The sequence below is a fragment of the Granulicella sp. S190 genome (genome assembly GCF_009766095.1).
GTDB lineage: Bacteria > Acidobacteriota > Terriglobia > Terriglobales > Acidobacteriaceae > Edaphobacter.
This window is the reverse complement of sequence record NZ_LMUD01000044.1, coordinates 91,961-138,444: the sequence shown is the minus strand read 5'-3', so window position 1 is coordinate 138,444 and position 46,484 is coordinate 91,961. Positions and strand designations below refer to the sequence as shown.

39 protein-coding genes and 1 tRNA gene are annotated in these 46,484 nt (G+C 58.9%); 23 read left to right on the top strand and 17 right to left on the bottom strand.

The genetic code is table 11. The features are described 5' to 3' along the window. Positions 1-1,161: 1,161 nt before the first annotated feature. Positions 1,162-1,854, bottom strand: a complete 693-nt coding sequence (locus tag GSQ94_RS19740) for a hypothetical protein (RefSeq protein WP_158945593.1) — start codon at positions 1,852-1,854, stop codon at positions 1,162-1,164. Between the two features lie 348 nt (positions 1,855-2,202). Between GSQ94_RS19740 and GSQ94_RS21975 the strand changes: the two genes are divergently transcribed. Together GSQ94_RS21975 and GSQ94_RS19730 are read left to right on the top strand one after the other, a co-directional pair. Next, positions 2,203-2,448 carry a helix-turn-helix domain-containing protein gene (locus GSQ94_RS21975; protein WP_158945591.1) on the top strand — a complete coding sequence of 82 codons (246 nt, stop codon included), beginning with the start codon at positions 2,203-2,205 and terminating at the stop codon, positions 2,446-2,448. Continuing rightward, entirely contained in the window at positions 2,345-3,574 is a 1,230-nt protein-coding gene (locus tag GSQ94_RS19730; protein WP_254064009.1) for a tyrosine-type recombinase/integrase, read from the top strand. Before GSQ94_RS21975 ends, GSQ94_RS19730 begins: the two co-directional genes overlap by 104 nt. 48 nt (positions 3,575-3,622) lie before the next feature. Here the strand turns inward: GSQ94_RS19730 and GSQ94_RS19725 are convergent. The 3 genes from GSQ94_RS19725 to GSQ94_RS19715 form a co-directional block, all read right to left on the bottom strand. Then, positions 3,623-3,698 (bottom strand) — tRNA-Lys (locus GSQ94_RS19725). Positions 3,699-3,894: 196 nt separating this feature from the next. Beyond that, the gene (locus tag GSQ94_RS19720; protein WP_158945587.1) at positions 3,895-4,749 is read right to left on the bottom strand and encodes a menaquinone biosynthesis family protein; all 855 of its coding nucleotides are present in this window, start codon (positions 4,747-4,749) and stop codon (positions 3,895-3,897) included. Between the two features lie 84 nt (positions 4,750-4,833). After that, positions 4,834-5,427, bottom strand: coding sequence for a biotin transporter BioY (locus GSQ94_RS19715; RefSeq protein WP_158945585.1), 594 nt, complete (start codon positions 5,425-5,427; stop codon positions 4,834-4,836). A gap of 218 nt (positions 5,428-5,645) precedes the next feature. On the opposite strand from GSQ94_RS19715, the gene GSQ94_RS19710 reads away from it, so the two are divergent. After that, entirely contained in the window at positions 5,646-6,044 is a 399-nt protein-coding gene (locus GSQ94_RS19710) for a septum formation initiator family protein (RefSeq protein ID WP_158945583.1), read from the top strand. A 577-nt stretch (positions 6,045-6,621) separates the two neighbouring features. On the opposite strand, the gene GSQ94_RS19705 is transcribed toward GSQ94_RS19710, so the two are convergent. Together GSQ94_RS19705 and GSQ94_RS19700 are read right to left on the bottom strand one after the other, a co-directional pair. Further along, a complete protein-coding gene (locus tag GSQ94_RS19705; RefSeq protein ID WP_158945581.1) occupies positions 6,622-9,117 on the bottom strand; it encodes an ABC transporter permease in 2,496 nt (831 codons plus the stop codon). A gap of 240 nt (positions 9,118-9,357) precedes the next feature. Further along, entirely contained in the window at positions 9,358-9,552 is a 195-nt protein-coding gene (locus tag GSQ94_RS19700) for a hypothetical protein (RefSeq protein WP_158945579.1), read from the bottom strand. A 345-nt stretch (positions 9,553-9,897) separates the two neighbouring features. Between GSQ94_RS19700 and GSQ94_RS19695 the strand changes: the two genes are divergently transcribed. The 6 genes from GSQ94_RS19695 (at position 9,898) to GSQ94_RS19670 (ending at position 17,137) form a co-directional block, all read left to right on the top strand. Further along, a complete protein-coding gene (locus tag GSQ94_RS19695; RefSeq protein WP_158945577.1) occupies positions 9,898-11,871 on the top strand; it encodes a peptidyl-prolyl cis-trans isomerase in 1,974 nt (657 codons plus the stop codon). A gap of 202 nt (positions 11,872-12,073) precedes the next feature. Continuing rightward, positions 12,074-13,669 (top strand): 4-alpha-glucanotransferase, encoded by a 1,596-nt coding sequence (gene malQ, locus GSQ94_RS19690; RefSeq protein WP_158945575.1) that lies wholly within the window; start codon positions 12,074-12,076, stop codon positions 13,667-13,669. Between the two features lie 37 nt (positions 13,670-13,706). Further along, positions 13,707-13,892 carry a hypothetical protein gene (locus GSQ94_RS19685; protein ID WP_158945573.1) on the top strand — a complete coding sequence of 62 codons (186 nt, stop codon included), beginning with the start codon at positions 13,707-13,709 and terminating at the stop codon, positions 13,890-13,892. Then, positions 13,889-14,515: a 3-hydroxyacyl-CoA dehydrogenase NAD-binding domain-containing protein gene (locus GSQ94_RS19680; RefSeq protein WP_254064008.1), complete on the top strand. Its 627-nt coding sequence runs from the start codon at positions 13,889-13,891 to the stop codon at positions 14,513-14,515. The genes GSQ94_RS19685 and GSQ94_RS19680 overlap by 4 nt, the downstream gene beginning before the upstream one ends. 118 nt (positions 14,516-14,633) lie before the next feature. After that, positions 14,634-15,890 carry an ABC transporter permease gene (locus GSQ94_RS19675; RefSeq protein WP_158945571.1) on the top strand — a complete coding sequence of 419 codons (1,257 nt, stop codon included), beginning with the start codon at positions 14,634-14,636 and terminating at the stop codon, positions 15,888-15,890. Positions 15,891-15,895: 5 nt separating this feature from the next. Further along, positions 15,896-17,137 carry an ABC transporter permease gene (locus GSQ94_RS19670; protein WP_158945569.1) on the top strand — a complete coding sequence of 414 codons (1,242 nt, stop codon included), beginning with the start codon at positions 15,896-15,898 and terminating at the stop codon, positions 17,135-17,137. A 10-nt stretch (positions 17,138-17,147) separates the two neighbouring features. On the opposite strand, the gene GSQ94_RS19665 is transcribed toward GSQ94_RS19670, so the two are convergent. The 4 genes from GSQ94_RS19665 to lpxB form a co-directional block, all read right to left on the bottom strand. Further along, entirely contained in the window at positions 17,148-17,522 is a 375-nt protein-coding gene (locus GSQ94_RS19665; RefSeq protein ID WP_254064007.1) for a type II toxin-antitoxin system VapC family toxin, read from the bottom strand. 8 nt (positions 17,523-17,530) lie between these two features. Further along, positions 17,531-17,776 (bottom strand): type II toxin-antitoxin system Phd/YefM family antitoxin, encoded by a 246-nt coding sequence (locus GSQ94_RS19660; protein WP_158945565.1) that lies wholly within the window; start codon positions 17,774-17,776, stop codon positions 17,531-17,533. Positions 17,777-17,839: 63 nt separating this feature from the next. Further along, positions 17,840-19,822 carry a M1 family aminopeptidase gene (locus tag GSQ94_RS19655; RefSeq protein ID WP_158945563.1) on the bottom strand — a complete coding sequence of 661 codons (1,983 nt, stop codon included), beginning with the start codon at positions 19,820-19,822 and terminating at the stop codon, positions 17,840-17,842. A 45-nt stretch (positions 19,823-19,867) separates the two neighbouring features. Further along, complete coding sequence (lpxB, locus tag GSQ94_RS19650) at positions 19,868-21,106, bottom strand: lipid-A-disaccharide synthase (RefSeq protein WP_254064013.1); 1,239 nt, start codon at positions 21,104-21,106, stop codon at positions 19,868-19,870. Here lpxB and GSQ94_RS19645 point away from each other — a divergent pair. Then, a complete protein-coding gene (locus tag GSQ94_RS19645; protein ID WP_254064006.1) occupies positions 21,032-21,850 on the top strand; it encodes a YdeI/OmpD-associated family protein in 819 nt (272 codons plus the stop codon). The two genes, lpxB and GSQ94_RS19645, sit on opposite strands and share 75 nt — an antisense overlap. Here the strand turns inward: GSQ94_RS19645 and GSQ94_RS19640 are convergent. Next, the gene (locus GSQ94_RS19640) at positions 21,837-23,873 is read right to left on the bottom strand and encodes an ABC transporter ATP-binding protein (protein WP_158945561.1); all 2,037 of its coding nucleotides are present in this window, start codon (positions 23,871-23,873) and stop codon (positions 21,837-21,839) included. The two genes, GSQ94_RS19645 and GSQ94_RS19640, sit on opposite strands and share 14 nt — an antisense overlap. Before the next feature lie 58 nt (positions 23,874-23,931). Continuing rightward, entirely contained in the window at positions 23,932-24,708 is a 777-nt protein-coding gene (locus tag GSQ94_RS19635) for a thioredoxin family protein (protein WP_158945559.1), read from the bottom strand. 103 nt (positions 24,709-24,811) lie between these two features. Here GSQ94_RS19635 and hemW point away from each other — a divergent pair, with 103 nt between their 5' ends. Both hemW and GSQ94_RS19625 read left to right on the top strand, forming a co-directional pair. Continuing rightward, entirely contained in the window at positions 24,812-26,038 is a 1,227-nt protein-coding gene (hemW, locus tag GSQ94_RS19630) for a radical SAM family heme chaperone HemW (protein ID WP_158945557.1), read from the top strand. Positions 26,039-26,076: 38 nt separating this feature from the next. Beyond that, the gene (locus tag GSQ94_RS19625; RefSeq protein WP_158945555.1) at positions 26,077-27,123 is read left to right on the top strand and encodes a low specificity L-threonine aldolase; all 1,047 of its coding nucleotides are present in this window, start codon (positions 26,077-26,079) and stop codon (positions 27,121-27,123) included. Positions 27,124-27,136: 13 nt separating this feature from the next. On the opposite strand, the gene GSQ94_RS19620 is transcribed toward GSQ94_RS19625, so the two are convergent. Together GSQ94_RS19620 and GSQ94_RS19615 are read right to left on the bottom strand one after the other, a co-directional pair. Beyond that, positions 27,137-28,936 carry an ATP-binding protein gene (locus GSQ94_RS19620; RefSeq protein ID WP_158945553.1) on the bottom strand — a complete coding sequence of 600 codons (1,800 nt, stop codon included), beginning with the start codon at positions 28,934-28,936 and terminating at the stop codon, positions 27,137-27,139. Positions 28,937-28,973: 37 nt separating this feature from the next. Next, positions 28,974-29,342 (bottom strand): response regulator transcription factor, encoded by a 369-nt coding sequence (locus tag GSQ94_RS19615; protein WP_158945551.1) that lies wholly within the window; start codon positions 29,340-29,342, stop codon positions 28,974-28,976. 159 nt (positions 29,343-29,501) lie between these two features. Between GSQ94_RS19615 and GSQ94_RS19610 the strand changes: the two genes are divergently transcribed. From GSQ94_RS19610 to phoU, 7 genes are all read left to right on the top strand, one after another. Then, complete coding sequence (locus GSQ94_RS19610; protein ID WP_158945549.1) at positions 29,502-30,206, top strand: winged helix-turn-helix domain-containing protein; 705 nt, start codon at positions 29,502-29,504, stop codon at positions 30,204-30,206. Positions 30,207-30,221: 15 nt separating this feature from the next. After that, the gene (locus GSQ94_RS19605) at positions 30,222-31,577 is read left to right on the top strand and encodes a cell wall metabolism sensor histidine kinase WalK (RefSeq protein ID WP_158945547.1); all 1,356 of its coding nucleotides are present in this window, start codon (positions 30,222-30,224) and stop codon (positions 31,575-31,577) included. 122 nt (positions 31,578-31,699) lie between these two features. Then, entirely contained in the window at positions 31,700-32,707 is a 1,008-nt protein-coding gene (gene pstS, locus GSQ94_RS19600; RefSeq protein WP_158945545.1) for a phosphate ABC transporter substrate-binding protein PstS, read from the top strand. 133 nt (positions 32,708-32,840) lie between these two features. Then, entirely contained in the window at positions 32,841-33,902 is a 1,062-nt protein-coding gene (pstC, locus tag GSQ94_RS19595; protein ID WP_158945603.1) for a phosphate ABC transporter permease subunit PstC, read from the top strand. Between the two features lies 1 nt (position 33,903). After that, positions 33,904-34,815, top strand: a complete 912-nt coding sequence (pstA, locus tag GSQ94_RS19590) for a phosphate ABC transporter permease PstA (protein ID WP_158945543.1) — start codon at positions 33,904-33,906, stop codon at positions 34,813-34,815. Then, positions 34,815-35,573, top strand: coding sequence for a phosphate ABC transporter ATP-binding protein PstB (gene pstB / locus GSQ94_RS19585; protein WP_158945541.1), 759 nt, complete (start codon positions 34,815-34,817; stop codon positions 35,571-35,573). Before pstA ends, pstB begins: the two co-directional genes overlap by 1 nt. Beyond that, entirely contained in the window at positions 35,573-36,235 is a 663-nt protein-coding gene (phoU, locus tag GSQ94_RS19580; protein WP_158945539.1) for a phosphate signaling complex protein PhoU, read from the top strand. The genes pstB and phoU overlap by 1 nt, the downstream gene beginning before the upstream one ends. 33 nt (positions 36,236-36,268) lie before the next feature. Here phoU and GSQ94_RS19575 read toward each other — a convergent pair whose 3' ends face one another. From GSQ94_RS19575 to GSQ94_RS19565, 3 genes are read right to left on the bottom strand one after another with little or no spacing between them, the layout of a single operon-like run. Then, positions 36,269-39,877: an exodeoxyribonuclease V subunit beta gene (locus GSQ94_RS19575; protein WP_158945537.1), complete on the bottom strand. Its 3,609-nt coding sequence runs from the start codon at positions 39,875-39,877 to the stop codon at positions 36,269-36,271. After that, entirely contained in the window at positions 39,870-42,608 is a 2,739-nt protein-coding gene (locus tag GSQ94_RS19570; protein WP_158945535.1) for a PD-(D/E)XK nuclease family protein, read from the bottom strand. The genes GSQ94_RS19575 and GSQ94_RS19570 overlap by 8 nt, the downstream gene beginning before the upstream one ends. 45 nt (positions 42,609-42,653) lie before the next feature. Further along, positions 42,654-43,853 (bottom strand): sugar MFS transporter, encoded by a 1,200-nt coding sequence (locus GSQ94_RS19565; protein WP_254064005.1) that lies wholly within the window; start codon positions 43,851-43,853, stop codon positions 42,654-42,656. A gap of 18 nt (positions 43,854-43,871) precedes the next feature. On the opposite strand from GSQ94_RS19565, the gene GSQ94_RS19560 reads away from it, so the two are divergent. From GSQ94_RS19560 to GSQ94_RS19545, 4 genes are all read left to right on the top strand, one after another. Further along, positions 43,872-44,762, top strand: coding sequence for an SCO family protein (locus tag GSQ94_RS19560; RefSeq protein ID WP_158945534.1), 891 nt, complete (start codon positions 43,872-43,874; stop codon positions 44,760-44,762). A gap of 70 nt (positions 44,763-44,832) precedes the next feature. Beyond that, positions 44,833-45,189: a hypothetical protein gene (locus GSQ94_RS19555; protein WP_158945533.1), complete on the top strand. Its 357-nt coding sequence runs from the start codon at positions 44,833-44,835 to the stop codon at positions 45,187-45,189. 103 nt (positions 45,190-45,292) lie between these two features. After that, positions 45,293-45,799, top strand: a complete 507-nt coding sequence (locus GSQ94_RS19550) for a DUF427 domain-containing protein (RefSeq protein ID WP_158945532.1) — start codon at positions 45,293-45,295, stop codon at positions 45,797-45,799. Between the two features lie 94 nt (positions 45,800-45,893). Continuing rightward, positions 45,894-46,271 (top strand): TMEM14 family protein, encoded by a 378-nt coding sequence (locus GSQ94_RS19545; RefSeq protein WP_158945531.1) that lies wholly within the window; start codon positions 45,894-45,896, stop codon positions 46,269-46,271. The last annotated feature ends 213 nt before the right edge of the window (positions 46,272-46,484 follow it).

Genomic DNA, 46,484 nt, shown 5'->3' with positions numbered 1-46,484 from the left:
AATCTGCGCTTCGCTGTGCTTGCTCTTGCTCATACTGCTCTCCTCCCTGAATCCGAAATCATACTTGCGTAGGTGCGGATCCAAGGGAGCAGGTCATTCCAGCGTTCGGAAGGCCGCAGGAACTTATAAATAAGGAATTGAGGACGGCACACCTTACCGTGGTGATGTTTTGAAACAAGATCGGTGCCCCGTCTGACGTGAGAGGAGAGCTCACAGGTACCCTGGAAGAGTTTCAAATTGCATTGCAGCGGTATGGGGAGATCGACCCTTACTTTCCGCCAGAAGATAACCGCCCGATGCTATATGTCTATTTTCGTGAGCAGACAGAACCGGATTCGTCAGTGTCTACCAAGTGTGTTCTTCTTCTTCGCTATAAGCTGAAGCCTGGCGCTTCCCAGCAGTTCCGAAAACTATTGAAGGATGTTCTCGAGGTGCATCAAGGAACCGGCCTTCCTCGCGTACACGCTACATACCTACCGCCCTCCAAGAACAAGAATGCCGCAGAAATTCTGCTCCACCTTGCGTTATAGCAGAGAGTCTGAATCATTAAGCCTAACAATTTGAATAGTTTACTTAGATGTATTCAGCTGACCGTTAACGCGTCGCCCTCTCAAGGCGAAGAGTTAACGGTTCAGCCGCATTTGATATTTATGTTCAATGAGCGGGAGTCTTTGCGGTCATTCTGACCGTCTTTGACCTCAATTTTTGGTGAATCGCAAGTCAGTCAATTGCCGCCACGGGGCGTGACCTAACAATAAACAAACCAAGGAGCGGTTTGCTCCAGAAGAGAATGCACGAATTGATGCGTTTTAAAGATTGCTGCCATAGGCTTGATAGAAGCAAGAGACCACTTAATCTTCACGCAGGAGAAGTAGGGAGATTTGAGACCTGACTCAGTTTCGAAACAAGCCCAGCAAACAAATAGGCAATCGACAGATAGGTTATTGGTGAGTCGACGTGAAGCGGCATGGCGCCTTTCGATCAGTCTCAGAGCCTTGGATTATCTAATCGCTGGTGGTTTTATTCAAAGTAAGAGAATCGGTTCAAGGGTTTTAATTCCTGCTCAGGCGCTTGTCAAATTCGCATCGTCAAATCATCCGGGACCGTTGGCCAAGTGAAAATTTTGAGCAATTCCGAAACGTTTCTCCTTTATCAAAAACATTAGAGGGCGCGTCCGGTCGGAATCAGGGCTTCAATTCTTTTGGCATCACCTAACAGTACCCGATAGGACAAGTTGGGTAGGAGGCGAACCTCCTCTAGTGTGTGCAAACTCAAACTGCGGGACCTGGCTTTAAGTTGCAAGATGATTTCCATCTGAGGCCAACAGATCCAATCGATCGCGCCGCGAAATGATCTACCCGCAGCTTGAGCTACACGCCCACGAGCCGTAGCCCAATCTTGAAAGACTTTCTCGTCATTAACCTTTGCTTCCAGCTGGAGTGCAATGTCTACATCGCCTAGGCGCTCAATGTTGGATAGTATGCTGCCGAACAAGATCACATCACTAATTCGATAGAGATATTCGGAGGTGGAGTTAACCCTATGAACCCGTTCCATGAAGTGGGCAAGTGCTTTTTCGGCGGTCTTCCGGTGAATGGGCTTGGCTGCCGTCGTATGTGCCAACGCTTCTCCCTGTAACGTCAGCTCGAACCATTGATGCGCATTCTCCCACTGCTGGTTGATATACCCCAAGAGAACGAGTTCGTTCAGAAACGCGGCGGCGTTTTCTTGACTTAGCTCCAACGCCGTTTCGGCCTTTCTGACAGAAATTCCCTTGAAATAATGCTTCCTCAGAAAGTTGCGTACTTTTAACGCCGACTGCCCCGCAATGTTTTGCTCGGTTGTGACTCGCATAGATTTCCTCCCTAGGAACAGCTTGTGACGGACTGCTTCTTGTCGATTGCAATTCCACCCATCAGGCTGGGAACTGCATCCTTCAAGAGCGCTGTCAGCATGCTGCACTTCCGATACTCGGTCAAATTTGATTCGGAAGTTCTGGGGGAAGTGCAGATCTCCCTACAGTGACGTACATCGATGAGTCAGAGATGTTGGTTACACGGCTGAAGACGGTCGCAAATCTTATGGAAATTTATGTCTGAATGCGAAAAGCCCCGTTCGATGGGGGTAATTTGACCGAAATTCGAGACGGGGTTATTTCATATATGGCTGCAAGGCTCGATATGCCGACAGCAGGGGATAGCCATGAACACAGCTCTAGATTCAACGCGCTTCCTGAGTACCAAGGAACTCTCAAAGCTTCTTGGGATTGCAGAAGGCACTTTAAGGCAATGGCGTTCCTCAGAGGTCGGTCCGAAATGGCACAAGCTGAGGGGAAGTGTTCGCTATGATAAAACCGACGTGGAGAATTTTCTCCACGAGAGCGAGCGTATTCCGTCTGTGCGGGCACACATGGAGGAACACCTTGTCTCTGTTTCGTCCCAAAGATAGTCGTTACTGGTGGTACTCGTTCTACTTCGATGGAGAACGGCACCGCAAGAGTACGAAGAAAACCAAGAAGACCGCTGCGGCGGTTGTTGAAGCCAGCTTGCTGGCGCACCTTCAGCAAGGCGATGCCATCGAGTTGGGTAGGAAGAAACCTCCTGTCCTCAGAGACCTTGCAGAACGGTTTCTGGAATGGGTGGACAATTCGCAGCAGCTGACGCCCAACGGAAAGCGATATTACCGTTACGGATGGCGGTTGTTACGTCTGTCCAAGCTTGCCGGCATGAGGATCGACCACATCTCGCAAGACGTGGCCGAGTCAATTGTCTTTGAGCGACCACTGCTTAACAGGAAGAAGAAAGATAAGGAAGGGAGGTATGAAGAAAAGAAGGAGACGGTGACCTGCACCGGCCATTACACGAACCAGGCTCTGCGCACCTTGAAGCGAATGCACAACAAGGCCGTTGAATGGAAGCTATTGCGGGATGCTCCGAAGATCAGGCTATCGAAGGCTCCTGGGCGGGATCGGATGATAGATGAGCGGGCAGAGGATGAACTCGAGCAGGCTTATTTAGAACCGGTCGAACACCGCAGGATCAAACGGCTCAGGCAGCAGGCTTGGCTGGTCGTGGTCATCCTGCAGGACAGTGGCATGCGACCGGACGAGGTTTTTCCCATGCGAATCGAAAACATCGACTGGGATCAGAACCGCATTTGGGTTCCGGAGGGCAAGACGGATAACGCCACCCGCTTCGTACCGATGAGCGACCGCATGAAGACCATGTTGCGAGGGTGGTGCGGATCGAGAAAAGAGGGTTGGGTTTTTTCTTCCTCTCGTTCGAAGTCCGGTCATCTCACAACGATTGCCAAGGGCTTTCAGGCTGCCCGAGGAAGGGCGGGGCTGGATAAGAAACTGGTCCCGTATTCAGCAAGGCACACCTACGGCACCTACACGATGGAAAAGAGCGGCAATGCCTTTGCAGTAAGCAAGTCCATGGGGCACGCCGACCTGAAGTCGATGGAGCCGTATCAGCACCAGGAACTGGAACCACTGCGGATTGCGATCAACCAGCGCAACCGGCGAAAAAAGTTTGGTCAGGTTTTTGGTCATGTTTCGGAAAACGCATCGTAGGGAGCAAACGAACCGGTAACGGTAAGTGCTTGAGAGATTGGGAGAAAGTGGTGGACGCGGTAGGGATCGAACCTACGACCAGTCGATTAAGAGTCGAATGCTCTACCAACTGAGCTACGCGTCCTTTTGTTTTTTGCTCCTGGAGGGGAGGTCGGCAAGAGTCTTCGCTTGGGATGTTGCAGGCTGGACTCAATCGCTCGACTTATTAAAGATAACACAGCTTGCAGCGTAAATTGCGCGATGCAAGCTGTGAGTTAGTTGAAATAAGTCGATGTCTACTAGCGGATGAGGTAGTCCGCAGGTGGTGATGTTGCTCTCTACTAACCGACGAAGTCTACGTTGGCGCGGTGAGGGATGATGCCGCGATCGTAGCCCATGGCGAGTAGCTTGCGAATCGCGTCCTTGCCGTCTTCGCCGTAGTTGAGAGTGCGCTCGTTGACATACATGCCTACAAATCGATTAGCGAGCGTTGGGTCAAGATCACGAGCGAACTGCATCGCGTAGGCCAGAGCCTCTTCGCGGTTATCGAGGGCGTGCTGAATGCTGTCGCGTAGAGCGTTGGTCGTGGTGAGGAGCGTCTCGGCTCCCAAGGAGCGGCGGATTGCGTTACCACCGAGTGGAAGAGGCAGACCCGTTTGCTCGCGCCACCATTGGCCGAGGTCGAGCAGCTTGATGAGGCCGTCGTTTGCGTAGGTGAGTTGGCCTTCGTGGATGATGAGACCGGCATCGAACTCGCCGGCGACTACGGCGGGGATTATTTTGTCAAAAGGAACGGTGACGGTTTCGATCTCGGGTGCGAAGAGCTTAAGCGTGAGGTAGGCGGTGGTAAGGGTGCCCGGGACCGCGATGCGTGTCTTCTTGACCTCGTCGAGGGAGAGCTTGCGCGGCGCTACGATCATGGGGCCGTAGCCTTCGCCAACGCTGCCTCCGCAGGACATGAGCGTGTAGTTGTCCTGAAGATAAGGGTAGGCGTGGAAAGAGATAGCCGTGACGTCGTAGAAGGCCTCGTTGATTGCGCGGTGATTGAGGGTCTCGATGTCAGTGAGAGTGTGGGTGAACTTGAAGCCGGGGACTCTGACCTTGTTCGTGGCGAGGCCGTAGAACATAAAGGCGTCGTCGGAGTCGGGGCTGTGGGCGATAGCGATTTCCCGAATTGCGGTGCTTGCGGTGGTCATGACGCTTCCTTCGGTATTTATGTGCTGTGAGATGCGCAGGGGAGTGGGGGTCTGCGCTGGGGTGGGTGCCCGGGGGCTGATGGGTTATGACTGACGCCAGCGTTGGATGGAGCTGAAGATGCCGGCGGCGGCGGTGATCTTGACTACCTCCCCGGGGAGGAATGGGGCTACGGCCATGGTCCAGGTGGCGGCGGGGCCGATGTGAAGGAGATGGGCGAGCCATCCTGCTCCGAGGAGGAAGATAGGTGCGCTGGCGAGGGTGGCGGCTACGAGGCCGGCGCGGAAGCGGGTGGTGACGCGCTGCATGGCGCGTACTGCCCAGCCGGCTGTGGCTGCGGCCAGAGGATAGGAGAAGAGATAGCCCGCGCTGGGGCCGATCAGGTGTGCGATGCCGCCGACGCTGTGCGGGGTGAAGACGGGGAGGCCCATCGCGCCTTCGGCGAGATAGAGGACCATCGCGGAGAATCCGACGGTCGGACCGAGCAGCATGCCGATGAGGATGACGGCGAAGTTCTGCAGGGTGAGGGGCACGGGCGTGAAGGGAAGCGGCAGGGAGACGTGGGCGCAGAGGGCGACGAAGGCACTGGCCGCGACGGTGAGGATGACCTTGCCGGAGAGAGTGTCCTGCAGCGATCCGGAGCGGTGGGAGAGACCGAGTTGAGAGGTGGCGGATTGCATGCGGAATATCCTTTCGTGCTGGTGGTGCCGTGATGAGATTGCTTCGGCGGCAGAGTGATGTCTGCTTCTACGATGCCTGCCGTTCCAGAGAGTCAGCTCTTCGATTGTAAGCCAGAGAAGATATTTTTCGGTGGGGCGGTATGAAGTAGGTACGTGGTGGGCGGAAGTGGGTTTTCCACTTGACGGTGGGGGGAGTGGAGTTTGTACTTGAGTTTGAGATGACTCGTTCGAGTACAACAGGCGTGGTGGCGAAGCGGTCGGGTGCGATCGTGCGTCTGTATGAGCGGGGCCGGGTGGGGTGGCGGAAGGTTGCTACCGGCGCGGCAGCGGTGCTCACGGTAGCGATGGCGTACCACGTGATCTTCGGGCAGAACGGGTTGACGGTGTATCAGCAGAAGCGGAACGATACCCAGAGCCTGGATGGCCAGCTGCGCAGCCTGCAACGGGAGAACGACCTGTTGAAGGGGCATGTGGGGCGGTTGAAGAGCGATCCGAACGCGATTGAGCATCAGGCTCGCGAGGAGCTGCACTATACCAAGCCGGGCGAGGTGATTGTGTATATGCCTGCACCCACTGGAGCGACATCGGCTGGGTCTGCCAGCGTCGCCAAGCAGTAAGACTGTACCGCTAAGACTGAGACAATTCCGCGCCTATTTCGTGTTTCCTCGATGCATTTTCGTGGTGGCTCGACGGTGGGATGGGTGTTTTTCGTGGTGGAACCACCATCGTTCGGAGCAGCTTCTGATCGTCCCCTTCTAAGTCGATCGGGTTGAAGTCTTTCTGTTTGACCCTCCCCCTCACCCCCTGTGGGTATTTTGGGTGTAAGTCCTTTGGATGGCGTCGTTTACAGAGGGTTGGTAGCTGGTAAAATATGCCATTCAAAGGACTTACGTGCAAAATATTGTTTTCAAAAGGGTTAGCGGCCAGTATTCGAAGGATCGTAGCTCCGAGTCTCGATCTTCTTCTTTCGCTGTTTCTATTTTATCCGGTTGGTTATAACTCATGCGCCATGCGGAGTCGCTTGGTTGGCGCGGGTTTTGGTGGTTTCGAGGATTGACAGTTGTTTGAGCTTTCGTCAGGGGGCTTTGCGAATTTGCATACGAGAGTGCAAAAGCAGATTCCTCCGCTTCGCTGCGGAATGACAAACCAAGAAAAGTGAAATGAATCTGGGCCGATTACAGATCTGGTTGGTGGCTAGTCGGAGCGGAGGGCCTGGGTGAGGTCTACCGATGCGGCGCGGCGGGCTGGAAGCAGGGATGCGGCCAGAGCGAGCAGCAGGAGTGAGAGTGTGGACAGGGTGAGGACCAGAGGATCGAAGGCACTGACTCCGAAGAGGAAGGTCTTCAGCAGACTGGAGGCAGCGAATGCGCCCGCGAGGCCGATGGCGCAGCCGATGAAGGCAAGTTTTGCTCCGGAGATGACGACGAGCCGTACGATGCCGGCGCGCTGGGAGCCGAGTGCCATGCGGATCGCCATCTCCTGTATGCGCAGGGCGACGGAGAAGGCGATGACGCTGTAGATGCCGAGCACGGCGAGAAGGACAGCGATAAAGGCGAAGGAGGAGATGAGGGCGGTGTTGAAGCGACGGGGAGCCTCGGTCTCCGAGATGGCGTGCTCCATGCTCTGAACATCGGTGAGCGGGAGCTGCGGGTCGATGGAGTGGACGGTGGAGCGGAGGAGGTTTTCCATCTGCTCGGGCGCCATGGCGGTACGAACGGCGATGTAGCCGCCGTCTCCGCTGATATCTGTGGGAGAGCCAAGCGATCCTGCCATCTCCTCCTGCTGCTCGACGGGCACATAGTACTGCTGCTTGAGGGGAAGGTCGGGCGAGTTTTCCTTTACGTCTGCGACCTCGCCGACCACGATGGCCCACGGTGTCTTCATGGTCTCTGTGCCGATACGAAACCTTTTGCCGATGGGGCTCTGATTGGGCCAGGACTGCTGGGCCAGCATGTGGTTGACGATGATGAAGGGCGGCTGGCTGGCGTTGTCGTCCGGGGTGAAGAACCTGCCCTGGAGGAGTGGGATTCCCATGGCGCGGAAGTAGTCGCCTTGTACCGCGATCGAGGTTCCAAGATCGAGCCCTCCGGCGGTGGCGGGGAGAACGTGTCCTTCTGCGACAAAGGCGCTACTGGAGTTATTGCCGCTGGCCGGAAGGAAGGTGGTGAAGCCGACGCTTTTGACACCGGGAAGAGCCTGCAGACGCGCCAACAACTGATGGCTGAACTCATTGACGGCGGTCTGGTTGCCGTACTGTTTTTTGGGCAGGCTGTAGCTGGCTACGAGTGTGTGGTCGGGCTGAAAGCCGAGGTCGACCTGACGCATCTTGTCGAAGCTGCGGAGCAGGAGACCGGAGGCGGCGAGGAGGATGAGAGCGACGGCGATCTCTGAGACTACGAGAGCGGAGCGGAGCCTAGCGTGTCCTCCGCCGGAGGTTCCAGTGCGACCGCCTTCTTTGAGGGTGTCGTTGACGCTGGTGCGGATGGCGGCGAAGGCGGGAGCAAGGCCGCAGAGGACTCCTGTGAAGACGGCGAGTCCGAGGGCGAAGGCGACGACGGGCCAGTCGAGGCCGATCTCGTTGAGACGCGGCAGGGTTTCGGGGAGCGCCCGAATACCAATGCGGAGTGCGATGGCGGCGAGGATGAGACCGAGGACGCCGCCGGAGACGCTGAGGACGAGGCTTTCGAGGATGGCTTGCCAGAGCAGGGTGCGTGCGGAGGCGCCAAGCGCGAGACGGACGGCGATCTCGCGACGGCGGCGGATGGAACGGACGAGAAGAAGACCGGCGAGGTTGGCGCAGGCGATGAGTAGAACGACAGCGACGGCGAGGAAGAGAGTGCGGATAAGGGGCCGCGCCTCTTCGACGGTCTCTTCGTTCAGCGGCCTGATTATGGAGGTGATGCTGAACTCTGCCATGAAGGCGGGGTAGTTTCGCACGGTCTCTTTGGCGACTACGTTGGCGTCTTCTATGGCGCGTGGAATGGTGACGCCGGGTTTGAGGCGACCGACCATCTGATAGTTCCACGAGGCTGAGCCGGTGCCGAACTCCTCCGGCTCGAAGCTGATGGGAACCCAGAACTCACTACGATTGAGGTGGCCGGGTTGCAAGGGGAACTCGAAGTTGCGGGGCATGACGCCGATGATGAGGTAGGGCTTGCGATCGAGCAGGACCTTGCGACCAAGGATATTGGGGTCGGCCTGAAAGCGGCTTTGCCAAGTGGCGTAGCTGAGGACCATGACCTGCTGGCGCTGATCGTCCTCCTGCTGGGTGAAGAAGCGGCCGAGGAGGGGCTGGACGGCGAGGGCGGGGAAGACGCCGCTGCTCATGCGGGTTGCGTTGATGTTGGCAGGCTCGCCTGCGCCGGAGAGCTCGTAGCTGGTGGAGTGATAGCCGCCGAGGCTGGTGAAGCTGTGGGTGTCGCGGGTGTAGTTGCGGATGTCGGGCGCGGTGACACCGGCTTCATTGTTGCCGCTGCCAGTGTCGAGGCCTTTGAGGATGTCAGAGAGGACGACGAGGCGGCTGGGCTCTGGGAATGGCAGAGGGCGGAGGAGCACGCCTTCGACGAGCGAAAAGATGGCTGTGGTGGCGCCGATGGCGAGGGCCAGCATGAGGATGGCGGTGGCGGCGAATCCGGGGGACTTCGAGAGGTGCCGGATGGCGATCTTCAGATCGGTAAAGAAAGAACGCATTGGGTCCTCGTAGGTATTGGAGATAATCCTAGCAATTGTTCTTCCAAATACGGTGAGGCGAAGATGCTTGTTCCCTTGAGGGTTAGCGTGTAGTTGCTGGGGTGAATGGCAGGTGAGTGTCCAGAGGTGGAGCGGCTTGTTCGCTGGTGGACACTTCAGCTTGAGTCGCTAAGGCTGTGTCGCGCGATTTCGTTTCTGGAGAGTTCCGCCGCCAAACGGCGGCGGACTCTAGAGAGACACCTACTTCTTGACGGCGGACAGGATTTCTTTTTGATTGGCCAGGATCTGCTCGAGCGCTTGCTGGTTCTTCTTGATGTCGGTCTGGTTGTTGAGAATCGCCTTCTGGTTTTCGACGATGGTGTTCTGATTTTTCAGAATCGTCTCCTGGTTGCTCAGGATTGTTTTCTGGTTGCGGACAACTTCATTTTCCGACATGTCTTCCTCTTTCCTGGATTTGGTAAGGCGTGCCTACAGTTGCGGCGTTGTTCTGATGCCACGGCAGTTATATAGAGTGCGAGACTGGTACCGCAATCGATCCGAAGGTTGAGAGCCGGGTCCACCCGATGAGAGCGCTTTCCTTATGAAGCAAACTGCTGCAACGATTGAAGATCAGTCTGAAGGATGAATTCCAGAGGCTGGTGATTTATACTTGTCGCTTGCCCTGCAACCGGCGTGGCGCTGGTCGAAAGACCTGCCCGCAAGGTCACGCAAATATCCCGGGCACGCCGCCGATTCCGCTGAGGGAAGAGCGTTCGCGCGAAGTGAAGGTTTTAGTCGAGCATGATTCGTATTCTGCAGCAGGACAACCGCATCACGAAGATTATCTTCGCCGTCATTATTGGATTTGCTGTGATCACGATGGTGATTACGCTGGTGCCAGGCATCTTCGACAACGCCACGACCAACGACTCCGCAGTGTATGCAACGGTGAAGCAACCGGGATACTTTGGGCGCGTCTTCGGCGAGAGTACGCCGATCAAGACGGTAGAGGTGAATCAGCTGGCAAGCCGTCAGCTGCAGCAGCAGCACTTTCCGGATGCACTGCTGCCTTACTTTCTGCCACGCGCGGGGCAGATCCTGGTGCAGCGGGCGATCCTGAAGCATGAGGCCGACAGGATGGACCTGCAGGTGAGCGATGCGGATCTGGCGCGCGAGCTGAAGACCGGACCGTTTGCGCAGTACCTGTTTCCCAATGGGCAGTACATTGGCGACGATGCGTATATCAATTTTGTGCAGAGCGCGTTCCAGACGACTCGTGGAGACTTTGAGTCGCAGGTGAAGGCGGATATGGAGCTGAACCGGCTGCAGGCGCTGATTACGGGCGGGGTTTCGGTTTCGGATGAAGCGGTGAGGCAGGCGTACAAGGTCGATGGTACGAAGGTGAAGTTCGACTATGCGGTGATCTCGGCGGACGATGTGCGCAAGACGATCAATCCAAGCGATGCCGAGCTGCAGGCGTTCTTCAAGACGAATGCGGCGCGGTATGCGACTGCTGTTCCTGAGGCGCGGAAGATTGAGTACGTGTCGTTCGACACGTCGAACCTGCCGGGAGGCAAGCCGCAGGTTTCGGATGCGGATGTTCAGGCTTACTACAACGCGCACCAGGACCAGTACCAGGTGAAGGAGCAGGTGAGGGTTCGGCATATCCTGATCGCGGTTCCTGCGGGCGCGGATGCGAAGACCGATGCGGCGGGGAAGGCCAAGGCAGAGGATCTGCTGAAGCAGATCAAGGCCGGCGGAAACTTTGCGGATCTTGCGAGCAAGAACTCGGACGACCCGGGCAGCAAGGTGCAGGGTGGAGAGCTGGGTTGGCTGGATCGCGGCAAGACGGTACCGGAGTTCGATAAGGCGGCGTTTACGCTGGCACCGGGACAGACCTCTGACCTGGTAAAGACGCAGTTTGGGTATCACATTCTGCAGGTGGAAGAGAAGAAGACGGCGCATCTGCGTCCGCTGGCTGAGGTGAAGCCGGAGATTCTGCCGGTGCTGGAGCAGCAGAGAGCAGGAGCGGCGGAGCAGACGTTTGCGTCGACACTAGCAGCGGATGCGAAGAAGAACGGTCTGGAGAAGGCTGCCGCGGCGAAGGGTCTGCATGCGGTGACGACGGATTTCGTTGCCAAGGATGGCGTGATTGCCGGGCTGGCGGATGGTTCGGCTTTGCTGACGCAGGCGTTTACGACGGCCAAGGGCGCGGACCCAGCTCCTGTTGCGACCGGCGATGGATTTGCCGTGTTCCAGGTGACCGATGTCAGAGCGGCGCATGCTCCGGAGTTTGCGGAGTACAAGACGCATATTCTGGAGGACTATCGCGAGCAGCAGGTTCCTCAGTTGCTGAGCACCGAGTTGAACAAGCTGGATGAGCGGGCGAAGGTGCTGAACGACCTGAAGAAGGCTGCGGCGGAGATGAATGTTCCGCTGAAGACGAGCGACCTGGTGGGCAAGGATGGCCAGGTGCCGGATCTGGGTGCGATGAGCGGCGCAGGTTCGGTGGCGTTTTCGCTGGCGAAGGGCGCGATCTCGGGTCCGATCAATGCGGGCCGGGTTGGCGTTGTGCTGAGCGTGATCGACAAGCAGGAGCCGTCGGCTGACGACATTGCGAAGAACTTCAACACGACCCGGGACAAGCTGCTGAACGATCAGCGCGAGGAGATCTTCCGCGTGTACATCGGAGAGCTGACCCAAAAGTACGAGAAGGGCGGCGCGGTGCGGTTCTCGAAGAAGCAGGCTGAGCCTGCCCTACCTGCCGGGAACTAACCGATTCGCAGATCGCAAGACCAAGTCCCGGAGGATGATTCCTCCGGGACTTGGTCTTTAACCTGAGATCCGGTTTGGAAGGAGCGCTGCTACGGATAAGTAATCAGATACCTCGTCTCTTCTTCGGAGATTGAAAGCGAGAGGAGGAGTAACCTTCATCGCAGTCTGGCATCATAAGAGGGAGTGCAATCAAGGGGGCTGGATGAGTGGGGAAGTGAGCAATCAGGAGCGTCTGTCGGGAGTTTTGCTGCATGTGACGTCGCTGCCATCGTATGGCGGGATTGGGGACTTTGGGCCAGCTGCGTATGCCTTCGTTGATTTTCTGGCGGCAGCGAAGCAGAGGATGTGGCAGGTGCTGCCGCTGAGTCCTACGGGATATGGCAGTTCTCCTTATTCTGCGTTGTCGGCGTTCGCGGGAAATCCGCTGCTGATCAGCCTGGAGATGCTGGTGCATGATGGATGGATCGCAGGGGAGCGGATTGCGGGGCTGCCTGGTCATGATGGGCCTGCGGACTTTGAGGCGGCGTTCCGGCTGAAGCTGCCGCTGATTGAAGAGGCGGCGGAGAATTTTCTGGACCATGCGCCGGATGAAACTCACGCCAAGTTTCAGAGGTTCTGCGAGCACAACAGCTCGTGGCTGCAGGACTACGCGATGTTCAATGTGCTGCGCCGCAAGCACAACTATGGGAGCTGGCATGAGTGGCCAGCGGAGTTTGCGCGGCGTGAGGGCGATGCGTTGAACAAGCTGCGGAACGAGCAGGGGCGCGAACTTGCGGTCGAGCAGGTAGTACAGTTCTTCTTCAATGAGCAGTGGTGCTCGCTGCGGGGATACTGCGCGGAGCGGAAGATTCGCATCATGGGCGATGTTGCGATCTTCGTGAACTACGACAGCGCGGATGTGTGGACGCACCCTGAGATGTTCGAGCTGGATGAGGATCTGAGGCCGGTGCGCGTTTCGGGCGTGCCGCCGGATTATTTTTCCGTGACCGGGCAGAGGTGGGGCAATCCGCTTTACAAGTGGGGGTTGTTGAAGGAGCGAGGGTTCGACTGGTGGGTGGCACGAATTCGGCGATCACTGACGTTGTATGACGTGATTCGACTGGATCACTTTAGAGGGTTCGAGGCGTTCTGGTCGATTCCGGCAGAGGAGGAGACGGCGATCAACGGGCAGTGGGTGAAGGCGCCGGGGCATGATCTGTTTGCACGGTTGAAAGAGGTCTTTGGTGATCTGCCTTTTGTGGCGGAGGATCTTGGACTGATTACGCCTGAGGTGGACGAGCTGCGCGAGCACTTTGGGATGCCCGGGATGCGGATTCTGCAGTTCGGGTTCTCGGATCGCGGGGCGCACCTTTATCTGCCGCATCGTTTTGTTCCGAACACGGTGGCGTATACGGGGACGCACGACAACAACACGACGCTGGGATGGTGGCGGGATGATGTGAGCGACGCGGAGCGGGCGAATGTGCGGACGTATCTGCAGCAGATCGAACATGACGAAGACATCGTCTGGGCGATGATTCGCGCGGCGGCGCGGTCGGTGGCGAATCTGTGCGTGTTTCCCTTGCAGGATGTGCTGCACCTGGGAAGCGAGGCGCGGATGAATACACCTTCGGCCGGGGCGGGAAACTGGTGCTGGCGGTATGGGATGAACGCGATTCATCCGGACTTCGCGAGCCAGCTGGCGGAGCTGATGGTGATGACGGATCGCGATGGATGGCAGAAGCCGGTGGAGGGTGTCGAGGCGGGCAAGCCGGTGGAGGAGGCGTCGAAGCGGGCAGAGCTGGGCGTGAACGTTTAGACTGGGTGAGTAGCTAATCTCTCAGGAGCACCAAAGCATGCCTCTCTCCGGCGAAGCAATCCGCACCATGAACTACGTTGATGACATTTCAGTAACGCTGCGCCGCATTCTTGCGGTTCTTCCGTCGCTGACAGAGGATGAGCGGCAGCGTGTGTCCGAGCATATCAAGAGCGCCGAGCCGAGCTACGAGTCTGTGATCACGGCTGTCGCGAGCAAGAAGTGAGCGAGGGGGCTGCGGGCCAGCCGCCGTCCGGGATTGGCAATGCTGCGATTGGCAGGGTTGCGATTATCGGGGCGGGAACGGCTGGCCGCAGCTTCGCGTTAGCGTGTGCAGCCGCGGGGTTTGACGTGGTGCTGGAAGATGTGATGCCTGCGAATCTGTGGCGGGCGGAGGCGGAGTACTCCGACCTGAGTGCGCGTGTCGCCGCAGGCAGCCTGGAGCTGGCGTCGACCGTGGAAGATGCGGTTCGGACGGCGGATATCGCTGTGGACTTTGTGCCGGACGAGCTGGAGTCGAAGCTCGAGATCTTCAGCATGATCGACAGGATGGCGCCTCCGAAGACGATTCTGTGTACGCCGAGCTATGCGTTGAGCATCACCGACCTGGCCTCGTGTGTGTATCGGCCGGAGCGCTGCGTTGCGGTGCGGGGAGAGCTGGTTCGCGGGGAGACGGCGGTGGCACCGGTGGTGCGGCTGCTGTATCCGGCTGCGGGTCTGAGATTCAGCTGCGAACTGACCGTTGCCGCAGTGAGTGGCTTTCTGCGGGCGCTGGGCCTGGAGGTGCATGCGGAGGCTGATCCGGATGAGCCTGCGCTGATCAAGAATGCGTCTTCAGGAGCGCTTTAGCTCTTCTCGGCGGATGATGTTTCGTTTGGATTCGTTAGTATTAATTCCGGGATAACGCGGAACTGTTTCCCTCCTTTCGACGTAGACAACTGCAGAGAGATTCCGTCCAACCAAAGCCATGCGCGCTCTTATTACGATCTTCGCCCAGGTATTTCAGTCGATTGGAGCTAACAAGCTGCGGTCGTTTTTGACGATGTTCGGAATTGCGTGGGGGGTGGCTTCGCTGCTGCTGCTGATTGGGCTGGGCGAGGGTTTCCGGTCGGGGCAGCGGAGGGGGCTGGCCGAGCTTGGCACCGACATGATCATGATGTGGGGCGGGACGATTCCTGTGCTGCCGGAGCAGCATGTAGGGATGCGACCGTACAAGCTGACGCTGAGCGATGTGGAGGCGATTCGAGCGCAGGCTCCTGATGTGCGGAATGTGACTTCGATCATCAATCGCAGCGACATTAAGCAGGTGAGCGACTTTTCAAGCGCGGGCGGACAGGTGCTGGGGGTGGAGCTGAACTATCCGGAGATCTCGAATCTTCCGATAGAGCAGGGGCGATTTTTAAATCAGCAGGATATCGATGAGCGGCGGCAGGTGGTGGTGTTGGGCCAGAGGATGGTGGGGCTGTTGTTTCCGGGCCGGCCTGCGCTGGGTGCGGTGATCACGCTGAACGGCTACCGGTTCCAGGTGATCGGGATCGCGAAGAAGGTGGGACGCGGCAACAACGATGGGCCCAACCAGCGAATTTATATTCCGATACCGACGATGCAGGAGTTCTTTCCGCTGGCCGGAGACAACATTCCGGAGGATTCGATCTCGCAGATCGAGTACCAGCCGCTGACGGAGGATTTGAACGAGACGGCGAAGGCCGAGGTGCATAAGGTGATCGCGACGCGGCATGGCTTCGATCCTAAACGGAAGGAAGGGTTCGAGGAGTGGGACACGATCAAGACGAATCGCATGGTGGGGCTGATCTTTACGGCGATGGATCTGTTTCTGGGCGGGGTTGGGATCGTGACGCTGGCGCTGGGTGCGGTGGGAATTATCAACATCATGCTGGTGACGGTGACGGAGAGGACGAAGGAGATTGGGTTGCGGAAGGCACTGGGCGCTACGAACCGCAGCATTCTTTTCCAGTTTTTTCTGGAAGGGCTGACGTTGACGGCTCTGAGCGGCGTGATTGGGATTCTGGGTGCTGCGGCGCTGATGGCAGCGTTGGGGTCTGTGGTGGGGAATAACGATATGGGGTTCGATCCGCCGCGGCTGGTGCCCTGGTCTGCGGCGATGGCGATGGGGACGTTGACCCTGTGCGGGGTTGTGGCTGGACTTTATCCCGCGAGGCAGGCTGCGATGCTGGCTCCGGTGGAAGCGCTGCGAAAGGAGTAACGAATATGCTGACGGATATTCTTGGGCAGGCGATTGAGGCGATGCGGCATAATCGCCGACGTACGACGATTACGATTGTAGGCATGGCGTGGGGAATTGCCACGGTCGTGCTGCTTTTGGCGTACGGTGCGGGGTTTGGACAGGCGTTCGAGAATATCTTTGCGCAGTTTGGGACGAACATGATCGGGGTGTTTCCAGGCCGGACGAGCGAGCAGGCTGGAGGTTCGAAGGCGGGGGTGCAGGTTCGGTTGACGCAGGACGATGTGGAGCGGATTCAGGAGACAGTGCCGGGCGTGATGCGAGTGGCGCCGACGGTGGATAAGACGGTTCCGGTGCAGAACGATCTGCATAGCTTTAGCTGGGACGTGACGGGGATTACGCCGGAGCTGCAGTCGATTCAAAAGCTGGACGTCGCGGAGGGGCGGACGCTGACGGAGGCGGATGTGCAGCAGAGAGCGCATGTGACCGTGATCGGCTCGGAGGCGAAGACGAAGTTGTTTTCTGGGCTGTATCCGATCGGCGAGAAGATCCGGCTGAACGGCGTGAGCTTTGAAGTGGTTGGAGTGATGACGCCGAAGATGCAGGAGGGCGACGACAGCGACATCAACCGGCAGGTGAATGTGCCGCTGTCGACGATGAGCGACATCAAAGATACAAAGTACCTCGACGGGATCTGGATGGACTACAAAGGCGATCCGAAGATGGTGGAGGCGGCGTTGCGCAAGACGCTGGCGATGGCGCATGGTTATCGGCCGTCGGACCGGCGCGCTGTGTTTGTGGCGAACATCATGGAGCAGCTGACGCAGTTCAGGATTATTTCTCTGGGGCTGCAGGTGCTGCTGTCGTTTATCGGCGCGTTGACGCTGGGGATTGCGGGCATCGGCCTGATGAACATCATGCTGGTGAGCGTGCAGCAGAGGACGCGCGAGATCGGCGTGGAGAAGGCGCTGGGTGCGCGGAAGCGGCACATCCTGATGCAGTTTCTGGCCGAGGCACTGGTGATTTCCGGTGTCGGCGGCGTGGGCGGAATCGCGTTGGCGTATGCGGTGGCGAAGGGGGTGGGGCGGATTACGCTTTACAGCGCGCTGGCCTCGAATGCGGAGGCGGGCGATATTCATCTGCTGATTTCGCCGAACTCGGTGCTGGTGGCTACGGTGATTTTAATCGTGGTGGGGACGATCAGCGGGATGATTCCGGCGATGAAGGCGGCTAGCCTGGATCCGATTGAGGCGCTGCGGTACGAGTAGGTGCGGACGCTTACACTCTTCGGATCGGGCCTGGATAACTTGCCACGATTTTGTCGGCCGTTAGGAGAGTAAAACCTTCAACGATTGCTTGAGCAATCAGGATTCGATCAAACGGATTTTTGTGAAGGACGGGGAGAGTGCGAATCGCAATTGCGTGGTCGCTTGTTACCGACAGTTCGCTATAGCCGTTGTCGATAAGACCGCGGCGAAGAAGGTGAGGGTCCACCTGAAAATCTCCTCTTCCCAAACTTTGCTTAATGGCGATCTCCCAGAGATTGGCGGCGCTAAAGAAGAGTTCATTCTCGGTACTGTTGATGAGAGAACGCGCTGAGGAAGAGATTTTCCTGGGTGTGTATGCAGACCACACCAGCAGGTGAGTATCCAAGAGCAATCTCATTCTTCACCGTAAAACATCTGCTCTATCTCTTTCTCGAACATTCTGTCGAAGTCATCCGGAACGGAGATTGTTCCCTTCATGAATCCCAAGCGTTTCATCTTTTTGCCAACGGGTGCATCGATGGCCATGACTTTGACCATGGGCTTGCCCGCCTTTGCGATGATGAAAGGTTCGCCCTGAGCAGCCTTCTCGATGAGTTTCGAGAGATGAGTTTTGGCTTCGTGAATGTTGATGATGTCCATTGCAGAGTCCTCGTTGAACTAAGTCTACTTAGTTTAGTCCACTCTCTGGGATCGCTGCAAGGTTTAGTTTTCGCCGCGGACGCACTTGTAGGGTTTTTGCATGGAGGCGCGGGCTTCGTTGACTGCACCCTGGGTGTTGTCGTTGGTCTGGACGGCGAGGCGATACTCGTTGACGGCGCGGTCGCGTTGTCCGGTGCAGTCGAAGATGCGGGCGAGCTCGATGTGGCTCCAGACCTCGACCCACTTGGGATCGCCGTCTCCACGGAGGGAGTCGCGGAAGCTGTTGGCTGCGGACTGATAGTTGTGCTGCATGAAGAAGACTTCGCCGATGCGGTAGGTGGCGAGCGAGCTGTTCTTGTTGGCGTCGAGGGCCTTCTGGTATTCGACGAGGGCGGCGGTGAGATCACCTTGCGCGACCTGCTGCTGGCCACGGAGTACGGCGACACGGACGGCGAGGTCGGGGGTGCTCTTGAGGAGCCAGTTGTCGGGGTCGATGCTGATGCGGCGGGGTCGGCCGAAGGTTTCGATGGAGTACTGCGAGTCGGAGCCGGAGATGTCGACGCGGCGGATCTCAGTTTTACCGTCGGTTTCGATGCGCAGCTCGATGGGCATGCGGAAGAGATCGAGATCCTGAGTGACGGCTCCGATGGTGCGGAAGCCCTTGTTGTCGCCGAGGCGGAAGACGGAGTATTTGTCAGCGAAGGCCGGGGCGCCGGTGCCGTCGAGCCACTGCGCGAAGAAGGGCTCGAGCTGGAGATTGGACTCTTTTTCGGCGATGGTCTGGACGTTGGAGGTGTGGATGGACTTGTCGGTGTACTGGGTGAGGAGAGCGCGAAGGAACTTGTTGAAGACGTCGTCGCCCATCTCCCATCGGAGCATGTGGAAGACCATAGCGCCTTTTTCGAGGGTCATGGATTGGAACTGCGGGGAGAAGGGGTCGAGGCGGCCGATGGTGGTGAGGGGCTCGGTGTCGTAGGCGAGGGCTCCGGCGGAGACGTCGGTGATGGCGGACTGGAAGGCGTTTTTGCCGGAGGAGTCTTCGAGGTACATCAGCTCGGAGTAGCGCGACATGCCGTTGGTGATCCAAGCGTCGTTGAGGGTAGCGGGCGAGATCTGGCTACCCCACCACTGGTGGGCGAGGGTGTTGGAGAGCAGGCGCTGCTCGTTGTGAGCTGCGATGCGGCCGCCGGCGATGGCTGCGATCTCGGGCGCCCAGGCGGCGGAGACGGCGTCGTCGGGAAGCTCGACGAGGTTCATGTGGGTAGATTCGGTCTGGCCGAAGGTGCCGGAGAGAAAGAGGTATTCGCGTTCGCCCTGGCTGGCGAAGTCGTGGGCGTACTCCTTGTTCTTTTCAGTGACGTAGACGCGCATGTTGCCGGCGGTGATGGGCTCGAGGAACTTGCCTGCGATGATGGTGCCGGGGAATCCGGGTTTGGCCCATTTGAAGGTGTGCTCGGTGCGGTTGCCGGGGAGGCTCTTTGCGGCGGCGACTCCGCTGCCGGAGCCGATGACGCGCTCGTCTGCGGGGACGCGAATGTGCATCTCGGCGGTGAAGCGGTTGGTGAAGAGGCCGGTCATGGGGAACCAGCGGCCGGCGTAGAGGAGGATGCTGATGGGGTCTTCGACGGAGGCGAGCTTGATGCCTTCGACGGGGCTGGTGTCCGCGCCCTTGAGGGTGCCGGAGTACTCGAAGTGGTAGGTTGTGCTGGTGCCCTTGGGGAGTGGTGCGGCGAGGGTAAAGCGGACGGTGCTGTTGCTGGTGAGGCGCTCGGACTCGAGTGGATGACCCTGAGCGTCGGTGACCTTGGTGATTTGGAGGCCGTTGTTGAGCTCAAAGGTGGGGGTGGTGAGGTCTTCGAGCGCGGTGAAGGTGACGTCTGCGGTGGCGCTGAGGCGGTTGACCGAGGGGTCGAGATCGGCGGTGATGAGGTAGCCGGTGATCTGTAGCTGGGGCTTAGCGGGCGCGGCCCAGAGGGTTGCCGTGAAGAGGCAGAGCGAGAGGAGTCCCGTGGATGCGGTTCGAAGGATGCGAAAGAGAGCAGGCATGCAGGCTAAGGTTCCTCAAAACATCATGGTACAGCGGTCGAAGAGTTAGACGCTTGCGGTTGCGTTTAGGCCACCGGCGACGGCATTTCGCGATAAAAGCGCTTCGACCGCATCGCAGACCTGCTGGATGGAGGTGAATTGGGAGGGTGGACGAAGGATGCTGCCGACTTCGGCGAGATCGGCGATCATCTGGTCGCGCTGGGGGCCGTCGAGCAAGAGGGGGCGTAGGGCTGACGCTACGGTTTCGGCGGTGAAGTGCTCCTGCAGAAGCTCCGGGACGATGCGGCGGCCTGCGATGAGGTTGACCATGGCGATGGGGAGGTTGCCATTGGCGTCGGGTTGAGCTGGGATCTCCTGCGGGTAGCGGATGAGGCGCTTTGCCAGGCGGAAGGTGAGCGCGGAGACTCGGTAGACGACGACGAAGGGGTTGCCGATGACTGCCGCCTGAACGGTGGCGGTGCCGCTGGCGACGACGCTGGCGCGGGCGTGGTGGAGGGCTTCGCGGGCGTCGGGAACGAGGCGGATGTGGAGTTTTTGCAGCTCGGCGGCGGGGCGTGCGGGCCACCATGGGTCGGGACCGGCGATGTAGGCGGCGAGTTTTTCGGGATCGATGGTGGAGGCGACGGGGAGGAGAAACTCATAGCCCTGGCGGAGCCGGTGAGCCAGCTCAACCATGACTTCAATGTTGGCGGTGACCTCCTTCCAGCGGCTGCCGGGGAGGAGAGCAATCCAGGGTTTGGCGGGGTCGAGACTGTGCCGGGCGGCGTAGTCTTCGCGGGAGACGGTGGGTTTGGGCAGCTCTGCCAAGGGATGGCCTACGAAGGTGGCGTCGACGTGGCGGGCGCGGTAGAACAGCTGCTCAAAGGGGAAGATGACCATCATGCGGGTGACACGCTGCTGGACCCAGCGGAGGCGTCGGCGCTTCCAGGCCCAAAGCTGTGGACTGACGAAGTAGACGACAGGGATGTTGAGCTTTTTCAGCTCGCGAGCGAGACGGAGGTTGACGTCGGGGAAGTCGATGAGAATAGCGACGTCGGGGCGCTGGCGCTTAATGGAGACGACGAGACGGCGGTATTGGCCGTAGATGAAGGGCATGTGCCGGATGACCTCGGTGATACCCATGTGGGCGACGTCTTCGGCGCGGACAATGCGGTCGAGCCCGGCGGCTTCCATCTGGGTGCCTCCTAGGCCGAAGCTGGTGAGGTTCGGGTGCCGCTGGCTGAGCTCGGCGAGGATCTGGGCGCCGTAGAGGTCGCCGCTGGCTTCGCCGGCCGAGAGGAAGATGCGCGGGTTGGAGGTCGTAGCGATGGGATCAGTGTAGATTTTTCTGGAGGGGATTGCATGGTTTTAAGTGCGATCAGGCGGTTTCGGGCGGTGCTGGAGACAGCCGGTAATGGGCTGGGGTGGGTGATTGTGTGGCTGCCGTTCGACGTGGAGAAGGCCTGGAAGAAGATGGTGCGGCTTCGGGTGAAGGTGGAGATGGGCGGGGAGATCTTTCGGACTTCTCTGTTTGGCGATGCGGTGCGAGGTGGGTACTACGTGCTGGTGAACAAGAAGATGCAGTTGGCCGCGGGTGCGAAGGTAGGCGCGATGGTGGATGTTGCGATTGAGCCGGATCTTGAGGAGCGCGAGGCGGAGCTGACGCGGGAGTTTGCGGCGATTCTGAAGCGGGAGAAGAGGCTGGCGCGGTGGTATGGCGAGCAGAGCGAGTCGATGCAGCGCGAGGTGGGCAAGTGGCTGGGCGCGGTGAAGAGTGTGGAGGCTCGGCAGAGGCGCGCGGAGCAGATGGCCGAACGGATGCTGTTGGCGATGGAGGGCGAGAAGGTGCTGCCACCGGTGGTGGAGGCGGCGTTTCGCGGGCGTCCGGCGGCGCGGAGGGGATGGGAGCTGTTGACGGTGACGCAGCGGCGAACGAGTTTGCTGGCGGTGTTTTATTACCAGAGCCCGGAGGCCCGGGAGAAGCGGGTGAGAAAGCTGGTGGAGGATTGCGTGAATGCGGCGGAGCGGGAGAGAGCTAGTCGGCGCTGAGGGGTTCGAGGGGGATGGAGTCGGTGCCGGTGCCTAGCTCCTGGTCCCGGTACTGGAGCTGGTAGAGCTTCCAGTAGAGGCCGCGCTCGGTGAGGAGCTGCTGGTGAGTGCCGCGTTCGCGGAGTTGGCCCTTGTGCATGACGAGGATGGTGTCGGCGCGCTGGATGGTGGAGAGGCGGTGGGCGATGAGGATGGAGGTTCGTCCGGTGATCATGCGGGAGAGGGCGAGGCGGACGCGGAGCTCGGTGTCGGTGTCGACGGAGCTGGTGGCTTCGTCGAGGATGAGGATGCGCGGGGAGTGTGCGAGGGCGCGGGCGAAGCTGATGAGTTGCTTCTGTCCGGTGGAGAGGGTAGCGCCGCGCTCGCGGACGGGCTCGTTGAATTGAAGAGGGAGGGAGCGGATGAAGTCGCCGACGTTGACTTCGTCGGCGGCGAGCTGGAGGCGCTCATCGGTGATCCACTTGGAGCCGAGACGAATGTTGTCGGCGATGGTGCCTGTGAAGAGGAAGGGATCCTGCAGGACGACACCGAAGCGCTGACGGAGTTTTTTCAGATCCTGCTCGCGGACGTCTACGCCATCGACGAGGATGGTGCCGCGCTGGATGTCGTAGAAGCGCATCATGAGGCCGGTGATGGTGGTCTTTCCTGCTCCGGTGTGGCCGACGATGGCGGCGGTCTCGTCGGGCTCTACGGTGAAGCTGACGCCGCGAAGGATCCATTCGATGTCGGCGAAGGAGTTGAGATCTTCTTCGGTGGCGGCGGCGACGCGAGTGCGCTGGGCTTCATCGAGGGTTTGATAGGTGAACCAGACGCTGCGGAACTCTACGCGGCCTGAGTTGTCTCCTACGATTGGAGATGCAGGGGAGACGATGGTGGGCTGGGTGTCGAGCAGCTTGAAGACGCGCTCGCTGGCGGCCATGGCGGCTTGCAGGATGTTGTACTTTTCGCTGAGGTCCTGAATGGGGCGGAAGAAGCGCTGCGCGTACTGGATGAAGGCGATGAGGACGCCGACGGTGACGACGCTGCCGGGCTTCGGCAGAGCATGGAGAAGAGGCTGGAGGACGTGAAGCTGCGTCGCCTGAAGGTAGTGGAGCGCGGAGATGCCGCCGCGCCAGATGACGAGCGCGATGGCGACGGAGCTGAGGAACTCGACCACGGGGTAGTAGACGGCGTAGGCGAAGATGGCGTCGGTCCAGGCCTGTTTGTTTTCGGCGTTGACGGCGGAGTAGTCGTCGAAGGCCCGCTTTTCACGGTTGAAGAGCTGCACGATGGACATGCCGGAGACGTACTCCTGGGTGAAGGAGTTGATGTGTGCGGTGGCGGCGCGCTGGCGGCGGTAGCTGTCGCGAACATAGCGGCGGAAGATCTTGGTGACGTAGAGGATGGCCGGGATGACGGAGAGGGTGAGGAGCGCGAGCGGCCAGCTCATCCGCAGCATGATGAGAACGATGAAGAGGAGAACGAAGACGTCTTCGAAGATGGCGAGTACGCCGGAGGTGAACATCTCGTTGAGGGCATCGACGTCAGAGGTGACGCGGGTGACGAGCTTGCCGACAGGGTTGTGATCGAAGAACGAGGGCTGCATGCGTTGCAGGTGGCGGAAGATCTGGCTGCGCAGGTCGAACATGATCTTCTGGCCTGTCCACTGCATCATGTAGGTCTGGGCGAACTCGAGGACGTAGGTGAGCAGGAGCGCGCCGAGGTAGAGGAAGCCGATCTGGGTGATGCCGGTCATGGGCCTGGGGCTGAGGTGCCGCGCGAGCCAGGAGAGTTTTGCAGGCGGTGTGCCGGTCATGTAGGTGTCGACGGCGACCTTGACGAGGTACGGGCCCATGACGTCGGTGGAGGCCTTGAAGAAGATGGTGAGGGCGGAGAGGCCGGTCTGGAGTTTGTAGGGCTTGAGATAGGTGAGGAGACGGCGCATGAGGCGCGCGTCGTAGGCCTTGCCGGCGACTTCATCGTCCGGCGACGGTTTTTTTGCGGGATCCTGCTTCGAGTCTTTTGGATTTTTGTCGTCGGCCATGAGCAGCTTCTATTCTAGATGCTTCAAGGCCGACGAGGATTCGGGAGCACAGGTTTTATCAGGGTTTCACATCGGTTACGACTGCGCCGAGGACGTTGCCCTGGCCGCTCTGCTGGGCGAAGACGACGACGCGCATGTCGGCGAGCTTTGCGTCGGCGGGAGCATCGAGGCTGAAGTGGAGCGGGCCTGAGTCGAGATCCTTCAGGGAGCCGATGCGCTGGAGATTTCGAACGACTCCGACGTGCTGAAGGCGTCGTCCGCCGTTTTCTCCGTTGCGAACGTCGGTGGTGTCCATCGGATCAACGAGGGCGGCGTAGAGCTCTGCATGCGACTGAGACGAGGCAGGAAGCGAGACTGAGGCGGAGATCTTTCGCGCGTCGAGTGTGGGATGGGAGAGAGCTAGATTGAGCTTCGTCTTTTGTGCTGCGGTGGTGATGGCGCGGCGCGCACGCGAGGTGTCGTTGCCGACGAACTGGTCGGTTCCGTCGACGATCATCTGCGGAGTGTAGACGCCGTCGACGCCGAGGCGAGCGCTGTACTGGCTCTGGCGCTCGGTGTACTGATGCGAGGAGAAGCGGTCGTGCCAGCCGAGGTCGTCCCAGTAGTCGACGTGTTCGCCGAGGACGATGATGTCGGCGTTTTGTATGGGCTGATCGTGGTCGAGCTTCGCCAGCAGGGCGTCGGCGGGAGGACAGCTGGAGCAGCCTTCGGAGGTGAAGAGTTCGACCAGGACCGGGGTGCGATTGGACGGAGCAGACTGCGAGAAGGCTGTGAGGGGGGCTGCGAGGAGAAGGGAAGCTAGAGCTGCGGTGGTGAAGGAGCGAATCTGCAACATGGGGCTGAACCTCTGCCAGATTAGAGTCTTTGCAGCCGGATTCGTTACGTCTGCGTAAAAGAATGAGGCGTGAAACAATTGCAGGTGAGGGTCGTTCGCGTCGATGGCTGGATCTGTTGGGGTCTACATCTCGGTTCCATTCTGCAAGGCAAAGTGCACGTTCTGTAACTTTGCCTCGGGAGTGTTTGGCCCGGAGCGGATGCAGCAGTATGTGGATCGTCTGTGCGGAGAGATTCGCGGGGCGCATGCGGCGGCGGAGAAGATCAGTGCGTCGCTGCCGAGGGTGGTCGATACGATCTACTTTGGGGGTGGGACACCGAGCCTGCTTTCAGGGGAGCAGTTTGCGGAGATCTTTCGCAGTTTGCGTGGCGAGTTTGGCTTAGAGAGCGGCGCGGAGATCACGCTGGAGTGCGCGCCGGGGCAGCTTGCGGAGGAGACGCTCGAAGAGTTGCTGCGGCAGGGGATGAACCGGATCAGCTTTGGGGTGCAGTCGTTTGTCGATCGCGAGAGTGCGGCGGTGGGGCGGCTGCATACGCGGGAGCAGTGCGAGGCGGAGATTTCGAGGGTGAGACGGGCAGGGGTGGGAGAGATCAATCTCGATCTGATCGCAGGGCTGCCTCACCAGACGGCGCAGAGTTGGCGGTACTCGGTGGAGCAGGCGATTGCGAGCGGCGTGCCGCATGTGAGTGTCTATCTGCTGGAGGTGGATGACGAGTCGCGGCTGGGGCGCGAGATGTTGAAGCAGGGGAGCCGCTATGGTGCTGGGGATGTGGCTTCGGAGGATGAGGCGTCGGAGTGGTATCAGCGGGCTTGTGAGCTGCTGGGTGAGGCGGGGATTGAGCAGTATGAGATCTCGAACTTTGCGCGGGAGGGACATGCTTCGCGGCACAATCTGAAGTACTGGCGGCGACATTCTTATATTGGATTTGGGTTGGATGCTCACTCCATGCTGCCTGCAGGAGAGGATGCGGTGAGGTTCGCTAACACGAGCGATCTGGATCGCTATCTTTTGCAGGGCACGGTGTCTAGTTCGTTTCCGCTGCTTCCAATGGAGCGGGGGGGTGACGATGAGGAAGTAGATAGAGTGGGGCGCAGCGACGCCTTTGAAGAGTCGCTCTTTCTTGGACTGCGCTTGAATGAAGGCATCGATCTTGGAGTGTTGCGAAGAGAGTTCGGCGAGCGGCTTCTGCTTGAGGCGATGCCTGCGCTGAATGAGGTTCGCGATGCTGGTTTGTTGGAGGTTGAGTCCGACAGGATACGGTTGACTGCGCAGGGTCGCGTGGTTTCGAACGAAGTTTTCAGCCGCTTGTTGATTCCAGCGGCTGCGTAACAAACGAAGTACTACACACCGAGGAGAGAACGAATACCATGATCGATCTGCGCAGCGACACCGTCACCCGCCCTACTGCAGCCATGCGTGAGGCGATGGCCTCCGCGGAGGTAGGCGACGATGTTTATGGAGAAGACCCAACGATCAACCGGCTGGAGAGCGAGGCGGCGCAGGTGTTCGGACGCGAGGCTGCTCTGTTTGTGCCGACGGGGACGATGGGGAACCAGATTGCGATTCGCCTGCATACGCAGCATGGGCAGGAGGTGATCTGCGAGGCGCGGTCGCATGTGCTGGATTGGGAGATGGCGATGATGGCGGCGTTTGCTGGCTGCCAGGCGCGGACGGTTGCGGCGGAGCGAGGGATTCTGACGTGGGAGCATATCAAGCCTGCGATCGGGGCGAAGATTTACTACCGTGCGCAGACGGGGCTGGTGAGCCTGGAGAATACGCATAACATGGCGGGCGGTACGGTGACCCCGCTGCCGGTGCTGGAGGGCGTATGGGCGGGTGCTCACGAGGCGGGGCTGCCGGTTCACCTGGATGGGGCGCGGATTTTTAATGCGGCGGTGGCGCTGGGGATCAGCGTGAAGGAGCTTACGAGCGGATTCGATACGGTGATGTTCTGCTTGTCGAAGGGGCTGGGAGCGCCGGTGGGTTCGATGCTTGTGGGTAGCAGGAAGGCGATGGAAGAGGCGAGGATCTACCGGAAGGCGCTGGGCGGGGGGATGCGGCAGGCGGGGATTCTTGCGGCTGCCGGGCTGATTGCGCTGCATGAGATGCCGAAGCGGCTGCATGAGGACCATGCGAATGCGCAGCTGCTGGCAGAGGCGGTTGCGGCGCATCCTGCAAAGGCGGAGATCGATCTGGATGCGGTGCAGACTAACATTGTGATCTTCAAACTGCACGGAGTTGGTTCAGCGAGCGGGGGCGATGCCGCGGCGTTCGCGGCGGGCTTGAAGCAGAGGGGCGTGGCGGTCAGCGCGATCGGAGCTCACGCGGTGCGGTTTGTAACGCACTACGATGTGGATCGTGCGGCGTGTGAGAGGGCAGCGGCGATTGTGTCGGAGGAGCTGAAGGCGCTTTAGCGTTGGCGCTACGCTAATCGCCGCCTGCGTTGATGGTGGGGTTTTTGGCGAGGAAGACGCTAACGGCGGTGCCGTGGACTTCGGCGCCGGTGTCGCTTGCGACAGTGATGGTGCCACCGTGTTTGTTGATGATGCCACGGCTAACCCATAGACCGAGGCCGGTGCCATGCTCTCCTTTGGTGGTGAAGAAGGGCTGGAAGAGATGCGGCTGTATCTCGTCGGGGATGCCGGGGCCGTTGTCGGTGATGGTGACGGTCGCGCCGGCTTGGTGCTTCTGCCCGCCGGGTTCAATCGCCTGGCCTTGCGGTTGGATGGCGACTTTGATCTCGCCGCCTGCGCCTGCTGCCTCAGCTGCGTTGGTGATGAGATTGGTGAAGACCTGACGCAGCTCGGCGGGGAAGGCAGAGACCTCGACCCGGTTTGGGATTTCGGTGGAGACGGTGACGCCGAGGTCGCTGAGCCGCCTCTCCATCAGGAGCAGGATCTCTTCGAGCATCTCTTTGAGGTCGACGACGACGGGAGCCTTCGACTCACGATAGAGGCCGAGCATGGCGCGGCTGATCTGGGTCACTCGAGCCAGCTCCTGCCCGGCCATGTCCATGAAGTGGACTGACTCTTCCGGGGTGGCACCGTTGCGCATGAGGTAGAGCAGGTTGGAGACGGAGTCGAGGGGATTGTGAATTTCGTGGGCGATGGTTGCGGCGAGACGTCCGGCGACGGCGAGCTTTTCGTTGGCGATGAGAGCTTCCTGGGTCTTGCGCTCCATGGTGATGTCGCGAAAGACGAGGACGATGCCGATGGTGTTTCCGGCTTTGTCGCGGATGGGCGCTCCGCTGTCGGAGATGTCGAGCTCGGTGCCGTCTTTGCGCAGAAGAATGGTGTGGTGGTTGGCCATACCAACGGTCTTATGCAGTCGCATGACTTTAGCTACGGGCGTCTCGACGGGTTGCCGCGTGGTCTCGCTGACGATGCGGAAGACGTCTTCGAGGCGCTGGCCTTTGGCCGCGGGTTGGCTCCAGCCGGTCAGCTCTGTGGCTACGGGATTCATCATCTGGATGCAGCCTTCGGCATCGCAGGTGATGACGCCGTCGCCGATGGAGTCGAGGGTGGTACGAAGCTGCTGCTCGGATTGGTAGAGCTCCTCGGCGCGTCGACCGAGGATGTCGAGTGAGCCCCGGTAGGCGGCAGAGACAGCATGGAGGCGGTCGCGGGTGAAGAGCCCGATCAGTATTCCCATGCCGAGTGCCAGAGCGAGCAACACGAGAAGGAGGCTGTGCACCTGACGATGCCAGCGGGCGATGCGCCGGGTGCGGCTGGCCTCGGCCTTCTGGATGATGTCGTCGAGGTCATGACGGACGTTATCCATCAAAACCTTGCCGTGAAGGTTCAGGTCGACGTCGTTGGTCTGCCCTCCAGCGCGGACGGTGGCGATGACGGGGAGAGCGAAGGCGTCCTGCCAGGTCTGATGTTCATCACGGAGGTCAACGATGTCATGCTTCTGATCGGCATCGGCCCCGGCCATATTGTCGAGAATCTGGATTTCAGTTTGCAGATGGGATTCTGCATCGTAAAAGGGCTGAAGGAATCTTGTATCGCCTGTGGTTTCGTATCCACGGAGGCCTGACTCCTCATCGACAATGAGTTTGGAGAGCAGGGTCGCCTGCGATATTCGCGCATCGGACTCCTGGATCAGATTGACGGTTGCGTTGGATCCCCGAATCTGAACGTAGAGGGCGCCGGCGACCACCAGCAGCGCCACGACAGGCAATGCGAAGACCTGCCGCAAAATATGATTGAACTGACTTAGATTCACAACCCTCTCGTTCCCTATGATGCAACTCTTTGTGGGATCAGCTCACCGGTTGCAGGAGGGCGCCCAACTTTTCGAGCAGGACTGGCGCTCCCTCTCCCTTGGTCATATATAGATCGACGACAGCGGTCACTTCGGGGGCCAGGCCAATGTAAGCGGAAAGCAGGAGGATAGGGACGGTTGGCTTGGTCCGGCGCATCTGGATTGCGATCTCGCCGCCATGCATGCCCGGCATGGAGTAGTCGAGGACGACTGCTTCGATGGGCTCGGTCGAGAAGATTGCAAGTCCGGTGGGCCCATCCGAGGCTGTCAGTACCCGGTATCCAGCGCGTTCCAACAAGATCTTGCGGACTTCGAGTCCGATTCGTTCGTCGTCCACGCAGAGAACGAGATTGGAGTTTTGAGTCATACGGTTCTGCCCGTCGTTGGTCCGTAGGATTACTCTAGAGTATACGAACGTACCCTTCCTGCTGTTTACTGTGGACGATTCATCGTACGTTAGCAATCCCCCGTCGGTGGTGCGCTAACCTGACATTAATCAAGTCGCGAGTTGACAGAGGTTTACGAAGTGAGTCAGACGATTTTTGTGTTGGAAGACGATGCGGATATCTCCCGCCTGGTGCAGTACCACCTGGAGAGCGCCGGTTTCACTGTTCGACCCTATCTTGCTATCAATCAGATACTTAGCGATGCCGAGCGGCAACCGCCAGCACTCTTTCTGCTGGACATCATGGTGCCTGGAGGCGATGGGCTGGATCTGTGCCGGAGGCTGCGCCAGAACCCGACTCTGAGTGTGGTTCCCATTATCTTCCTGACGGCCCGGGCGGCTGAGAACGACCGCGTGCATGGCCTGGAGATGGGTGCGGACGACTACATCACGAAGCCGTTTGCCACCCGCGAGCTGGTGGCGAGGGTGAAGGCGGTGCTGCGGCGTTTCGAGCGGCCAAGTGCGCCTTCGGTGCTGAAGTTCGAGAATGTCGAGATCGATGCCAGTGCGATGCAGCTTCGTGTCGATGGAGAGCTGGTGACGACGACGGCTACGGAGTTCCGGCTTCTGGACTATCTTGCGCGCCATCCTGGGCGAGTTTTTAGCCGCGATCACCTGCTGGATGCTGTCTGGGGGGATGCTCGTTTTGTTACGCCGCGCTCAGTGGACGTGTATGTTCGGCGTATTCGCGAGAAGATCGAGGCTGATGCAGAGACGCCACGGTATTTGAAGACTATGCGCGGGGCCGGCTATCGCTTCGAGATTCCCAAGGCTGCGCAGGCCTAGGCGCGGGAGCAGCTTGTGAGGCGTGGTCTCTTTTTTTCGTTCTTTCTCCGCATTGCGATCGCCCTGGCGTTGCTGGTAGTGCTGCGAATCTGGATGATGCCGCATGGGTGGTTGATTGGAACGGTGCTGGTGCTCGCGTGGGCGGGCCTGAATGCGTTTCTGGTGACGGGCTCGATTCGGCAGAATCTCGCACGTCTGCAGAGCGCGGCGGCGGCGATTCCAGAGCGGCAGGTCAGCGAGGTCAAGTCCTCGTTCAGCGACTTCGAGGGATTGGCGCGATCGATTTCGTCCGCCTCCGAGGAGGTGAACCGCGCACTGAACGATGCCTCCGAGAGCAGGCGCGAGCTTGAGGCGATGATCGACAGCATGCAGGATGCGGTGGTGGCTGTGGATCCCGCAGGGCGGATTCAGTGGACGAATCAGCGAATGCAGAGGTTGATTCCCGGCACGTCGGTTAGCAGCTCCATCCGGGTTGGACACGCACTGGTTCAGACGATTCGCGATCCGGAGATTCTGGACTGTGTTCGGACTGCGCTGGAACAGCGGGTGGTGAGCGATGGCCGTTCGACTTCGCTTCTACCGGGGCGCATCTTCGAGGTGAATGTGTCGCCCATGCCCGGCGGAGGTGCGGTTGCGGTTTTGCATGACATTACGCGGATCGAGCAGGTGGAACGAACGCAGCGCGACTTTGTGGCGAACGTGTCGCATGAACTGCGGACGCCGCTGACCTCTATTACGGGTTACGTGGAGACGCTTCTCGATCATGAGGCGTCGTTGAGCAAGGCGGCGCGCGAGTTTTTGACGATCATTCTGAAGAATGCCACGCGGATGAACCGCCTGACCGAGGATCTACTGGTGATGGCGCGGGTCGAGTCGTCCGAACAGGAGCTGCATCCCGGGCCGATTCCGGCGGATATGCTGGTGCGAGATGCGGTGCAGGCGATGCGTGGCCTGGTGCAGGATGCCGAGGCGGTGCTTGAGATCGGCGAGATCTCGACTGCGGAGGTTTTCGCCGATACCGACGCCATCGTTCAGGTGCTGAGCAATTTGATTGAGAATGGGATCAAGTACGGCCAGGCTCGTAATGCGCGTCACTGCAAGGTGGTCATCAGCTCTCGCGAGGTGTCGGATCCGATTGAGGCGGTGGAGTTCAGCGTTCGCGACTTTGGTCCTGGAATTGCTTCCGAGCACCTGAGCCGGATCTTCGAGCGCTTCTACCGGGTGGACAAGGCGCGGTCGAGGGAGTCGGGAGGGACCGGACTTGGGCTGGCGATTGCACGACACATGGTGCAGACGCACGGAGGGTCGATTCGCGCCGAGAGCGAGTTGAATGCCGGAAGCACGTTCATTTTTACGTTGCCGAAGGCTTAAAAATCCAAGGAATAATGCCGTTTTCACCCCCATGTAACCTCCCCGTAACAATCTCCGCTCACACTTAAGGAGGATGTATTGACGGGATTGCTGGATCGATGCATTTAAGCCTAGGGGGATATGTGAATCTGAAAGTTATCGCAGCGGGCATACTGGCAATGGTCAGTGTCGGAGCCAATGCACAGAACATCAACGGAGCCGGGGCGACGTTTCCTTACCCCATCTACTCCAAGTGGTTTAGTGAGTACAGCCAGCTGCATTCGAATGTGAAGATCAACTATCAGTCGATCGGTTCGGGCGGAGGTATCCGCCAGGTATCGGAGGGAACAGTCGATTTTGGTGCGACCGATGGTCCGATGACCGATCAGCAGCTGAAGGACGCCAAGGTCAAGGTGATGCATATTCCTACGGTTTTGGGCGCTGTGGTTCCGGTGTACAACATCCCAGGGGTCAACAAAGATATTAACTTCTCTTCCGATGTGATCGCCGATATCTATCTGGGGAAGATCACGAAGTGGAACGACGGGCGAATTGCGAAGGATAATCCTGGCGTCAACCTGCCGGATAAGGCGATTCTTCCTGTCTATCGTTCGGACGGAAGCGGAACGACGTATATCTTCACCGATTTTCTCTCTAAGGTGAGCCCTGACTGGTCGAGCAGAGTGGGGCATAGCACGTCTGTGAAGTGGCCTACAGGTATTGGCCAAAAGGGAAATGAAGGCGTCGCGGGCATGGTTCGCCAGTCGCCTTACTCCTTTGGCTATGTCGAGCTGATCTACGCTGAGACGAACAAGATGAGCTTTGGCGCGGTTCGCAATGCCTCCGGGAAGTTTCTGAAGGCTTCGACGAGCGGCGTGACCGCTGCTGCGGCTGCTGCAGCCAAGACGATGCCTGCCGACTACCGGGTCTCGATCACCAATGCTCCGGGTGCCGATTCTTACCCGATCTCGAGCTTTACCTGGCTGCTGATTCCGACGCACTCGACTGATCCGAACAAGGCAAAGGCGCTGGCCGAGTTTCTCGGCTGGATGCTGGATCACGGTGAGAACGAAGCCGCTGCTCTTACGTACGCCCCGCTGCCGAAGCAGGTGCAGGACATGGTTCGCAAGAGCATCGCAAACGTGAAGTAGTTGTACTGCCGCACGGATTTTGCATCAGAATCCGTGCGGCTTCTTTTTCTTCCCGATCTCAGGATGGTAAGCCCGATACAATCGACCCGTAGAGTCAAACCGTCAGGAAAATAGGATTGTGTCTTCTACCCGTATGACTCCCGAAAGAGAATCCAGGTCTCCGTTACCTGTACCATCCCCCCTGCCGAATGCTCCGGCGGCAAGCTCTACCGATGCGGCCTCCGGGGCAGACGCGAGCCTGTCTCCGATTCGTGATTTCCTCAGCAAACGGGGAAGCGGCCGTCTGGCAGACAACAGCTTCGCCGCAGTCATGCTGCTCTGCGCATGCAGCATCTTCGCGATCGTCATCTTTATCTTCGGCATTCTGGTGGTGCACTCACGACTTAGCCTGATGCAGTTCGGCTGGAAGTTCTTTACGCGCCAGGCGTGGGATCCGGTCTCGGGCGACTTCGGCGCTCTGCCGTTTATCTACGGGACGATTGCCACGTCGCTGCTGGCTCTGTGTATGGCCGTTCCTCTGGCTCTCGGCGTCGCCGTCTTCCTGACCGAGCTGTGCCCGCGTCCGCTGCGCGCGCCGATCTCATTTCTCACGGAGCTACTGGCCGCCATTCCCAGCGTTGTCTACGGACTTTGGGCGGTCTTCGTGCTGGTTCCGCTGATGCGGGATGTCATCGGTCCTTTTCTTTATAAGACGCTGGGGTGGACGGGCTTCTTTGAAGGTCCGAACTTTGGTGTCGGACTTTTGACTGCGAGTATGATTCTGGCGATCATGATCCTTCCGATCATCTCTTCGCTGACCCGCGACATTATGAACGCTGTTCCCAACAGCCAGCGCGAGGCTGTGCTCGCCCTTGGCGCCACTCGCTGGGAGATGATCCGTATCGGGGTTCTGCGCAACTCCCGCATCGGGATTGTTGGCGCCGTTATGCTGGGCCTCGGGCGTGCGCTTGGCGAGACGATGGCGGTCACGATGGTTATCGGCAACCATCCCGACATCAGCAAATCACTCTTCGCTCCCGGCTACACGCTGGCGAGCGTGATTGCGAACGAGTTCTCCGAGGCTACGGGGGATCTCTACCTCAGCGCCCTGATTGAGATTGGCCTCGCGCTCTTCCTGGTCACCATCGTCGTCAATGCGATTGCCCGGCTGATGGTTTGGGCGGTCACTCGCAACGCACCGGCGCGGGTGAACTGACATGAGTACACAACCACTCAGCAACCAGCCCCGTCCGATGGACTTCGAATCGAAGTCGATGCGCAGGAACACGATGATGCGCACGGCAATCAATTATCTTGTCAGCGGTCTCTGCATCCTGGCGACCGTGCTGGTGATCCTGCCGTTGATCGCGATTCTTTTTTACCTGATCTACAAGGGCGCCAGTTCGCTGAACTTTGCCTTCTTTACCCGCATCCCGGCTCCGGTGGGCGAGTCGGGTGGAGGGATGGCGAATTCCATCGTCGGCTCGGGCATCATTCTTTTTTTGGCGAGCCTGATGGGTATTCCTATTGGGATCGCCGCGGGGGTTTACCTTGCCGAGTTCGGCCGCGGCAAGGCACTTGCTACTGCGGTTCGCTTCACCGCAGACGTGTTGAATGGCGTGCCGTCGATCGTGATGGGCATCGCGATCTATTCTTTGATTGTCATGCAGCAGAAGCATTTCTCTGCATTAGCTGGAGGCGTTGCGCTTGCCATCATGATGGTTCCTACCATCACACGGACCACGGAAGAGATGCTGGCTACGGTACCGCATGCGATTCGCGAGGCTGCGCTGGGCCTGGGCGTTCCCAAGTGGCGCACTGCGATCTCGGTGAGTCTGCGGACAGCTTCGCCGGGTATCATTACCGGCTGCATGCTGGCCTTCGCACGAGTGGCCGGCGAGACTGCGCCTTTGCTTTTTACTGCGTTCGGCAATCAGTTCTGGAGCTTTAAACTCAGCGAGCCTATCGCTGCGCTGCCGTTGCAGATTTACGTGTACGCGATTTCGCCGTATGACGAGTGGCATCGTCTGGCGTGGGCCGGTTCGCTGGTCCTTATCGTTTTGATTATGGTCTCAGTCACGCTCGTCCGCATCTTTGCCAACCGCGGCGCACTCAAGGGAGGAAGCTAGTGGGAGTCGGCATTTTAGTTGAGGATTTGAACGCGTGGTACGGGACGACGCACACGCTGCAGGATATTAACCTGCATATCCCGGCGAACCACGCCACCGCGCTGATCGGTCCTTCCGGCTGCGGCAAATCCACCTTCGTCCGCTGCCTTAACCGGATGCATGAGACGAACCCCATCGCACGCGCAACGGGCACGGTGAAGATGGGCGATGTCGACATCTATAGCGATGCTTCGCCGGTTGAAATTCGCCGCCGCGTCGGTATGGTCTTTCAGCGTCCGAATCCGTTTCCTACGATGTCGATCTACGATAACGTTGTGAGCGGGTTGAAGCTCAATGGCTTTCGCAATCGCCGGATCCTCGATGAGACGGTAGAGCGCTCACTGAAGCAGGCTGCGTTGTGGGAAGAGGTCAAGGACGATCTCAAGAAGAAGTCAGGCGCCTCACTTTCGGGCGGCCAGCAACAGCGTATGTGTATTGCACGCGCACTGGCTGTCGATCCTGAAGTTCTGCTGATGGACGAGCCTGCGTCTGCACTTGATCCGGTCTCGACTTCGAAGATCGAAGACCTTATCTTCCAGTTGAAGAGTCAGTACACGATCGTGATCGTGACACACAACATGCAGCAAGCCGCGCGCGTCGCCGAGAACACGGGCTTCTTTCTCAACGGCAAGATGGTGGAGTTCGATTCGACCCACAAGATCTTCACCAATCCGCGGGACAAGCGAACGGAAGATTACATCACCGGGAGGTTCGGCTGATGCGGGTTAAATTTCATCAGAGCCTTGACGATCTGAAGGAGAAGTTGCTGGTAATGGCAGGTATGGCGGAGCAGGCGATTCAACGCTCCATCGAGGCCTACCGGACGCGGGATCTCTCGATCTGCGAGCTTGTCTTCCGAGCCGAACCTTCGATCAATCGCCTGGAGCGCGAGATCGATCAGATGGCGCTCGACCTGCTTGCCATGGAACAGCCTATGGCTATCGATCTTCGCTTTATCCTCTCCGTGATCCGTATCAACGCTGACCTGGAACGGGTAGGCGATCAGGCGGTCAATATTGCGGTGCGGGTGCGAGAGATGGGCGCCTTTGCCAATATCGATCTTCCTGTCGACATTCCCAAGCTCGCCTCACTCTCCTCTGCGATGGTTCGGAAGTCGTTGCAGGCTTTTATTGAAGGCGACGCTGAACTTGCTGAGTCGGTTCTGCGGCTCGACGATCAAGTGGATGAGATGAATGACGCTGCGTTTTATGCGCTGAGTTCGTTGATCAAGGAGAAGCCGGAGTTGACCCCGCAATCGCTCAACGCTTTGATCATCTCCCGGAATCTGGAGCGCGTTGGCGATCATGCCACCAACATTGCGGAGGATGTTATCTTCTGGGTGCGGGGAGCAGATGTCCGGCATAACAACAGCACGGCTTAAGATCGCGGAGGCGTTTCCAGCGACGATGGTCGGTTAGTCTATCTCGGGCACCCACCAGACCAACTTCGAGAGCAGGGGGTAGTACAGCCCCACGCGCAGGTTCCCGCTAGAGACGCGCCCTTTGAGTAGCTGCGCATACGTCTGCATCTGCCCGTCGTATTTTGCACGTTCTCCCGCGAGAAACTCGTCGATGCCTTGCCGCCCGTGTGTTGCCGTTTTGTAGTCGATGATCCAAAGATGATCTGTGCCGTCGTCCATGGGAGATGGGCCGCCAAGAAAAAGTCTGTCCAGTCGTACGCTGCTGCGCGTATCGGTCCACGTGGTTAGCGCGAGTTCGCTGGATGCCTGCTCGCGCTGACTCAACAGCCAGCGTCCTTCTTCATGTCGCAGCGTGTTGATGAGTGCTGCCTTCACGCGCGAGGCGAGATCGCCGACGGCGGCGGGAGGAAGTCCGCTTGCTCGCAGCACTCCTATAATTCGTGGAGTCCACGCTGCCACTTCGGGTAGCAGCGCATCGGCGCCGGTGTTTGTCAGTCTCTTTGCGAGTGTCTCCAGAAAGACATGGACGGCATTTCCAAAGGTGCGAGCTTCGAAGGAGCCTTCAGGACGCGCGAAGTTCGCGGAGGCGGCTGTCGCTTTGACCTCGCCGTAGGAGAGTTTATGGTCTACCAAAAATCTTTCTTCCGGTTTGAAGCGTAGTGGTTGACGCTGGAGCATGGCTGGCCGGCTGTCCTCATCGGCGTTGGCGGCGATATCAAAGAGGAATGGCTGCTCAAACTGCACAAGGTTGCTGCTTTGTTCTTCCTGGGTTGAGGGACTTGCCTGAAAGTGCCGCTCAGCTGCGGGCCATGCGGTTGCCAGCAGGCTTCCGGAAGGGCGAGAGATCTGACCTTTTGAGGTCTCCTCAGGAGATGCAAAGAGATGTAGTTCCTCTCTCGCTCGTGTACAGGCGACGTAGAAGAGTCTTTTTCTCTCTGCGGCCTCCCTTGCTTTTTCCAGACTCTTCAGCCAGTTATTCAGGTCCTTGGAGCCTTCGCCGCGACCTGGGATCGGGGCTAACACCATCTGCGCGGCTTCTGCTTCGCCGGAGTCAATCTCGCTCCACGTCAGGAGTTTTTCGCGGGGTATGGGCGCTTTCTTTTCGAGACCCGGGACCATCACGACATCCCATTCAAGGCCCTTCGCTCCGTGAATCGTCATCAGATCGACGGCCCCTGTGGCGGAAGCCGGTTGAGCAAATAATTCACCGAGCCTGTGTTTCAACTGAGTCACATCGATCGTAACGGCCTCTTGCTCTAACTCATCCAGCAGCTGGAAGTATCTCCGCGCATTGGCCAACTCCGCTGATTTCAAGAAAGCATCGCCGCCCAGAGATCGCCATGTCCTCTCCACAGATTGAGCTGCGGTGAGCTCCGATCTGCTCTCCGATGCTGCCTGCAAGACAGGCCATGCGCGCCTCAGCCTTTCACAAGCTTCTGCACTCAAGAGATTCGCCCGGTCGGCGACGAGATCCTCGATGCACCATTCGGACCATTTGGGATCGTCGGCGCCTGTGAGCAGGTGAAGGTCGGCAAGCCCGAGTCCGCACAGGGGAGAGTGCAAGACCGCTAGCCATGCTACACGATCGGCCGGATGCAGCAGAGCCCTGGTCACGGCAAACAGATCCAGAACTTCCTGACGTTCTCCCAAGGCCTCGATATCGACGGCACGGAAGGGCAGGGAGCCCTTCGATTCGTCCTTGAACTCTGCGACGATGTCGGCGAGGAGGTTGCGGCTTCGAACGAGGACTGCCATCTTCCATGGCTCGCTCCGGCCATGCGGAAGGGGGCGGTTGCGCCACTGCTCGACGATGTCGCGTATCTGCTCTGCCTGAGACTTTACCTGTCGCCGCTTCGCCTTCTTCGCCGCTTCGGGAGATGCTCCTGCGGGTAAGACATGCGCGTGCCACACGAGATTCAGCGATCCGCTCTGCGAGCTTCCGCGCACCGCTTGAGCTTCGACATAGGGCACCTCCTCTGCGTTGGCGTCGGTGACTTCGCGTGGGAAGAGCAGCGAAAAGTCCTCATTGAACGCTTCGACAAGCTCTCTCTGCGAGCGGAAGTTTGCGGTGAGCTGCAGTCTTCCCACAGGCAGATCGCCTAGTTGCTGGCTCTGCATCGTTCTGACAAACCGTTCGACGCGAGCCTGACGGAAGAGGTAGATGGATTGCTTTGGGTCACCTACGAGAAAGACCGTCTGGCTGTGTCCGTCCCAACCCTGTGTGAGCAGTTGGATCAGCTCATATTGGCTGGTGGAGGTGTCCTGCATCTCATCGACGAGCAGATGGCGCAGCTTCATTCCGAGTGCCTCGTTGAGATCGGCGACAGCGCCGTCGCGTCGCAGTGCGACTTGAGCAAGTAGTCCGAGCTCGGCGAAGTCGCACTCGCCACGCTGTGCAAAGATGAGCTGCAGTTCCACGAGCGCACGGTTCAAAATGCGAAACAACGCCTTCGCGACGACCCACTGCTCCTCCGGATACTGAGCGGGAGGCAGGTTGTTCACACTCTTGATGGCTTCGAGCACGCCGTCGCGATCGCGCAGCTCCTGCACAAAGAGCTTCAACTGGATGGCGTGTTTTTTCTCAATCTCGAAGCCCAGATGATTGCGAGAGGTGGCGGATCGCCATTTTTGTTCCCGCGTGGTGAGTAGATGAATCAGGGCCTGCCAGTGTTCCAGATCCTTTGATGTCTGTTGCGGGGCTGTGTGCAGATCGGCGCACATGGCGATGGGCGAGGGATTACCTTTGTAGCCTTCGGCGTGTCCCATCTCGCCTGCGAGTGAGGTCAACTCCTGCAGGATGTCTGCCGGAACAGTGTTGGAGAGCCGCGTCAGTCCAGCGTATATTGCCTGCTCGAGCGCCCACTCGAGCTTTGGCAGCACGGTTTCGTCGAGGAAGGCGTCGTCCAGCTGATGGCGCCCCATGGGAGCGAGCTCTCCCCATTGATTGCGCAGAGGAAGCATCTCCATGAGCAGACGTTCGCAGTCGCGAAGGCTGCCATCGCGATGGAGCAGCACGGTGCGCAGGGCATTGTCTAACTCGGCGTCTTGTCCACCAAGCTGCATGAGGGTCGCCCTCGCTGCCTCGCGGTACATCAGCGTCGGATCTTTTACCGGAGTGAGGCGGCCGCCACCGCCGGATAGGACGGGAAGCAGACGAGCGATCTCTCCGCAGACCGAATCGATGGTGCGGATGTTGAGCCTGCGCGGATGCAGCAAGAGATCCCAACCGAGCAACGCATCGCGGCGAAGGACTGCCTCTGCCAAGGCGCGAGTCTCGCTGGCAAAGGCAGAGTCACCCTTCAGAGGATCGTGTCGTGAGGCACTCTCCAGTTGGGCGAGGACGCGCTCCCGCATCTCGTTGGTTGCTTTTACGGTGAAGGTAATGGCAAGAATCTGAGTTGGATCTTCGACACTCTCATCGGCAAGCAGCTTGAGGTAGCGTTGGATCAGAAGGCCAGTCTTGCCCGACCCTGCCGGCGCCTCCACTATCCACGAACGCTGAACATCGAGCGCGCGCTCTCGTTCGTGCCAGTCCGGCGGACGGCTGTCGGACTGATTTTTTTGCGGAGTGTCGTTCTGAGGAACGAGGAAGAGATCAGCCACGGCTTACCTCCGAGGCAGAGCTGTCTTCCTGCTCGTCCTCTTCTTCGAGAAGCGAGACGTCAAGCCGGCAGAGAAGTCGTTGCCCGCAGTGTGTGCAGGTGCCGGGATAGGTCTTCGGACGCACACGCGCATCGCCCGAGTGAAACTCTTCTGCGAGCGACACCAGGACTCTTCTCCACTGTTCCACCTGAGCTTCGAGGGTTGCAGCATCTTTCATCCTGGTCATGCTGGGCAGCACTCCGGAGGTGACTGCGTAGCCCTTCAGATCGAGGCCTTCGCCCGCTCGGACGAGGCCGAACGCGACTCCCTGTAGCTGATCTGCCTGCGAGAGGATTGCGTATAGCGGGAGTTGCGGAGCATCGGGCCGGGAGGTAAGCCAGTCACTCGGCGAAGCCTGGCCGGTCTTGTAATCGATCAAGACCTCTCCACCTTCCACTACGTCCACGCGGTCCATGCGAACGCTGAGACGCAGCGGGCCAACGTGGACATCTTCAAATTCTTTCTCGCTGAGTTTGACCTCGAAGGGCAGCTCACGGTTTGATTCCAACTCCAGCCAATCGGTGAGCAGTCTGCGTAGTCTCAGATGCTGCACCTCCATGTAGGCTTCGTCCCATTCGGTTGCGCTTGCTTCGGCGGACTTCTGCAAGGCCTGAGCGATACACCAATCCAGTGCCTCCGCGCGCTCCTCCCTCGTCATTGAGCGGAGAGCATCCTGCGTCTTCACTTCGTTCCAGAAGAGCTCGAGGGCCTGGTGCACCACTATTCCGCTCTCCTTTGCGTCGATGCCGGGTTCGATCGATTGAAGCTCCGTGGCCCAGAGTCTCTGCTCGGAGAAGGCGCGGAAGCCGCAAGCTGCCTGCAGCTGGAGTATTCTTGCCCCGCCGCGAATTACCCTGTCTGGAAGGGGTTGAACTTTGGCTGTATCCGCAACCTGCTCCAGTTCGAGAACGGTTCGCTCCGGTTCCTCTTTTACGAGATCGGGGATGTTGACGGTTTCCAGCGTCAGTTCGGAGAGCAGGGAAGACTGACGTTGCATGCCCTCTGACGACTCTTTTGCGTAACTGAAGATGACAGTGCCGGCGCTCGTCGCGATACGTTCCGTCATTCTTCGGGCGTGATTGCTGTCGAGGTTGATGTCGGTTCCCGGCATCTTTAGCTCTCGTTGCAGATGCCAGGGCAGAAGAGAGTTGGTCGAGGTTGGCGTGGGCCAGCTCAACTCTCCCGCACGTAGAAACCACACGGCGTCGAAGGTGCTTCCTGCAGCCTCAAGCGGACCCATTATCTGTACGGGAGCGTCTCTCGACTCTGGTGCAAACATGGTCTGGTGAGCAATTCTTTCAAGTGCAGCCAGGGATTGTGCGAACTCGACGGAGACGCCATCGAAGTCTAATGTGGCAAGCTCATCGAGCGCGCTCTCCCACTTCAGGCGCGTCTGAAACTGAACGCTGGTCTCTTTCGCTTTAGTGCCCCATGCTGCCGCTGCCAGAAGCTCACGCATCTTCTCCGCCCACTCGGCGTTGGTTCGAGCGTCGAGTCCCTGCAGGCGGCTGGCAACCCTCTGTGTTGAACGCAGCACGCCAAGTAGTTGAGAGAGGTGCTGCCTTCTTTTTGATTTATCCATCAGGGTGATCAGGCCGTCGAGTGTAATCTCCGGACGGAGCATCCGCGTTTTGCGCAGCTCGAAGGCGTCGAAGGCGGCGCGCGCGGTTCGTTGTTCGGCTGTCATTGCGAAGTAAGGCGACAGCAGAAGACTGCTCACCCGCTCCAGAGGGAGCGGCTCGTTAACCCATCGCAGAAGGTCGAAGGCGGCTACGATCATCGGTATCTCCGCCAATGCCATGCCAAGCGAAAACTCATAAGGTCCGGTGTCGCTGTCTGCGCGAATGTCTTCGAGTTCGGGTGCCAGAACCTCGCGAAAGACGCGGTCGATCTCTCTGCGCTCTGCCTCGAGTGCGGGAACGATCACAGCGACGGTTGCGTTCGGGTTCTCTTCGAGGAACTCACGCACCCACCGCGCTGCGAGAGACAACTCCTGCTGGCTCTCTTCTACTTCGACCAACGTTTGTCTCTGCGTTGGTACGGTGATCTGCAACTCCTCTACTGCTATGCCTGTTGACTGAATTGTGCGAAGAAGCCGTTGCTGCGCGGGAGTGATCCGATCAAATCCCACGAGAGCTATCCTGGCCGCGTGATCGCCGAACCAAGTCGATCCTGCTATGCCGCTCTCCAGTACCTCGCTTAGCCTGTCTTCCAGCTGGGACTGCGACAGGAGATCTTCGCTGTGGCAGAGGCGTTCGAAGGCCCATGCCCACTTTTGAAACGACCGGGTATCGAAGTTGCCTATCGCTCCTCGCAGGCGTTGCCTGCCGTCGTAGCTATTGATGAGCCGCCAGGCCTCAGCCGCCATTGCGGCCAGCGAATCTACACCTCGCAGGCTGGCCAGCTCTTCGTCCGCCTCAAGAACTGTTTGCCATACCACCTGCTCCTGCGTGCGGTTCAAAATCATCTGGGCAACGTGACCCTCCACCACTAGACGTTGCCATAGGCTGGTCAGCCATGCATCCCACGGCAGCACGGCTGCCGGCGTCCAAGTGGCATGCCCCAGGTCACGATTGCGCTGGTCCCACCCGCGTCGAAGCGTCCGCGCGGCTCGTTGGTTTCCGGTTACGACTACTGCGCCCTGCTCCAGTGCCTGAGCAATCCCACCCTGCAGCGACCCACGACCATCCATACTTCGGTTATACGCCCACGGTCACAGGAAAAGCAGCCTGTGACATCAGTCTGCGGCGTGGTGGGCTCGGGGCGGGAATAAGCTCAAACCCAGCAGGCCGAGGGCTGCCACAAAGGGAAGGATGAGAGCCAGTTGCAGGGAGCCGGTCTTCGAAGAGACGACCCCCATCGTCCACGGGAGCGCCGCTGCGCCGAGGCCCGAGACGGCTACTACGATTCCGGCCTGCCGGGCAGTGGGTCGCTCCGCCATCAACATGGCGAAGGTCGCGGGAAAGAAGGGAGCGAGACTTAGCCCAAGGAGTACGGCGAAGACGGCGATGGTGATGGCTGAGTGCGACATCGCCAAGGCTGCCGTGAATATTGCTGCGAGTGCGAGACTCCAGCGTTGTACTGTCTTCTCGCCAATACGAAGCATGGTTGCAGAAGCGCCGAGACGGCCGAAGGTCAAGGCCATCCAGAGGAGGAGCGTCGTGTACTCGCTGACAGCCAGAGTCCTATCACCATATCGCAGAGCGAAGGTGGTCAGCCACCCGCTAAGGCAGGTCTCCAGCCCTCCGTAGAGCACGAGCAACGCCGCGAAGTAGAGATACTGACGACTGCCTAAGCCGGTCTTCGGGGCGGTTTCAATTGGCGCGCCGCCAATATTTTTCGGGATGGACTGATCCATACGCATCTGGATTGACAGGATGAAAACGCCAACGGCAAAGAGTCCCGCGAAGTCCTCCAGGACGACTCGCAGGGTAAATCGAGGCAGCAACCATGCAGTCAGAAGAGCAGACAGCATGGCTCCGAGGCTGAAAGAGAAGTTCAGTAGCGACAAGGCGGAGCCTCGATGCGCCGTGAACCTGCGGCCCGCGAGGATATTGACCGAGGTGATGATCTGACCGAGGCCAAATCCGCCAATGAAGAGGCCCACGCACCCGATGCCCATCGATGGGGAGAGGGCGAATCCGCCGAATCCAACCAATCCCGAGAGCAGGCCTATGAGGAGGCTTCGGTTTAACTTTTGCGATACGGTGATGCCGCCAAGAAAGGCGCCGCAGAACTTCGCCATCATCAACAGGCCGCTCTGCGAGTCGACCATCTGCCATTGTCTGGCCAAAAGAGGAAGAATCGGCCCAAGGAGTGCCGTACCTAACCCGGCCAGCATCAGCCCAAAGTGCATTAGCGCTACGGAGGGCGCTTGCGGTCTGCTTCGCTCTCTCGATGTGGCGGCGTCCTGATCTTGCATTTCAGCCATTATCATTGAGTCAGGAGTCTCCACGTGTCTCGCAAGCTTTTATTTCTCTTCGTCTGTCTGACTCTTCTCGCAGGTTGCCATCAGAACACACAACCTGTGGCCTCACAGCAAGCAGCTCCGGGAGCGACTTTTACACTTCGCGGCAGAGTCGTCTCGACTGACGCTACGCACGTTACGCTCGATGGCGAAGAGGTTCCCGGCTTCATGGAAGCAATGACAATGGACTACAAGCTGGCCGATCCGAGCGTGGTCAGCGAGCTTCACCCTGGCGATCGGATCACGGCGAAGGTGCTGGCCAAGAAGGGAAGCGAGGGCTATGAAGATGTGCGGTTGACCGATATTGTGGTCATCGCGCAGGCTCGCCCAGACTACATGCCACCCGTGGCTTACCACGTCCCGACAGCAGGAGATGTGGTTCCCGATTTCAAACTTCTGAACCAGAGCGGCCGGACGATCCATCTGGAGCAGTTCAGGGGCAAGGTGGTGCTGATGACGTTCATCTATACGCGTTGTCAGTTGGCTGACTTCTGCCCCCGCATGAGCCATAACTTCGCGGAGATTGACAGAGCGCTTGCCGCGGATCCCGCACTCTACAAACAGACTCATCTGATCAGCGTCAGCTTTGACCCGGCCTACGACACGCCGAAGGTGCTTCGCAGCTACGGGGGAGCGTATACCGGAAACTACACTAACGAGCGTTTCCAACACTGGGACTTCGCGGCGCCCACGGAGAAGGAGTTGCCTGCCATGACACAGTTCTTCAACGTGGGCGTGACGCCTGGGGATAGCAAGTCTCTCACGCACTCTCTCTCTACGATCCTCATAGGAAAAGATGGCAAGATCGTCGACTGGTATCCCACCAATGAGTGGAAGCCCGAGGATGTTTTGGCGGCCATACGGAAGAGTGCCGCTTAGCTTTCAGACAACAAGAAGCTGCGATCGGCCATCTGACTATCTGTGTGCCACTGCACCGAGGTAGTTCACTATGAAGCTCAGCCGGTATGCCGCTCCAGTTCTTGTCCTTATCATTGCTCTTGCAGTGCCTGGTTTCGCGATGGTGCAATCTTACGGACCGTCGCCTGCCGGATATGGCCAGGGTCCAGGTGGTTGGGATGCGCCTCCGGGCGAGTTTCGCGATGCGCAGCGCCAGGGGTTTCATGACGGCATCGAAGGAGCACGGAAGGACCTGGAGAATCATCGTCACCCCGATGTGAATAATCGCGACGAATATCGCCATCCGAGCGTTCCTCATGCGGAACGCAGGGATTATCGAGATGGATTTCGACGAGGCTACGATACGGCTATGGCGCATCTGCTCAATGGCGGTCCGGGACCGCGCTAGAACTGGTTTTTTTGTCCGCATTTCTATGGCTGAAAGTAGAGTTTTTTATAGCTGCTAAAGAGGCTAGATCGCGTCAGGAAGATGACAGCGAGGAGCTGTTTGTATGGCGAGCAATAGTGAGGTTGAGTCGGTGTGGGACTATCCGCGCCCACCCCGACTTGAGCCCACCTCAAGCCATCTTCGCGTTGTGCATCGTGGAGTTGTGTTGGCCGATACCAATCGCGCACTTCGCATTCTCGAGACGAGCCATCCTCCGGTCTATTACATTCCGCAGTCGGACATTGCGATGCAGTTTCTTGAGCCGTCCAACCGGCGCAGTAGCTTTTGCGAGTTCAAAGGCTCGGCCAGTTATTGGACGGTTGATGTGTCTGCTTCTCTGGAAGCACCTGAGCTGGCTGCTCGCCGCACGGATGCGGCTTGGAGTTATAGAGATCCTTCCAGCGCTTATGCCGCGCTTCGGAATTATCTCGCCTTCTATGCAAACCGCGTCGATGAGTGCATGGTAAATGGAGAGCGTGTCGTTCCGCAGGTGGGAGACTTCTACGGCGGGTGGATTACTTCAAACATCAAAGGGCCGTTCAAGGGCGCACCCGGTACACTCGGCTGGTAGCAACGAGCAGTCGTCGCTGAGTTGGCAGCGATAGCGCAGACGTCTGCTCCCATCAAGTATTCTGATACTTCGTTCCTTGAAGGAGTTCCAGCACATGGCAAAGCTCACTATCGCCTTCGGCATTTTGTTGATCCTGCTTGGCATCACCGGTTATGTCACCACGGGCAGCGCTCATCCTACGTCTTTGATTCCGAGCGGAATCGGCATCTTTTTCGTCCTCTTCGGGGTTATGGCGAACACGGAGGACTCCAAGAAGCGGATGCTCTGGATGCACATCTCCGTTACGGTGGCATTGCTGGTGTTTCTGGGGATGATTCCCTCTGCGATCGACACGCTACGGCTCTCTCGTGGCGCTTCGTTCCCGCATCCCATCGCGGTCGAAGAGAAAGGAGCGCTTTGCCTGTTCTGCCTCATCTATGTGCTGTTCTGCGTGCGTTCTTTTATCTCTGCACGCCGGGCGCGGCTGGCTTAGCAGAGACTAAAGCGTAAACTTAACATAGACATGTCTTCCTCTTTCGGTCCTTCCAGCTTTGGCGGGGGTATGAAGTCCGTTGACCGCGCCTCCCGCGGCACCGGCAGAGCCGCGGTGGCCGAGCTAACGGCTTCGCGTCCAAAGCCCAAGCTGAACAAGGTGATGCCTGAGGTCTGGAATCTGGTCAAGCCGCGCCGATGGCTGCTGGCTGCC

Excerpts from the sequence above, each read along its gene's own strand:
- GSQ94_RS19625 (WP_158945555.1), top strand. The coding sequence starts at position 26,077 with ATGATCGATCTGCGCAGCGACACCGTCACCCGCCCTACTGCAGCCATG.
- GSQ94_RS19565 (WP_254064005.1), bottom strand. The coding sequence starts at position 43,853 with ATGATAATGGCTGAAATGCAAGATCAGGACGCCGCCACATCGAGAGAG.
- GSQ94_RS19640 (WP_158945561.1), bottom strand. The coding sequence starts at position 23,873 with ATGGCCGACGACAAAAATCCAAAAGACTCGAAGCAGGATCCCGCAAAA.
- GSQ94_RS19720 (WP_158945587.1), bottom strand. The coding sequence starts at position 4,749 with ATGACCACCGCAAGCACCGCAATTCGGGAAATCGCTATCGCCCACAGC.
- GSQ94_RS19675 (WP_158945571.1), top strand. The coding sequence starts at position 14,634 with ATGCGCGCTCTTATTACGATCTTCGCCCAGGTATTTCAGTCGATTGGA.
- GSQ94_RS21975 (WP_158945591.1), top strand. The coding sequence starts at position 2,203 with ATGAACACAGCTCTAGATTCAACGCGCTTCCTGAGTACCAAGGAACTC.
- GSQ94_RS19700 (WP_158945579.1), bottom strand. The coding sequence starts at position 9,552 with ATGTCGGAAAATGAAGTTGTCCGCAACCAGAAAACAATCCTGAGCAAC.
- GSQ94_RS19655 (WP_158945563.1), bottom strand. The coding sequence starts at position 19,822 with ATGCCTGCTCTCTTTCGCATCCTTCGAACCGCATCCACGGGACTCCTC.
- GSQ94_RS19695 (WP_158945577.1), top strand. The coding sequence starts at position 9,898 with ATGATTCGTATTCTGCAGCAGGACAACCGCATCACGAAGATTATCTTC.
- phoU (WP_158945539.1), top strand. The coding sequence starts at position 35,573 with ATGCGGGTTAAATTTCATCAGAGCCTTGACGATCTGAAGGAGAAGTTG.
- GSQ94_RS19660 (WP_158945565.1), bottom strand. The coding sequence starts at position 17,776 with ATGGACATCATCAACATTCACGAAGCCAAAACTCATCTCTCGAAACTC.
- GSQ94_RS19570 (WP_158945535.1), bottom strand. The coding sequence starts at position 42,608 with ATGGATGGTCGTGGGTCGCTGCAGGGTGGGATTGCTCAGGCACTGGAG.
- pstA (WP_158945543.1), top strand. The coding sequence starts at position 33,904 with ATGAGTACACAACCACTCAGCAACCAGCCCCGTCCGATGGACTTCGAA.
- GSQ94_RS19545 (WP_158945531.1), top strand. The coding sequence starts at position 45,894 with ATGGCAAAGCTCACTATCGCCTTCGGCATTTTGTTGATCCTGCTTGGC.
- GSQ94_RS19710 (WP_158945583.1), top strand. The coding sequence starts at position 5,646 with ATGACTCGTTCGAGTACAACAGGCGTGGTGGCGAAGCGGTCGGGTGCG.
- GSQ94_RS19705 (WP_158945581.1), bottom strand. The coding sequence starts at position 9,117 with ATGCGTTCTTTCTTTACCGATCTGAAGATCGCCATCCGGCACCTCTCG.
- malQ (WP_158945575.1), top strand. The coding sequence starts at position 12,074 with ATGAGTGGGGAAGTGAGCAATCAGGAGCGTCTGTCGGGAGTTTTGCTG.
- GSQ94_RS19550 (WP_158945532.1), top strand. The coding sequence starts at position 45,293 with ATGGCGAGCAATAGTGAGGTTGAGTCGGTGTGGGACTATCCGCGCCCA.
- GSQ94_RS19670 (WP_158945569.1), top strand. The coding sequence starts at position 15,896 with ATGCTGACGGATATTCTTGGGCAGGCGATTGAGGCGATGCGGCATAAT.
- hemW (WP_158945557.1), top strand. The coding sequence starts at position 24,812 with ATGGCTGGATCTGTTGGGGTCTACATCTCGGTTCCATTCTGCAAGGCA.
- GSQ94_RS19555 (WP_158945533.1), top strand. The coding sequence starts at position 44,833 with ATGAAGCTCAGCCGGTATGCCGCTCCAGTTCTTGTCCTTATCATTGCT.
- pstC (WP_158945603.1), top strand. The coding sequence starts at position 32,841 with ATGACTCCCGAAAGAGAATCCAGGTCTCCGTTACCTGTACCATCCCCC.
- GSQ94_RS19730 (WP_254064009.1), top strand. The coding sequence starts at position 2,345 with ATGATAAAACCGACGTGGAGAATTTTCTCCACGAGAGCGAGCGTATTC.
- GSQ94_RS19615 (WP_158945551.1), bottom strand. The coding sequence starts at position 29,342 with ATGACTCAAAACTCCAATCTCGTTCTCTGCGTGGACGACGAACGAATC.
- GSQ94_RS19685 (WP_158945573.1), top strand. The coding sequence starts at position 13,707 with ATGCCTCTCTCCGGCGAAGCAATCCGCACCATGAACTACGTTGATGAC.
- GSQ94_RS19740 (WP_158945593.1), bottom strand. The coding sequence starts at position 1,854 with ATGCGAGTCACAACCGAGCAAAACATTGCGGGGCAGTCGGCGTTAAAA.
- GSQ94_RS19715 (WP_158945585.1), bottom strand. The coding sequence starts at position 5,427 with ATGCAATCCGCCACCTCTCAACTCGGTCTCTCCCACCGCTCCGGATCG.
- GSQ94_RS19635 (WP_158945559.1), bottom strand. The coding sequence starts at position 24,708 with ATGTTGCAGATTCGCTCCTTCACCACCGCAGCTCTAGCTTCCCTTCTC.